The 57,671-nt window shown below is 41.6% G+C and carries 32 protein-coding genes (2 of these 32 only partly in view); 28 read left to right on the top strand and 4 right to left on the bottom strand.

The genetic code is table 11. From position 1 onward, the window contains the following. Both EYS08_RS05130 and EYS08_RS05135 read right to left on the bottom strand, forming a co-directional pair. Positions 1–185, bottom strand: the start of a protein-coding gene (locus tag EYS08_RS05130) for a helix-turn-helix domain-containing protein (RefSeq protein WP_131028820.1). Its footprint begins 850 nt before the window's first position; 185 of the gene's 1,035 nt are visible here — the first part of the coding sequence; it begins with the start codon at positions 183–185; the stop codon falls past the left edge of the window. 265 nt (positions 186–450) lie between these two features. Then, positions 451–3,225: a substrate-binding domain-containing protein gene (locus EYS08_RS05135; RefSeq protein WP_131028822.1), complete on the bottom strand. Its 2,775-nt coding sequence runs from the start codon at positions 3,223–3,225 to the stop codon at positions 451–453. A 337-nt stretch (positions 3,226–3,562) separates the two neighbouring features. On the opposite strand from EYS08_RS05135, the gene EYS08_RS05140 reads away from it, so the two are divergent. The 26 genes from EYS08_RS05140 (at position 3,563) to EYS08_RS05265 (ending at position 53,931) form a co-directional block, all read left to right on the top strand. Further along, positions 3,563–4,894, top strand: a complete 1,332-nt coding sequence (locus EYS08_RS05140) for a sugar porter family MFS transporter (RefSeq protein ID WP_131028824.1) — start codon at positions 3,563–3,565, stop codon at positions 4,892–4,894. 22 nt (positions 4,895–4,916) lie between these two features. After that, positions 4,917–5,807 (top strand): carbohydrate kinase family protein, encoded by an 891-nt coding sequence (locus EYS08_RS05145; RefSeq protein ID WP_131028826.1) that lies wholly within the window; start codon positions 4,917–4,919, stop codon positions 5,805–5,807. A gap of 32 nt (positions 5,808–5,839) precedes the next feature. Beyond that, positions 5,840–8,920, top strand: a complete 3,081-nt coding sequence (locus tag EYS08_RS05150) for a SusC/RagA family TonB-linked outer membrane protein (protein ID WP_131028828.1) — start codon at positions 5,840–5,842, stop codon at positions 8,918–8,920. An 18-nt stretch (positions 8,921–8,938) separates the two neighbouring features. Then, positions 8,939–10,657, top strand: coding sequence for a RagB/SusD family nutrient uptake outer membrane protein (locus EYS08_RS05155; RefSeq protein ID WP_131028830.1), 1,719 nt, complete (start codon positions 8,939–8,941; stop codon positions 10,655–10,657). Between the two features lie 59 nt (positions 10,658–10,716). Then, a complete protein-coding gene (locus EYS08_RS05160; protein ID WP_131028832.1) occupies positions 10,717–12,225 on the top strand; it encodes a glycoside hydrolase family 32 protein in 1,509 nt (502 codons plus the stop codon). A 383-nt stretch (positions 12,226–12,608) separates the two neighbouring features. After that, on the top strand, positions 12,609–13,208 hold the full coding sequence (locus tag EYS08_RS05165) for an RNA polymerase sigma factor (protein WP_131028834.1): 600 nt from the start codon (positions 12,609–12,611) through the stop codon (positions 13,206–13,208). A gap of 176 nt (positions 13,209–13,384) precedes the next feature. Then, positions 13,385–14,497 carry a FecR family protein gene (locus tag EYS08_RS05170; RefSeq protein WP_131028836.1) on the top strand — a complete coding sequence of 371 codons (1,113 nt, stop codon included), beginning with the start codon at positions 13,385–13,387 and terminating at the stop codon, positions 14,495–14,497. A 211-nt stretch (positions 14,498–14,708) separates the two neighbouring features. Beyond that, on the top strand, positions 14,709–18,029 hold the full coding sequence (locus EYS08_RS05175) for a SusC/RagA family TonB-linked outer membrane protein (RefSeq protein ID WP_131028838.1): 3,321 nt from the start codon (positions 14,709–14,711) through the stop codon (positions 18,027–18,029). A 25-nt stretch (positions 18,030–18,054) separates the two neighbouring features. Beyond that, complete coding sequence (locus EYS08_RS05180) at positions 18,055–19,488, top strand: RagB/SusD family nutrient uptake outer membrane protein (RefSeq protein WP_131028840.1); 1,434 nt, start codon at positions 18,055–18,057, stop codon at positions 19,486–19,488. Positions 19,489–19,501: 13 nt separating this feature from the next. After that, entirely contained in the window at positions 19,502–20,233 is a 732-nt protein-coding gene (locus tag EYS08_RS05185; RefSeq protein WP_165456379.1) for a DUF4843 domain-containing protein, read from the top strand. A gap of 11 nt (positions 20,234–20,244) precedes the next feature. After that, the gene (locus EYS08_RS05190) at positions 20,245–21,669 is read left to right on the top strand and encodes a PKD-like family lipoprotein (protein ID WP_131028843.1); all 1,425 of its coding nucleotides are present in this window, start codon (positions 20,245–20,247) and stop codon (positions 21,667–21,669) included. 41 nt (positions 21,670–21,710) lie between these two features. Then, complete coding sequence (locus EYS08_RS05195) at positions 21,711–22,886, top strand: redoxin domain-containing protein (protein WP_131028845.1); 1,176 nt, start codon at positions 21,711–21,713, stop codon at positions 22,884–22,886. 39 nt (positions 22,887–22,925) lie between these two features. After that, on the top strand, positions 22,926–24,143 hold the full coding sequence (locus EYS08_RS05200; protein WP_131028847.1) for a thioredoxin family protein: 1,218 nt from the start codon (positions 22,926–22,928) through the stop codon (positions 24,141–24,143). Between the two features lie 256 nt (positions 24,144–24,399). Then, positions 24,400–31,266, top strand: a complete 6,867-nt coding sequence (locus tag EYS08_RS05205) for a cellulose binding domain-containing protein (protein ID WP_131028849.1) — start codon at positions 24,400–24,402, stop codon at positions 31,264–31,266. Positions 31,267–31,464: 198 nt separating this feature from the next. Continuing rightward, the gene (gene porV / locus EYS08_RS05210) at positions 31,465–32,640 is read left to right on the top strand and encodes a type IX secretion system outer membrane channel protein PorV (RefSeq protein ID WP_131028851.1); all 1,176 of its coding nucleotides are present in this window, start codon (positions 31,465–31,467) and stop codon (positions 32,638–32,640) included. Positions 32,641–33,034: 394 nt separating this feature from the next. Further along, positions 33,035–35,038 carry an alpha-L-arabinofuranosidase C-terminal domain-containing protein gene (locus EYS08_RS05215; protein ID WP_131028853.1) on the top strand — a complete coding sequence of 668 codons (2,004 nt, stop codon included), beginning with the start codon at positions 33,035–33,037 and terminating at the stop codon, positions 35,036–35,038. Positions 35,039–35,550: 512 nt separating this feature from the next. Continuing rightward, positions 35,551–38,508 (top strand): SusC/RagA family TonB-linked outer membrane protein, encoded by a 2,958-nt coding sequence (locus EYS08_RS05220; RefSeq protein WP_131028855.1) that lies wholly within the window; start codon positions 35,551–35,553, stop codon positions 38,506–38,508. A 34-nt stretch (positions 38,509–38,542) separates the two neighbouring features. Then, complete coding sequence (locus EYS08_RS05225) at positions 38,543–40,111, top strand: RagB/SusD family nutrient uptake outer membrane protein (protein WP_244215857.1); 1,569 nt, start codon at positions 38,543–38,545, stop codon at positions 40,109–40,111. Positions 40,112–40,120: 9 nt separating this feature from the next. After that, positions 40,121–41,338 (top strand): carbohydrate-binding protein, encoded by a 1,218-nt coding sequence (locus EYS08_RS05230; protein ID WP_165456380.1) that lies wholly within the window; start codon positions 40,121–40,123, stop codon positions 41,336–41,338. A gap of 11 nt (positions 41,339–41,349) precedes the next feature. Beyond that, positions 41,350–42,393: a DUF5007 domain-containing protein gene (locus EYS08_RS05235; protein WP_131028859.1), complete on the top strand. Its 1,044-nt coding sequence runs from the start codon at positions 41,350–41,352 to the stop codon at positions 42,391–42,393. Positions 42,394–42,416: 23 nt separating this feature from the next. After that, complete coding sequence (locus tag EYS08_RS05240) at positions 42,417–45,572, top strand: SusC/RagA family TonB-linked outer membrane protein (protein WP_244215858.1); 3,156 nt, start codon at positions 42,417–42,419, stop codon at positions 45,570–45,572. A 25-nt stretch (positions 45,573–45,597) separates the two neighbouring features. Next, the gene (locus EYS08_RS05245) at positions 45,598–47,130 is read left to right on the top strand and encodes a RagB/SusD family nutrient uptake outer membrane protein (protein WP_131028861.1); all 1,533 of its coding nucleotides are present in this window, start codon (positions 45,598–45,600) and stop codon (positions 47,128–47,130) included. 15 nt (positions 47,131–47,145) lie between these two features. Further along, positions 47,146–47,850 carry a fasciclin domain-containing protein gene (locus tag EYS08_RS05250; protein ID WP_165456381.1) on the top strand — a complete coding sequence of 235 codons (705 nt, stop codon included), beginning with the start codon at positions 47,146–47,148 and terminating at the stop codon, positions 47,848–47,850. A 47-nt stretch (positions 47,851–47,897) separates the two neighbouring features. Beyond that, complete coding sequence (locus EYS08_RS05255) at positions 47,898–49,559, top strand: DUF5008 domain-containing protein (protein WP_165456382.1); 1,662 nt, start codon at positions 47,898–47,900, stop codon at positions 49,557–49,559. A gap of 28 nt (positions 49,560–49,587) precedes the next feature. Next, on the top strand, positions 49,588–51,336 hold the full coding sequence (locus EYS08_RS05260; RefSeq protein ID WP_131028866.1) for a LamG-like jellyroll fold domain-containing protein: 1,749 nt from the start codon (positions 49,588–49,590) through the stop codon (positions 51,334–51,336). Between the two features lie 123 nt (positions 51,337–51,459). Continuing rightward, complete coding sequence (locus tag EYS08_RS05265; RefSeq protein ID WP_131028867.1) at positions 51,460–53,931, top strand: glycoside hydrolase family 95 protein; 2,472 nt, start codon at positions 51,460–51,462, stop codon at positions 53,929–53,931. Between the two features lie 149 nt (positions 53,932–54,080). Here EYS08_RS05265 and EYS08_RS05270 read toward each other — a convergent pair whose 3' ends face one another. Next, positions 54,081–55,055, bottom strand: a complete 975-nt coding sequence (locus tag EYS08_RS05270; RefSeq protein WP_131028868.1) for a helix-turn-helix domain-containing protein — start codon at positions 55,053–55,055, stop codon at positions 54,081–54,083. Between the two features lie 291 nt (positions 55,056–55,346). Between EYS08_RS05270 and EYS08_RS05275 the strand changes: the two genes are divergently transcribed. Then, complete coding sequence (locus EYS08_RS05275; RefSeq protein ID WP_131028869.1) at positions 55,347–55,844, top strand: transposase; 498 nt, start codon at positions 55,347–55,349, stop codon at positions 55,842–55,844. Then, entirely contained in the window at positions 55,837–57,021 is a 1,185-nt protein-coding gene (locus tag EYS08_RS05280; RefSeq protein ID WP_131028871.1) for an FAD-dependent monooxygenase, read from the top strand. Before EYS08_RS05275 ends, EYS08_RS05280 begins: the two co-directional genes overlap by 8 nt. A gap of 555 nt (positions 57,022–57,576) precedes the next feature. Here EYS08_RS05280 and EYS08_RS05285 read toward each other — a convergent pair. Then, a protein-coding gene (locus tag EYS08_RS05285; RefSeq protein ID WP_131028873.1) for a winged helix family transcriptional regulator crosses the window boundary here: on the bottom strand, positions 57,577–57,671 show its 3' end. 796 nt of this gene lie beyond the right edge of the window; 95 of the gene's 891 nt are visible here — the last part of the coding sequence; its start codon lies off the right edge, out of view — the gene reads right to left on this strand; its stop codon occupies positions 57,577–57,579.

Genomic DNA, 57,671 nt, shown 5'->3' on the forward strand with positions numbered 1-57,671 from the left:
GACAACTGCGGGTTGAAATTATAAAATACTGATTTTCCTATTCTTATACTTAAAGATAATAATAAAAGGCCTAGAAATAAATCGGATATAGTTTTGTTTCTCTTGAAGAATAAAAAATAAAAACCTAAAACAACACTGTTAAAAACACCTATAGCACTTAAGAAAAATAATATCTGATTGTTCATTAATTGGAAAATATACTTTCTTTTTGAATTGTTTGAAGTTAACGCCCCGAGGATTTGTGAAGTTGGCGGTTACGTTAAATTTTATGCAATATAACATTTCGCAGAAGATTAAATTCGTCGATTTTGCCAAACCCTGTTGGCTGGCTTTTATTGAATTCTTTGATTGATGTCTCCTAACCATTGTAATATATTTCCGTTTGGGGCAGATGCCTGAATTTGCGCAATGTCTCCATTTTCTAAAATGGAACCCATTTTTCAAGTTTGGTTACTGGGTTGGGGATTGGTTTCTCTTAAACTCACTTGGCCTCATGCCATATTTCGATTTGAATACCGTCGAAAAATAATTTGGTGAGGAGAATCCGACCATATAGGTGATTTCTGCAATCGTATACCTTTCATTGATCAATAGAAATTTTGCCTTTTTTAGCCTTCTGTTTATGATGTAGTCTGTTACGCTGCAATCCAGCAATGCCTTTACTTTTCTGTATAGCTGCACCCTTGAAACCCCCAGGGCTTTGCTAATCTCCTCTACACTGAAGTTTTCATTGCCTAGGTTCTGCTCTACAAGACCAGAAAAATCATTTACAAATTTTTTATCCAGGCTTTTTGAGATAGGTTGCCTGTTTCCGGAACTGATGTCGCTTGTGTAATGAGACTTTAGTAGTAGTCTGTTTTTCATCAGGTTCCTCACAGTTGCCAGTAGATATTCATAATTGAAAGGCTTTACGATATAGGCATCTGCCATACTCTCGAAGCCATTGATCTGCTGTTCTACACTGCCCTGTGCGGTGAGCAGGATGATTGGGATATGGGATGTACGAATGTCGGATTTGAGCTTCTCTGTAATTTTCTTTCCAGAAAGATCTGGCAATACCACATCGCAGATGATCAGATCTGGTACCTGCTCGTAGGCAGAAGTAATCCCGCTCTCTCCGGTATTTGCAATAAATACCTCGTATTCCTCATCAAATTTCTCAGCCAGATAATGCAGAAGGTCTGCATTGTCTTCGATTATCAATACCGACCGTTCCTTTAGTTCACGCAACAAATCATGGTTCTTTTCTCTCTTGAGATGCTCTAGTTCGCTCGTATAGATTTTTGCATTTTCATAAAGTTCTTCTCTTTCCGCCTGTTGGGTGTGCTTCTCTTCTTCCCGAAGGTGTGATGACCCAAGGGGCAAGGTGACGGTAAAGATAGTACCCTGCCATTTCCGGCTTTCTACGGTTAGGTCTCCATGTAAAAGATTCATCAGTTCCTTCGAAAGGGAAAGGCCTAATCCAGATCCTTTTCCTGCATTTGAGTCTGCCTGATAAAAATGTTCAAATATATGGAGGATTTCTTCCCGATCCATTCCAGGTCCATTGTCCTCTACTTTGATAGAGATATGAGCATCGTCTTTACTCACGGTAATATGAACCGTTCCATTGGCAGGAGTAAATTTTAGTGCGTTAGATATCAGGTTGAAAATTACCTTATCGAACATGTTCACGTCAAACCATACTGTTATATCTGATTCTTTAGTGAAAAGTCTGAGGTCTATGTTCTGTTTTTTTGCAGCGAGCTGAAAGGTCTCAATAATGTCCGCAATAAAATCTATAATATTGTTCGATGTTGATCTTATACGCATCTTACCATACTCAATCTTCCTGTACTCAATAAGCTGGTTGATGAGGCGCAGCAGACGAAAAACATTTTTATTGATCAGTTTCAGGTTTTTTCCTGCAAGGGCGTTAATTTTTTCATTATTAAGCAGATCTTCCAGGGGAGAGAGTATCAAGGTAAGTGGGGTGCGGAATTCATGAGATATATTGGTGAAGAAGTTCAGTTTGGCCTCTGTCGCCTCTTTAGCCTTTTCAGACATCTCAATAAGCTTATTACGCTGGTTAAGGATTTCCAGGTTATTCGCCTCCAGGTTTTTGTTGATCTTCCTGTTTTCCAGTAGGGCGAAAAAAGCCAGTCCTCCGAAAACCACAGAGAGCACCAGGGTTACCACGGTGACGTTTAATGTAAGCTGTTGGTTGTCAAATAAAGAACGTTGTTCAGCCAGGAGAGATTGTTGCCGTTCGATATCCCTCTGCTGGCTGCTAAATTTGTTCCACTGTAGTTTCATGAGCTGAACGTTCGATGAGTCTATCACCACAGACTGAAGGATATTTTCTTTGAGGATGGATTCTTTTCCAAGGATACGGAATGCTGTTGAAATTGCCTCTTTACCTCCCGTTGGATAAAGCATGCTGGCATCTATCACTTTGCCATCAATCATCTGGAGGCCGCCCCCTTGTCCGGGTAGCGCATCTATTCCAATAATGGCCACCTTCCTTTTTATTCCAAGTTTATCCAGTGCTTCTCTGGCTGCAGAAGCCATCTGGTCATTGTGCGCAAAAATTAGGTCCGTGGTACGCAATGTCTCCTTCATTTTCAGCAGCTCATCAATAGCGTGCGATTTTAACCAATCGCCATAGATCTGATTCGAAATTCTAATATTAGCGGATTTTTGGAGCCCTTCGGCAAATCCCCTCTGGCGCTCTATTGTGGGAGAGGAGCCGGGAAGGCCCATGATTTCCATAATATTTCCCTTCCCTTTAAGCTGACCGGATACATACTGCCCGGCCATCTTGCCAATTTGATAATTGTCTGCACCGACATAAGCGGTATAAGCCGAAGATGATGTTTTCCTATCGATAATAACCACAGGGATGCCACTATTATAAGCCTGCTCAACGATTGGGGTGAGCGGCCGGGCCTCGTTAGGAGATATAATCAACAGGTCAATATCCATTTTTAATAATTCTTCTACCTGTGAGATTTGTTTTCTATTACTGTTGTTTGCATCTCTATATACCAATGTGGCACCCGGATGCAACGAAAGCTCCATTTTCATCTCTTCCAGCATGGTTTTCCGCCACAGATCTGAGCCAACGCATTGTGAAAATCCTATAACGTATTTTGCTTCCTTTTTCTTGTCGCTACAGCCACAAAGAATAGCCGTTAGGATGACCATTATAAGTATCCTATGAAGGAGGTGAAGTCTTGCGGTCATATTTATCATTTTAATAGGGGCAGTGCCCAGGCACTGGTTGTATCTGGTTAGGATCCTGTTTGTAAGAAAATAATTCTAAAGATAATCAAATTTGAAACTTTAAGGAATTGGCGCTCGGCTGCGAGTGGGAGGATGAAAGGTACAGATGAATCAAAACCTTAATATTGATGTTTCAAAAGTGTAACCACATCAGATCAGGTAAAAATAATAAATTTTAATTATCTGTTAACCAGTAATTTAACTAATGTGTCAAGATTGTATTTTTTTGGAACAGATTTGTTATCCTCCCTTCCTGTTTTTGACCAACTTGCAATCCTTAACCAATAAATAAACCCTTATGAAAAAACATTCCGTCCTGGCTTGGTCCATGGTCGTAGCCCTAGGCGGCTTTCTGTTTGGATTCGATACAGCCGTTATATCAGGTGCTGAAAAATCCATTCAACAGTTTTGGAACCTTTCAGCATTTTCGCATGGACTTACCATATCTATTGCACTTATCGGTACGGTAATCGGCTCTCTGGTAGGATCACGCCCATCTGATTATTTCGGAAGAAAAAATACGCTTTATTTCGTAGCTGCAGCATATTTACTTTCCTCACTTGGTACTGCACTGGCAGATAATTGGTATATCTTTTTAGCATTCCGCTTTTTAGGCGGTTTAGGTGTAGGGATATCTTCTGTTACTGCACCCATTTATATTTCAGAGGTGTCTCCGGCACATAGAAGGGGCCGACTTGTAGGGCTTTTCCAGTTCAATGTTGTACTGGGAATATTGATATCCTATCTTTCAAACTATTTGCTAAGCCAGGGAGGAGAGGCATCCTGGAGATGGATGCTTGGTGTTCAGGCATTTCCATCCATAATATTCCTTGTGCTAATCTACTTTATTCCTGAAAGTCCAAGATGGCTTATACTTAAGCGTGGTGCATACGATAAAGCATTGGAAATCCTACGAATCATAAATCCACTAAACTGCGATGATGAGCTCGCCGCTATACAGAAATCCGGACAGGATATGCAGCGGGATAAATCTTCGGATGGACTTTTTTCGGGAAAGTACAACAGGCCTATTATTCTGGCCGTGCTGTTTGCCTTCTTCAACCAGGTATCCGGCATAAATGCCATCATCTATTATGCACCAAGAATTTTTGAAATGGCAGGGCTTGGTGCGCATTCTTCACTTTTATCAACTGTTGGTATCGGAATGGTCAATTTTATATTTACACTTCTTGCGATCAATATTATAGATAAAGTTGGGAGAAAAACACTGATGCTGATCGGCTCTTTCGGACTGATCATTTCTCTTGGGCTTGTTGCAGTTGCATTTCTGGGTGGCTCATCTGGTGGGTTTGAAATCCCGATTTATGTAATGCTCTTCATTGCTTTCTTTGCTTTTTCGCAGGGGGCGGTTATCTGGGTATTTATTTCAGAGATTTTCCCAAATCAGGTCAGGGCAAAGGGGCAAACACTCGGCAGTTCTACTCATTGGGTTATGGCAGCACTGATTGCATTCTGCTTTCCCTATCTGGCAGAGTCATTTGGAGGTGCAAACATATTTTTCTTTTTCTGTGCCATGATGGTATTGCAGCTGGTATTCGTTTGGAAGATGATGCCTGAAACAAAGGGGAAATCTCTGGAGCAGATAGAGACGGGAATTGTAATGCACTAAATAAAAACTCAAAAGACAAGATATGATCACACCTGCTATATGCTTTGGCGAAATATTATGGGATGTGCTGCCTGATGGGCGCATGCCAGGTGGTGCACCGCTAAATGTTGCCTATCACCTTAATAAGCTTGGCCTGTCCAGTAGTATCATCAGTAAAATCGGAGATGATGAAAACGGAGTGAAACTGGAGCGTTTGCTTGATGGTTGGCAAATTAACAAAAGCCTTCTTCAACGCGATACGATCCACCCTACCAGTGAAGTGATTGCCCGCGTGGGCAGTAGAAATGAGGTTTCCTACGAAATCGTGTTTCCTGTGGCATGGGATTTTATAGATCACCAGTCCATAATCGATAGTGCACTGAAGTCATCCACATATTTTGTATACGGAAGCCTGGCCTCCAGAAATACGCTTTCCAGAGAAACGCTGTTCAAATTCCTGGAGAGCGATGCGATAAAGGTATTTGATATCAATCTCCGCCCTCCTTTCTTTGATAAGAGCCTGTTGGCAAATCTGATGGAACGGGCTGATATCATAAAATTTAACGAGTCGGAACTACAGATGGCCCAGATTCTTTTTGGGGGAAGGTTTATAAATGAGAGAGAGCAGGTCCGTTTTATACAGGAACGCTTCAGTGTTCCAGAGGTAATTGTAACTAAAGGCGAATTTGGGGCTTCGTACTATAAAATGGATCAATCCTACCATGCCTGGGGATCTGAGGTAAAGGTTAACGATACCATTGGGAGTGGAGATTCATTTCTTGCAGCCTTCATTGCCAGTCATCAATTGGGGCTGGCACCAAAAACCATTATAAAAAATGCGATCGGAATGGGCGCTTTTATCGCCACCAAAAAGGGGGGCTGTCCGGAATATGAGGTTGAAGAATACAAAAAATTTATTGACGAAATATTTTAACTAAACATAATACTAACCAAATCTGAATTTTTATGAGAAAAATTTTCCTTACCTGGCTTTTTGCCTGTATGGTAACGGGCCTGGCATTTGGCCAGACCAGGGTAATCAGTGGCGTTGTCACCGACAATGAATCCATCCCTCTGGAGGCTGTAACCGTAGTGATCGTAGGTACCCAAAAAACGGTGACCACAGATGCTAATGGTGTTTTTAAAATTGAAGCTTCTGCCGGTCAGTCGCTTAGGTTCATTTATATTGGAGCTGAACCATTAACCATTCCGATTACCGCAGAATCGGCCAATCTTAAGGTCAAACTCGACATCGCGATCAATAAGCTCAACGAGGTCGTGGTTACGGGTTATCAGAAGGAACGCAAGAAAGACATCACCGGAGCGGTGAATGTGGTTGATGTTTCAAAGATCAGGGATATCCCTTCAGGTAATGCTGTAAAGTCTCTTCAGGGAAGGGTTCCAGGGGTACTGATTACCACCGACGGTTCTCCAACCGGTCAGGCAACTGTAAGAATCCGGGGTATTGGAACCCTGGGCAATAACGACCCGCTTTATGTAATCGATGGCGTGCCAACCAAAAACGGGTTGGAGCAGTTAAACCAGAACGACATTGAATCTATTCAGGTGCTTAAAGATGCGTCATCGGCTACTATTTATGGCTCACGTGCAGCGAATGGTGTAATCATCATCACTACAAAAAAAGCCAAAAAAGGCTATTCAAAGATCGACTTCAATGCCTCGACATCCATTCAGAATTACGCCACCAAACTTAAAACGCTTAATGCCGAGGAAAGAGGCCGTGCCTATTGGCAGGCGGCGGTAAACGATAAGGCCAATCCCAATAATAACCAGATTTATCAGTATGACTGGAACAATAACTTTAACAATCCAGTGCTTAACCGTGTGATCTTTCCAGAGTACATCGATGCGGCAAAGACCATGAGGGCTGCAGATACTTACTGGTTTGATGAGATTGCACAAAATTCGATTATCCAGTCCTATGATGCAGCCCTTTCCAATGGCGGTGAAAAGGGAAACAGTCTTTTTTCGGTGGGTTATTATGATAATAAGGGTATCGTAAAAGAGTCAAGAAGCCGAAAATATACGGCAAGATTCAATTCTGATTACAATTATCTAGACGGCAAGTTAAAGATTGGGGAGAATTTTTCAGCAAGCTACATTAAGAATGCTCAGATCCCTACAAGCGATATCCTTTTTGCCTCGCTCGTACAGCAGCCTATTGTGCCGGTACATACCACAAGCGGAGGCTGGGGAGGCCCTGCAGCAGGAATGACCGATAGACAGAACCCGGTTAGACTTATAGAGGACAATAAGCAGAATACTTACAATTTTTATAGGCTCTTTGGAAATGCATACGCGGATTACCAGATCATTCCTGGACTGAACTTTAGGACAAATTTTGGTGTAGACTATAACGGTAGCTATCAACGTTTGTTAAAGAAATCATATGTTTCGGGCTTTTTGGCAGATCCTGCAAACCAGGTGAGCAATGCACAGACCTATCAGGGTAATATCATCTGGCAGAATACCCTTAACTATAAAATCACCAAGGATAAACATAACCTGGCAATACTTGCTGGCCAGGAATACATAAAGAACATCAGTCAGGAGTTTTCTGCAAGCAGACAAGGGCTTGCGCTGGAAAATATAGATTATGCCTACCTTAACGCAGGTAGCTCAAATACCCTCAACGGGGGAAGTGGTGCAGGAAACAGGCTGTTGTCTTATTTCGGTAAGGTAAACTACAGTTACAACGACCGTTATATCGCCTCTGTAACTTTGAGAAGAGACGGTTCTTCGCGTTTTGGTAAAGATAACCGATATGGTACTTTCCCTGCTTTCTCACTTGGTTGGAGAATGAGCGAAGAAAAGTTTATAAAGGATCTGGGTCTGTTTTCTGATCTGAAGCTTAGGTACGGCTGGGGCCGGTCTGGAAACCAGGAAATCCCCAACAATGCCACACGTTCGCTATACTCTGCTATTTACGGGACTGACCCGACATGGGACTTTGATAAAGGTACTGCATATGATATCACAGGTGCAGGCACAGGTCAGCTGCCCTCTGGTTTTAGCCTTATCCAACAAGGCAACGACAACCTGAAATGGGAATCGTTAAGAGAGTCGAATTTTGGTTTAGACTTTGGTTTATGGAACAATAAGCTTACTGGTTCTGTTGATTATTTTATTAAGAAAACCTCAGATATTCTGATCAGTCCCGCTTACCTGGCAGTACTTGGAGATGGAGGGAACAGTTACAGTAATGGGGCTTCGCTCCAGAACAAAGGGCTTGATGCTATTCTTACCTACGAAGATAAGATTGGTGATGATTTTAGCTTCAGCCTGACGGGGAACTTTTCGCTCTACAGGAACAAGGTGACCTATCTGCCTAAAGATGTACTGGCTTCCTATCCGGGCAATGGTACCGACAAAAACGTACTCGGAAGGCCGATAAACTCCTACTTTGGATATGTTGCCGATGGCCTCTTTACCTCACAGGCAGAAGTGGATGCTTATGCCAGCCAGCCTGGAAAAGGATTAGGCAGGATAAAATATAAAGATTTAAACAATGATGGAGTGATTAACGATCTGGACCGCGACTTTATAGGCGACAATAGCCCTAAGTTTACCTATGGACTGAATGTTTCCCTTAGTTATAAGAATTTCGATATGAGTTTTTTCCTACAGGCCATCAATGTGGATGTGGTGAACGACTTTAAAACCTATACCGATTTTTCTTCGCTTTGGACAGGTACGAACTGGGGCAGCAGGACGCTTGATGCGTGGAGCCCTTCAAATCCAAGCTCTACTATTCCAGCGCTCACTCTTGTAGACCGCAATAATGAAGGCAGGTTTTCTACTTACTTTATTGAAAACGGATCTTACCTCAAGCTGCGCAACCTGCAGGTTGGTTATAATCTTAAAAAGGCACTGAATATGAAAATACAGAACTTCAGGGTATTCGTTCAGGGCAGTAACCTGTTCACCATAAAAAGCAAATCTTTTACCGGTACTGATCCTGAGATTCCCAATTATGGATTTCCTGTGCCAGTTGTTGGTACCCTTGGGGTAAATATTACATTGTAAAATTAGATATATCAAAAGATGAAAAAATTAATATGTACACTGGCATTCTTCGCTACCCTATTCTTCTCATGCGAAAAAGCCCTTGATGAGCCAGCACAGGGCGTGGTTTCAGGCGATGATCTGAATACTCCGGAGAATATTGATAAAATGGTTATTGCAGCTTATTCTGTACTTGGAAATGATCACTATACTTCTCCATATTCCAGTATGTGGCCGTATGGAAGCGTTCGTGGAGGAGACACCTATAAAGGAGGGGATGGCCCCGGAGACCTGTCAGAGTTCCATCTGTTTGAGACATTTTCCCTTAACCGGCCTGATAATGCACTTATTGACCAGCTTTGGTTCAGGCTATATGTAGGTGTCGGTCGAGCTAATGATGCGTTGAGAAGAGTTGATGCTATGTCTGCCACTGAATATCCCAATAAAGTTCAACGCCAGGGAGAACTTCGCTTTTTGAGAGGACATTTTTATTTTCTGCTAAAGATTCTTTTCAAATATGTTCCCTTTATCGATCAGAATATGGCAAAGGCCGACTATCCGTCCATTTCCAATAAGGCCTTGAGTAACGATGCGCTTTGGACGAAGATTGCAGATGATTTCAGAGCGGCCGTTACAGCGCTGCCGATAGATCAGAACGATAAGGGCAGGGTAAACAAAAATGCTGCAAAAGCATATCTGGCTAAAGTGCTGTTGTACCAGGCCTATACCCAAAGCGAAAATAACGCAGTAAGCGGTATTGATGCTGCTAAATTAAATGAAATAAACACGTTATGTGACGAGATCATGGCATCGGGCAAATTCAGCCTGAGCGCAGATTATGCAAACAACTTTTTATCTGCTTCTGATAACGGCCCGGAATCTGTTTTTGCCATCCAGTATTCAAAAGATGATGGTACGACAAAGGGGAGACTGGATTATGGGCATGCGCTTAATTATCCGATGAATCAGGAGTATGGATGCTGCGGTTTTAATGTGCCTAGCCATGATCTGATCAATGCTTTTAAAACAGGAACCGACGGATTGCCTCTTTTTTCTACCTACAACAATACGGATGCGGCAGCTTCGCTCGACTTTCAGAGCAGTTCATTCGATCCACGACTTGATCATACCGTGGCCAAACCAGGTGCACCTTTTAAGTATAAGCCAGCATTTGTATTCCAGCGCTCGTGGTCAAGAGCACCGGCTATTTATGATGCATTTGCCAGTATGAAAGAAGCAGTACTTCCAGATGACGCTTCTTTTCAGAAAGTCCCACCATTTATTGGAAGTTCGAAAAACTGGCAGATTATTCGCTACTCAGATGTGCTGCTTTGGAAAGCAGAAGCACTGATAGAACTGGGGCGGCCATTGGAAGCTGTTCCGCTGATCAATCAGGTTAGAAACCGTGCAAACCTAAGTCGTAACCTATTGAAAAATGCTGCGGGAAACCCAACTTCAAACTATAACGTTCAGCTTTATCAACCTGGGTTAAATTGTACCTGGACACAGGATTTTGCAAGGCAGGCCCTAAGATTTGAAAGAAGACTTGAGTTCGCTACAGAAGGTTATCACTTTTTTGATCTGGTGAGGTGGGGGATTGCTGCGCAGACTATGAACGCTTATTTTACAGTCGAAAAATCAAGGGTTGCCCATCTCGCAGATGCCAGATTTACGGCAGGAAGGGATGAATATTTCCCGATTCCATTAAATCAGATTAACTTTAGTAGCGGGGTATATAAACAAAACAACGGATGGTAATATTTCTAATGTCCAGGGAGTCTTCCCTGGATATTTGCTTAAATTTTAAAAAATACAACATGAAAAACAAATCTATAAGATCGGTGTTCTTTTTGCTTTTTTGCCTATTCTCTGTCGGTTCTAATGCCCAATCTACAGGAGGTGAAAAATACAGGCCAGCTTTCCATTTCTCACCAAAGGCACATTGGATGAATGATCCTAACGGAATGGTGTATTATAATGGCGTTTACCATCTTTTCTTTCAGTATCATCCCGGAGGTACAACCTGGGGGCCTATGCACTGGGGACATGCCACAACCCAAGATTTCGTTAACTGGGAGGAAAAGCCCATAGCACTTTATCCAGATAGCCTGGGGACTATTTTTTCGGGAAGTATCGTGATCGATAAAGACAATACCGCAGGATTTGGCAAGAACGCTATGGTTGCAATATTTACGCACCATAACCAAAAAATCGAAGAGGCCAAGACTGGCCTGCACCAATACCAAAGTATTGCTTATAGTAATGATGAAGGCAAAACGTGGACTAAATATAAGGGCAATCCTGTGCTTCCAAACCCTGGGATAAGCGATTTCAGGGACCCCAAGGTGATGTGGTATGAACAAGGCAAAAAATGGATCATGACCTTAGCTACAAAGGACAGGATCACTTTCTATTCTTCCCCAGATCTTAAAGCCTGGAAACGCGAAAGTGAATTTGGAGCCAATCTGGGCGCTCATGGTGGGGTTTGGGAATGCCCGGATCTATTTCCACTCAAAAGCAATGGTAAAACGGTATGGGTGCTTTTAGTTAGCATTAATCCCGGAGGCCCTAACGGAGGTTCTGCAACCCAGTATTTTATAGGAAACTTTGACGGGAATAAATTTGTGCCAAATTCTACAAAAGAGAAATGGGTAGATTATGGGACCGATAACTATGCAGGGGTTACCTGGTCTAATACCGGTGACAGGAAGGTATTCCTTGGCTGGATGAACAACTGGCAGTATGCCAACCAGGTACCTACCAAGGCCTGGCGTGGTGCTATGACAATTGCCAGAGATCTATCGCTCGCAAGTGTTGATGGAGTGTATTATCTTCGTTCGTTACCTGTAAAGGAAATTTCGCCATCATTAAAGCCTGTTTATAAGAAAGGACCTGTTACTATTTACAAGGAGATTGACCTTTCTGCATATGCCAAACCGCTGGATGGAAAGTTCAAACTCGATCTTAGCCTTGAAAATACTAGCGACCTGAATATAGTATTATCGAACGTTAGCGGACAAAAGCTGATTATTGGCTACGACAAAAAGAACAACAGTTACTTTATCGACCGGACACTATCTGGCGAAACATCATTTGAAAAAGGATTTGCCAAAAAACATAGTGCGCCCAGGTTACTGGCCGATAAGAAAATCAATATTAGCTTGATCCTGGATGTAGCATCTGTAGAACTTTTTGCCGATAACGGATTAACCGTGATGACAGATATCTTTTTTCCGGATAGTGCTATTAAAACAATCAAGATTCAAAGCAGTGGCGTTAGTAAGTTAAGCAGTCTTTCGCTGTCAAAGATTGACAAGAAGCAATAAAATAGTATAAGCGGTTGTATCTTAAATAAAGATTTGTAATCCTGTCCAAAGGACTCCTACGGAGAGGGTAATTTATTTTATAAAAATCAAAATAGATGAGAGACGTTTTTTGCAGTGATAGGCTGCGAAGAATCGTCATTGTGAGAAGGCTTTTTCAGCCGACGAAGCAATCTTAAAACGATCGCTACCAGCGTGCGCATTAAGATTGCTTCGTTCCTCGCAATGACGACCTTTCTATAGGATTTGTCTTATGATAAAACTTTAATCACCAAAGCCCTGGCAAATAAATATCCTGTAAGTAGTCATTGAAATATATATCAATGGCGTTTCACCGAAATTATTATTACCTTGTATTTTTAAGTTAATGTATATTTGTCGGACGAATGATCAACATTAATCACACGGATGAAAAGTCTTTATTGCTTCAATTGAAAAACGGTGATGAGCGTGCATTTGAAATACTATACAATAACTATAAATTCCGGATCGCCGGAAATTTATTCAAACTTCTCAAATCTGACGACCTGGTAAAAGAAATGCTGCAGGAGCTTTTTTTTAAAATATGGGAAGTGCGGGCACAGATTGATCCCGAAAAATCTTTTAAATCTTATCTCTTCCGTATAGCGGAGAACCTGGTGCATGATTATTTTCGGAAAGTTGCAAAAGACAAACGTTTACTGACTAAAATAGTTGCTTCAAGTTCAGAGCTTTATCTTCATGTTGAAGAAGATATGCTGAGTAAAGAAGATGCTCAAAAATTGCAGAACGCTATAAACCTGATGCCCCCTCAGCGTAAAATGGTATTTACACTCTGCAAACTAGAGGGAAAATCTTATAAAGAAGTAGAGGAGATTATGGGCATTAGTGCCAAAACCATCAGTAGCCACATGCTGCAAGCCAATAGGTTTCTTAAAACGTATTTTAGAGATTCTCCAACACTTACCATTTCGATAGTTTTAGGCATTTTATTCAAAGGCTTTTGATCCTGATCGTTATTTTTGGAAATTAATTGTTAATTTTTTATTAACTGACTAAGGATATTTTTGCTTAGCTCCGTATTAGCTGTAAAAATTGAACCTTGAAGCCATCCGATCAACTCCATATTCTCTTCAAAAAATACCTTAATAATAGCTGTAGTCTTGAAGAAACACAGCGTCTGATGAGTTATTTTCAACTTGATGAAGATCAGGAAGTGTTGAAAGATCTCATTATCGGCGCTTTAGAAATTGAGGACGAACGTTATGAAACTGATCCTGCCATTGCCGGGGTACTGGTTAAGGTAGACCGGGATCTGTTTGTTCAGATTCGGGAATCGGCACAAGCCATACCTGAAGGTAAAAATAAAACACTTAAACTCTGGTTACAAATTGCTGCTGTTGCCGCTGTTTTGGCCGTAGTATACATCGGTGTCTATTTCTTTAATAACCGATCAGAAAAGGTTGCCACTGTCCCTACAACACCTGTACATGATATCAAACCAGGAGATTTTGGCGCTACACTTACCCTTGCAAATGGCAGGAAAATTAGTTTAGCCAATGCATCCAAAGGTGAAATAGGAAGGGAATCAGGAATAGTGATCACTAAATCAGGCGACGGAACACTGCTGTACGAAATTGATGAAAAGATTTCTGATCCTAATGCTTCCAATACCTTGTCTACGGCCCGCGGGGAAACTTATCAGGTACGGTTGCCCGATGGCACGCTTGTATATTTAAATGCCGCTTCCAGCCTCACATATACCGCCTCCCTCATTGAAAATGGAAAACGGATGGTTAACCTCACCGGTGAAGGATATTTTGAAGTAGCGAAGGATAAGCAACATCCATTTATTGTAAAGACAGGCCGGCAGGAAGTAGAAGTATTGGGAACTCATTTTAACATCAGCAGTTATGCTGATGATGAAGTAGAAAAAACCACCTTACTGGAAGGAAGCGTGAAGCTCTCAGCATCGGGTAACTACAAATTGCTAAGACCAGGGCAACAAGCAAGGCTATCCGCTGGCAAAATACAGATTGGTGAAACGGATACCGATCTGGCTGTTGCATGGAAAAACAATGAATTTGTAGTCGAAAGTGAGCACATTGAAACGATCATGAAAATGATCAGTCGATGGTATAGTGTCGAGGTTGTTTACGTTGGTGAAAAAACCACTCAGCGTTTCAGCGGCAAAGTTTCAAGATTTGATAAACTGTCAAAGGTGCTTGAAATTGTGGAATCAACAGGGGAAGCTCGTTTCGATTTAAAAGGGCGAACCGTCTATGTATCAAAATAAACAAACTAAACTATTAATAGAATACTAACCTTAAACCAACCAGATGAAAAGAAGATTACACTAACTCAAGACATGTTAAACGAAACCAGGCCCCGATTAGCCATCAGGACCTGGCAAAAGTTTGGAACATTCAATTAAAAAATCAAACTAATAACCGCAGTCCTCCGTACGGTCCAACGCAAAAGAGGCTGCTTAACCAAACCGACTACTAATGTATCAAAATTCAAGGAAATTTGGTATGCCTAAACGGCTGTACCTTAAATTATTGCTAACTATGCGCTTAACCATCGTAATTATAATAGCGTGCTTTTTGCAGGTGAGTGCGTCGAGCTTTGCCCAAAAAGTGACTTTAACCAAGTCGAATGCTTCACTCCGATCTGTCTTCAAAGCGCTTAACCAGCAGACGGGTTACAATTTTTTTTATACGGACAATTTGTTGGAAAATTCGTCGCCAGTAACCATCAACGTTAAAGATGCAGAATTGTCTACTGTACTTAACCAGATTTTTGCAGCGCAAAACCTGGATTTTGTTATCCGTAACAAAACTGTGGTCATCAAAGCAAGTGAACTGGCCAGGCAGGAAGTTATTTCCGGTTTTGTAGGCGATGCTAAAGAACGTAAGCCCATCCCAGGCGTTACAGTATCGATCAAGGGAACAAAGTCTACCGTTCAGACGGATAAGAATGGAAAATTTACCATCAGTATATCAGCAGGTGCAACCTCTTTGGAGTTCAGATTTGTAGGTTATAAAACTGTTGATGTGCCCATCTCACCTAATTCGAATTATACCATTTACATGGAAGAGAATCAGGTTACGCTAAATGAGATGGTGATCACAGGGATGGTTGACCGGAAGGTAAATACCTATACGGGAGCTGCCAAAACCATAACTGCTGCTGAGCTTAAGGCGGTGAGTCCGGTAAATATTTTTGCCGGCATTGCTGCGCTTGATCCATCTTTCAGAATGATTCCGAACAACAAGATAGGCGGGAATATCAACGCGCTTCCGGAAGTGACCATGCGTGGGCAAACGTCTTATCCAACCTTGGGTTCGGAACTTGTTGGCAACCCAAATACGCCATTATTCATTCTTGATGGATTTCAGGTTTCTTTACAGGCAATCGTAGACCTGGACATGAATCAGATTGCGTCGGTAACTTTATTAAAGGATGCTTCGGCCACTGCAATGTATGGCTCTCGTGGAGGTAACGGTGTGATGGTAGTTACAACGATCCTGCCACCAAGAGGAAAAGTTGAAGTTTCCATCACCAATAACTTCACTTTATCATCCCCTGATCTTTCTGTTTACCATATGCTGAATGCGGAAGAAAAATTGGACTTTGAACGTCGTGTTGGTTTTCTAAACAGTTATAGAGGGCAAGCCATTAATGCCGAACGATATAAAGCAGTGGTGAGCGGTGTTAATACAGACTGGAAATCTATTCCTGTTCAAACAGGGATTAACAACAGAACCAACCTTTCATTACGTGGGGGCGACCAGTCTTTAACTTTCAACCTTACTTTTAGTGGAAATTTTTTACAGGGTGTAATGAAGGAACAGGACAGGAAAAATTATTCTGGAAGTTTTACGCTGAGTTATAAAACCAATAAATTAACATTCCAAAACAACACGATTGCAACCCAGGTTATTTCTAATGACTCGCCCTATGGGGAATTTAGTCAGTACCTGGATTTGAATCCGTACTGGAAACCTTACGATGAAAACGGTAATGTAAACAAGTACCTGGAAAACATCGATTTGGGCTTCGGTGTAGGAAGTTCTGTGGTCTTAAACCCATTAATGGATATTAATTATAATACCATTAACAACAGAAATAAGAACTTTAATTTAAGAAACAATACCACTGTACGCTACGATTTTAGTAAATCATTATGGTTCAATGGCGCATTGGGAATCACAAAAGTGAACGGAACAATAGATAATTTCTATTCCGCTTTAGATAGCCGTTTCAATGGTATCGCAGATTTAAGTGCACGAGGTACCTATTCGAAAGATAACAGTGATGCCTTTACCATGGACGGAACAGGTTCTGTGAACTACAACCAGAACTTTGGAAAGCACGGCATTACTGTATATGCAGGATTCAGGCTTGCCAGCACAAGCTTAAATTCATATAATGTATCTACGCAGGGTTTCCCTTTCGATCGTCTGGACAATATCTTGTTTGCTGCGCAGTATTTAAACAGCAGGCCTACCGGAACTGAAAGTACAATTAACAATCTTTCCTATACCGGAAGTGCGAACTACTCTTATGATAACCGATATTTTACCGATTTTACTTATACAAGAGATGGCTCTTCTGCTTATGGAGAGAATAATAAATTTGGTAATTTTTGGTCTGCAGGTTTAGGATGGAACATCAATAATGAGAAATTCCTTAAGGACAGCAAAATAATCAACTTGCTGAGGATCCGTGGTAGCTATGGTTCTACAGGTACATCTGTACAAGATCCTTACGCCGCACAATTCAGGTACAATTTGGGTACATCGACTGGTTATTTCGGCGAAGTAGGTGCTTTTCCGGGCGCACTTGGAAACCCCAATCTGAGCTGGCAGCAAGTACTGAAGTCGAACATTGGTATTGCTTCATCATTTCTCGACAACCGTTTAACTTTTAATGCAGAATTTTATAATGAGGTAACTCAAAATGCGCTGACTACAGTTTCGCTGGCACCTAGTACCGGTTTCCCTTCGTATACCGAAAATTTAGGTAAGATTCAGAACAGGGGATTGCAATTCGACCTGGGTTATACCATACTATCTGAACCTCGTAAAGGCTTAAAGTGGAATGTTTCTGTAAACGCCGCCACTAACAAATCTGTACTGAAAGAACTTTCTGGTAAACTTAAAGCCTTCAACGCCGCATTAAATACGAATAACGCCGATCAGACTTCCGAAAATGCACAGTTCATTGAAGGTCAGTCTACCACGGCCATTTATGCGGTGAGGTCACTGGGGATTGATCCGGTTACCGGCCAGGAAGTTTACCTGAAAGCAGATGGTACCCCAACATTTGTGTGGGACGTTAACGATAAGACCTATGTTGGCGATAGCCGCCCCAAGTGGACAGGTGCCATCAATTCAAACTTCCTATATGCAGGTTTTGCCTTAAATTTTAGCTTCAATTATAATTATGGTGCTGATCTGTATAACAGTACGTTATTAAACCGGGTAGAAGCCGTTGATGCACGCAACAACGTAGACCGAAGAGCGTATGACCTGGGTTGGACGGGACCTGGAAGTTTGAGCCCATACCGTAGAATTACAACCTTCCCAACACCAACGAAGCTTACTTCGCGCTTTGTTCAGCGTGATAACAACATTCAGCTCAGCTCAATTAATTTGAGTTATCAGTTCAAAACACCATTTGTAAAAAAATTAGGCTTGCAGAACCTTAGTGTTAGTGCCACAACGAACAACCTGGGCACCTTTAGCTCCATTGAAATAGAACGTGGTACAGATAATCCTTTTGCCAGAGAATATACATTTGGTTTGAGTGCAAGATTTTAAATTCAAAAGATAAATTCATATCCCAATGAAAAGAACAATATTAATTATAGGAATTCTGGCAATAGGTGCGATGTTTTCCGGTTGTAAGAAATTTTTGGATGTACAGCCCAAAACGAGTCTGCCTGAAGAACAGTTGTTTACTTCAGAAGTTGGTTTTCAACAGGCTTTATCAGGTGTATATGGCCAGTTGGCTGGTAACAATCTCTATGGAGATAACCTTTCTATGGGCTTCGTTTCTGCCCTGGCACAAAATTATTCAACACTCAATACGAACGCAGGTATTTCGCTGCAACAAACACAACTCCTAAACTATGCTTCAGCAGAAGTAGTAGGATACACCAATGCCATCTGGTCTTCCAGTTACAGTGCAATTGCTGCAGCAAATAAAATAATTGCAAATACAGAAACAAACCGTTCTGTACTAACCAATAATTCATATGCACAGCTGCGCGGTGAAGCCTTAGCCCTAAGGGCGTTTATACATTTTGATTTATTACGTATGTTCGGTCCCGAATATACTGCGGGTGCTAATTTAAAGGCCATCCCTTACAAAAAAGATGTAAACGAAAACGCAATTATACCTGGTACAACTGCTGACGTGGTTAAATTTGCTTTAGCCGATCTGAAAGAGGCTGCAGATTTGTTGCTAACGGTTGACCCGATCGTGACCAGCGATCTGCGTAGCAGGCGGAATAAGTTAAATTACTACGGCATAAAAGCACTGGAAGCAAGAATAAGATTATACAGTGGTGATAAATCAGGTGCTGCTGCTGCTGCAAATGTAGTAATCAGCTCAGGTAAGTATGCATTCGTAACCCAAGCTGCGGCTGGTGCCATTAGCTCAGGATTGGTGGTACGCGACCGCCTATATTTCAATGAGCAGGTATTTATGATCAGGGTTAGAGATATATTGCCAACTGTACAGCGTTACTTCAGATTTAGAGGTGCTTTAGATCAAACCCTTACGCGTACCCCTGCTAACTTTGCTACATTGTACGAAACTTCATCCGGTGGTGGTACAGATATCAGGTTTGTTTACCGTTTAGAGCAGGATGGAGGAAGCTTGTTCCCATCTAAGTTCTGGCAAGCCTCTACCGCTACCACTACAATTACCGATAATTTATTAGATCAGTATGTACCAGGCATACGTCTTTCAGAAATGTACTATATCTTGGCTGAAACTGCAGAAACACCAGCTGCAGGCGTTGGTTATTTAAATACGGTGCGCCAAAATAGGGGGCTTTCCAATCTGGCAACAACGCTCAGCGCTACCGATCTTACAGCTGCAATTACCAAGGAATACCAGAAAGAATTTTATGCAGAAGGCCAGTTGTTTTTTTACTATAAGCGTATTAAAGCACTAAGAATGCAATTTCGCAACATCAACATGACACCAGCGGACTACAAACTCCCGATTCCAGATGCTGAACTTCAATTTAATCCGAATTATGGAAACTAATCAAACTCGTATTATGAAATACTTATCATATATATTGATAGTGGCCTGTCTTTTTTCATGCAAGAAAGAAGCAGTCGAAAGCTATCAGGGAAAGGATGGCATCAGTTTCTTTGCCTACACTTACGAACTTTTGCATACCACAGCGGTAAGAAGCTACTCTTTTGCCTTGCAAGCAACTCAAAAGCAAAGAGATACCCTATTTATACCAATGCGCATTACCGGGAAGTTATCCGATCAGCCACGTACGGTATTGCTGAAAACGGCCCAAGGAACTACCGCAACTGCAGGCGTAGATTTTGAGCTGAAAGAATTCACCGTTCCGCCGGGAGCATCCACATTTAATTATCCGTTGATATTGATCAATTCTACCGGAATGGCCAGTAATGTCTACAGGATTGTACTGGAGCCAGCAGAAACAAAAGACTTTACTCTAGGTACTCTTGGCCAGACACCTGGTATTAATGACATTACGGAAGAAAACTTCCGATACCTAAAGATTGATGTAACCGGCCAATACATTGAGCCAAGTTATTGGATCTATCTCCAGGCGGATTTCGGGGAATTCAGCGCTGTAAAATACAAGTTCATGGTGAAGACATTGGGTATAACCGATTTTTCTTACGATAAGATTGGTTCTGACGGTGTACTGAACTTTCCGGTTACCCTAAGGAATGCACTGGCCGCTTATGAGGCTGCAAATGGTCCATTGTTAGATGAGAACGGTCAACAGATATCGTTCCCTTAATTTAAAATATTATGCATTTAAAATACTTTTTAAAGCTCAGTCCGATTTTTATTGTAATCATGTTGGCATTTGCTGCCTGCAAAAAAGACAATCAACAGTATAAATATGATCAAATCAATGATATTAAGATTACAGATGCAGTAACCGCTTTTACGGTTCCTCAACTGGATTCGCTGATCATCACACCAACATTGGCCCAAACAATGCCCGAAGGTGATTCATTTACCTATAGTTGGACAATTGATTCGACAACAATTGCTGAAACTAAAAATCTACGCATTAAAGTAACATTAAGTCCAGGCACTTATTCCATAATTTACAGAGTAACGAGTAATAAAAATGGTATTTACACGCTAAAGCGTTATACCATCACAGTAAATGGTGTTTATCCGGATGGCTGGTATGTTCTCAACAGCAAGGATGGAAAAGGTAAAGCTTCTTTGATCCGGACGGATGATGTGATTTTTGACAACCCAATGGAAGTAGCCAACAATAAAACCTATCCGGGAAAACCAATGGCTTTATATAATTTTGGAAAAGGTGGGTTCTTTTATTATTTCACTGATCAAAATGTATATCGCTTTAACATGAACGATTGGTTAGAACTTGGTGATAGAAGTTCGATACTTCCCGGTTTGGCAACACCGCTTCCATTTAAAACTGCACCGGCATTTATCATGAATACCTCAAAATTTGAACAATATATCGTTGCAGACGGCAGTCTGTATGTTGGCGTTTCAGGAACAAACTCAGAAAATCTGAAACCCTTTTCACAACGCATTCCAGGTAATTATGATTTATTCCCAGGTGTTTTTCCAGGCAATTTTAACACTACCTATTTTTACGATAATGCAACAATGAGTTTTATGCAGATGGGAATTTTGTCAAGAGTCCTGGAGCAATCGCCTGCAACACCATCGAGACCTTTCGATATGGCAAATGTAGGTAAGAAAATGATTGCCTATGATCGTGGCGTAACAACCTTGTCCCAGGAAGGTATTGAGTGGTATTACATCATGGAAGACAATAATGGTCGTTACCTGATGTCATTGACTGGCGACTCAGACAACAGTTTCCCTGGAGTTAACCAAAAAATGACGAACAGTCCGGAAATAGGAAGTGCAACTAACTTCGCAACCTCATCAATTTTAAAACAACTTTATTACACTGTTGGCAACAAGGTTTATTTGTACGATATGCTTGCAAACGCCGCACGTCTGATTTACACGTTCCCATCAGGATACGTAATTAAAGACATTGAAATGTTGCGTAGCACCAGTAAACAATTGGTAATCGGTGTTAATAATGGTGCAACGGGTGAAGTTTATTATTTCAGCATCAATGGTCAGGGGGAATTTAGTAATGGTACTTATGCCAAGAAATTTACCGGCTTTGGTGAAATTATACAAATTGCCCCTGCCAGAGATAACCTGTAAACACCCAATTGAATTATATTAATTATTTAACAAATACGATAATGAAAAAAATAGTCCTGCTCATTGCAATCCTGACTATCGGAAAGTCTGCATTTACTCAGCAGGCACAGCCGGCATATAAGGCAAGTTTAGATTCTCTGAAGATCTTTATTGATCTCTCAGAAAAAGAAGCCATTCTTAACCGTTTGGTCAAAGCCCATCCGAACGACAATTTTGACCAATACAGAGCTAAATTGGCCGAAAACTTTGTGATTGCAAAAAACTCAGCCAAGGCTTTACACTACTTCAACCAGATTGAACAGACCGCAAGGATCATGTATGTTGAAACAGTTGCGACAGGCATTATGACCTACGATTTGAAAGCTGCTGAAACATTAGTTGGACAAGAATTGAATAACCCAAAAAATGCGAAAGAAGAGCGGTTATTTTTGTTACAACTATATAGTCAGGTGGCAGATAAAATGGGCGACCATAACAAAGCTTTTGCCGCCATTAAGGAGTGCTATGAGCAGGCCGCCAGAAAAAGTGCAGGATTAACCGCGCAATATTATTATTTGATGAGCAAAACAGGCAGGTACCAGGAAGCGCTTCCAGAGCTGGAAAAAGCAGTTTTGTTAGGCTTGGCCGATGATGATTTTAAGAATGAACTGAAAAAGGCCTATATAAATGTGCATCCGGGAAAAGATTCAAATGCTTACCTGGCTACTTTAACCAAGCAGTTTGACGACAAATATAAAGCAGAAATAGCAGCCAAAATGATAACGGAGCAGGCACCTGAATTTAAAGTTAAAGACATAAATGGTAAAGAAGTATCCTTGTCAGACTTTAAAGGAAAGACCATTGTTCTCGACTTTTGGGCAACCTGGTGTGGGCCCTGTAAAAAGTCGCTTCCAGCGATGCAAATGATGGTTAATAAATATAAAAACGACCCGACGGTAAAGTTTCTGTTTATACACACCTGGGAAACGGTTCCAAACCCAAAACCTGATGCTGTAAATTACTTGTTAACCCATAACCTGGATTTGCCTTTGTATATGGATACTAAAGATCCCGTTACAAAAAAGAATCCTGCAGTATCGTCATTTGGCGTCTCAGGAATCCCCGCGAAGTTTATTATTGATGGCAACGGTAAAATACGTTTCAAAGAGCTGGGATTACTTTGGCCAAATGAGGTTGCTGTCAGGCAACTTTCAGCCATGATAGAGATGTCCCGTTAAAATTTAATCACCCAAAGAAACTCATAGAAAACAAACTGTATGAAAAAATTATTTTTAATATTCCTGCTGCTGCCTTTTATTGGTACGGCCCAAGTTAAAGGCACACATTTTGAGCATGGACTTTCCTGGCAGCAGGCAAAAGATAAAGCTAAAAAAGAGAACAAATACCTTTTGGTAGACTGCTTTACAACCTGGTGCGGCCCCTGCAAATACATGGCCAGTACCATTTTTCCGCAGGAAAAGGTCGGTGAATTCTTCAACAAAAACTTTGTAAATGTTAAGGTACAGTTCGATCAGACCAAAAATGACAGCGAAGAAGTTAAAAGCTGGTATGCGGATGCCCAATCGATGAGCAAAGAGTTCAAGATAAATGCCTATCCTACCTTCCTGATCTTTTCTCCACAGGGCAAGCTTGTACACCGTATTGTAGGCGGCGGTGAGGCGGATGAATTTATCGCTAAAGCGAAGATGGCGCTAAACCCAGAAACCCAATATTACACGCTACTGAAAAAAAGCGAGTCGGGAAATGCTGCTCCTGAGACCCTGAAACAGTTGGCAACTAGTGCCGAGGCCGCCTATGATGAGGAAAACTCCGAAAAGTTTGCCAGCGCTTACATGGCTACACAAAAAGACCTGTATAGCAAAGAAAACCTGGAGTTTGTGAGCAAATACACCAAAAGCAGCCAAAGCAAGGGATTTGAGCTGATGTTAAAAGATCCTGAAAAAGTAGATGCCGTTCTGGGAAAAGGAAAATCAAATGAAATCCTGGGTTCCGTTATTCTGGAGGAAAATATTTATCCCGGACTTCGAAAATCCAATGCTAATATAGATTCACTGGTTGCTGCCGCACAAGTGAAATATCCAACTGTAGACATCAGCAAAGCCACCGAACTGATAAAGATTCAGGTTTTTCATGCCGAAAAAAAATGGGATAAATTTCAGCCGGCATTACTAAGCTATATGAAAAAATATGGTGCCGAAGTGACCGCTGATATGTTGAATTTCTTTGCATGGGCGGTTTTTGAAAACTGTAAAGATACAAACTGTATTACTGAGGCGCTGAGCTGGAGTAAACGCAGCGTGGATGAGACCCAAACTAAGGAGCCTGCCTACCTGGACACCTATGCCAATCTGCTGTATAAGCTGGGCAAAAAGGACCAGGCGATTGCCATGCAGCAGAAAGCGGTGGACCTGGTTGCAGCCGAAAATAAAGCAAAATACCAGGTTACCCTGGAGAAAATGAAAAAAGGCGAATAAACCTTTAAGATTAAGTAAAAGGGATGTAGTTTATGACACTGCATCCCTTTTTTATTGTGTCCTGACATAAGCCTTAGCAATAAGGCTGTCCTGTAAGCAAGCACCTCCATGCCGAAATAACGCCGCCAACTTATAATATTAATTATAGTTATTCCTGAAAATATTTTTTAAATACCTAAGTATCAAAGTTGATGTCAGGTGTCCTTATGGAAATCGGCTCTCAAAATCTGATCTACAACCAACTAAAATCATCCTTATGAGAAAACTTTTACTTTACCAGCTAAAACTGATGGCAAAAAAGAACCTGATTATTTTCTTTTTTGCTTTTCTGACTTTTATGGGCGCTCAGAAATCAAGAGCGCAGATACAAACCTTTGTTCATCCGGGTATTGCGCTAAACCAGGCTGACCTGAATCAGTTGAAAGCCAACATTACCCAGGAACCTTGGTTGTCGGCTTACAACGCATTTAAAAATGACGGCAAGTCTAAGCTAAGCTATGTGATGGCAGGGCCATACGCTACGGTAAGCCGTGCTCCGCACCTAAATAACAATGCATGGATAAACGATATGGTTGCTATCCGTAACCTGGCCTTTATGTACGTTTTTACCGCAGATAGTGCCTATGCCCGAAAAGCAACCAATATGCTGGATGCCTGGGCAGTTACCAATACCACCTGGGGAGGCATTGAATCTATGCTGGATATTGGCGATTATGCCCAGTATTGGGGGGTAGGAGCAGAAATTCTGCGCTATACTTTTCCTGGCTGGACTGCAGCTAATACACAGCATGTAGAAAAATATTTTTCTGAAGTTTTATTTCCAACCTCATTTGTTCCATTTCCGTTGCGCGATCAAAACAAGGGAGCTATCCAATTAAAAATTGCCCTCGCAGCATCGGTTTTTTGTAATGATATTACCCGGTTTAACCAGTCGATAGAAGTATACAGGATGGATGCCGGTGGAGGTATGCGCAACTCGCTGCCCAATGGCGAAGTAGGAGATACAGGCCGCGATGACCACTGGCGTATACAGGCAGCTGCCCTGGCATGGGGCGCAGAAGTAGCCTACAAGCAGAAGGTAGATATGTTTGCCGAACTTGATAACAGGGTATTGGCTATTGGTGAGCTGTATCATCAATATGCTTTTGATGGGGCTAGCATGACCTATATCCCCTTTGGCGGTTATGCCAGTTATTGGACCAACTGGGGAATTATGCCGGGAGAAAGGCGTGGCGACATGACCAATATCATTCATAATGCATATAACAGGCGTAAGGGAATACCTACCCCTCATACCGATAGGATGCGGGCTGCTTTAGGTGGAGCAGGAGGAGATTTCTTGTATCTGAAATCATCCGATACTTCTACTGCGGTTATTTTGCCGCCAGTGTTTTATCCTTCAGAGCACGTGCAGCCAGTAAATAACCTAACCAATATTGATATTGGTAACCCCGGACTGGCAGGCAGCGCATCCTTCAATAACGGGATCTGGACAATAAAAGGTGCCGGAAATTCCACCAGTAATGCCTTCAGTTTTAGCTTTAAAAAAATGAGCGGCGATGCAGGTCTGGTTGTAAAGGTTGATAATATGTCGCTTACTACCGGAGGCTGCGGTGTTATGATACGCGAATCATTAGCGCCCGGTTCCCCTTTTTGGGATCTTTTTCTTGGGGCAAATGGCGGTATCGGAAGGCATGGACAGCCCAAAGCCCCCTGGTGGTTAAAAATTGAACGTGTAAACACACGCATATTTGCATACCACTCACAGGATGGCGTTAACTGGACGAATCTTAGTTGCTGGTATTCAGCAACCGGTTTCCCTGCACAACTGTACCTCGGTTTTTACACCATCTCTAATAATACATCGTTACATAATACAGCCACGTTCAGTAATGTAGGTTATAGCCAATCTGCACCGGCGGGATCTCCGGAGATTAGCAGTGCTACCACTGCCACAACTACCATTGGCCTACCCTTCAGTTACAACATCAATGCCAGTGCTAATCCTACAGCTTATAGTGCCAGCGGTTTACCTGCAGGGCTTAGCCTGGATGCAGCTACCGGTATAATATCGGGTACGCCTACGGCGCTAGGACAAAGTGAAGTAACACTAACTGCCACTAATACCAGCGGCAGCGGCACTGCAACTTTGATCCTGAAAGTGCTCAATAACCAGGCGCCTGTAGCACCCGCTCCGGTTACGGTATCTGTTGTTAATGGTACACAGATCAAACTGAGCTGGCCAGCTTCAGCCAATGCTACCAGTTATTCGGTAAAACGTTCGCTAACAGCAGGAGGGCCATATACCACTATTCAGGCAGCTATTACCCTCACCAGTTTTACAGATCCGGCTCCTGCACCTGAAGTAAATAATTATTATGTTATTACGGCATTTACAGGCAATATGGAAAGTGGTAATTCCAGCGAAGTTTTCGCATCTGTGCCTCCAGCAATTCCCAGCCGGCCTACAGTAGTTAATCAAAGCGACCGGATCAACCTTACATGGGATGCAGTTTTAGGCGCTGTTTCGTACAAGGTGAAACGTGGTACAGTAAGTGGTGGCCCTTATACCACCATTGCAACGGTTAGCACTTCCGCCTACGAAGATACAGCTGTTACCAGTGGCAGCCCATATTATTATGTGCTTTCTTCTGTAGGAAGCACAAAGGAAAGTGCCAATTCACCCGAAAGCTTTGGCGTTCCGGGCGCAAGTTCTTCGGTATGGAGCTCAACACCACTTACAGATTCGTTAAATCTGGCCAGCAACTGGATCGGAAATGCGCTTCCGGTAAATCCTGCCATATTAACATTCAATGCAACTACAGATTCACTACTGACCAACGATATAAACGGTATAATAGCATCGAGAATTCAATTTGAAACCGAAGCAAATGCTTATACTATTTCTGGTAATGCTTTAACGTTAAAGAACGACCTGGTTAACAACTCATCAAATCCCGAAAAATTAACCATGCCTATCATTTTGGGCGGACAATTAAATGTGGCTGCAAAAACAAACAGCATTGAGCTAAATGGCATTGTAAGCGGAACAGGAAGTTTACTTAAAACAGGAACTTCGGCACTTGTAATGTCTGGGGCAAATACGTATTCAGGTAATACAATTATCCAGGGAACAAGAGGTTATGCCTGGGGTTCAACTGATGGTATCCAGGTTATGGGTATAGGTACAGGCGCACCGAGTGCTCCAACCAGTGGCCCTTTGGGAACGGGAAAAATCATCATGGAAGGTGGTGCGCTGTATACCGGATTAACTACCGAAACGGCCACTTTGTATAACGATATTGAAGTTCCGGCAGGTAAAAGCGGATTCCTTTATGAGCGCCTGGGACATTTAAATTTATATGGAAAAATTTCGGGAGGTGGGGGACTATATAATGATGGATCTGATAACTATGCCACTGTTACTCTCTACGGCGATAATAGCGGCTTCACCGGGACTTTTATTACCAAACTGCGCAGTGGAAGCCACCGCTTGGCTTTTGCTGCGCCACAATCGGGCAGTGCGAACGCTAACTGGTTATTGGATGCTCAGGGTACAGATTGCCATCGGATTATGTTTGGTACCGGAGCCCTTGAATTCGGTTCGCTTTCAGGAAGGGGCGGTATCCGCAGTAATGTTGCAGGAACACCTATTATCAGGATTGGAGCATTGAATACCAATTCAAATTTTAGTGGAACAATGGCAAATGCAGCTGGTACACTTTCAGTAGAAAAAGTTGGAACAGGAATCCTAACTTTCTCAGGAAATAGTACTTTTGGAGGAACAACAACTATTTTAAACGGAACATTTTTATTAAATAACGGTTCTGCAGGTACATATAATAGCCCTATTATTGCCAAACAAGGCTCGTTAGGTGGAGGTGGAAAAAATACCAGTACGATAACCATCGGTACCGGTTCGGGTACTGGAGCTACATTAGTGCCAGGCACTGATGGAACCATCGGTACTTTAAGTACAACAGGACTTATTACCCTAAATACGGATGCAACCTATAAAGTTGATGTGAATGGTCCAGCTGCTACGTCTGACAAAGTGATTGCAGGCGGTGCTTCATTAAACCAGTCAAAATTGGTATTAAATAACCTTGTTTCAGGTTCATTGCCATCGGGTACAAACTTTACTATTTTAGACAATACGGGCGCTAATCAAATCAACGGTATTTTCAAGGATCTTCCTGAGATGTCACTTATTTCGGCAGGCAGCTATAATTTCCGTATTACTTATAAAGGAGGATCGGGTAATGATATACAATTGCTTGACGATAGAACCATTCCCATAACAATTATCAGTGCATTGGCCGATACTGCACTCATAGGCAAGAATTTTTCTTATGCGATTACCGCGCTTAAATCACCGACGAGCTTTAATGCCACTGGTCTTCCTGCCGGATTGAGTGTAAATGCTGCTACGGGTGTAATATCCGGAATTCCAACCGAAGCCGGACTTTTTAATGTTACATTAACCGTTTCAAACGAGACTGGAGCAGATACTGCAACCCTTTCATTAAGGATCCTGAATACTACAGTAGAAGACGTTCTGGTTGCCTCTGGCGATGCTAAGAGCATCATCGAATGGGATGCTATTCAAAACTTTAGTTATAATGTTAAGCGTTCGGCCACTTCAGGCGGACCTTATACCACCATAGCAAATGTAGGCGCTACAAAATTCATCGACACCAATATCAGCAATGGAACTTCTTATTATTATGTAGTTGCAGCGGTTGACAGCGTAGGAGAAATGCCTTCAAGCGCAGAAGTGCTGGCAACACCAAATGTGGGTCAGTTAACTTACCTGAAATTTGACGAAGCCGGCGGCGTACGGGGGATCGATAGCTGGGGAGCTACTCATGGCAGCTTAGCAGCCACAGCAACCCGGAACTCCGGAAAGTACGGAACATCACTTAAACTGGATGGGACAGCTAACGCTTATGCCACGCTTCCAACAGGAATAGTTAGCACTTTAAATGATTTCACCATTTCGACATGGTTAAAGATGGATGCCAAGACAAACTGGATGCGGGTGTTTGATTTTGGTACCGGAACCACTAAATATATGTTTTTATCAATTCAGGCAGGAAGTGCCAATGTAATGCGTTATGCCATTAAAAATGGAGGAGCGGAGCAGGTTGTAAGTTATAATTATACTTTACCGCTCAATACCTGGACCCACTTTGCCATTACCCAATCTGGCAATACTTGCACAATGTATATCAACGGAACTGCTGTTGCTTCCAATACGGGTCTTACAATAAAGCCTTCTGCTATTGGCAGCACAACGCTGAATTATCTGGGTAAATCGCAGTTTAACGATCCGTTGTTTAATGGTTCGATTGACGAATTTAAAATCTACAGCAGGGCCTTAACCGCTGCAGAGATTGCTCAAAATATGAAGGCGGGCCAGAATATTATATTTAATGTACTGGCAGAAAAAGGACAGGGAGATGCCGATTTTGATCCTGCTGCTACTGCAACATCGGGTCTTCCGGTAACTTATACAAGTTCAGATTTATCGGTGGCTACCATTGTGGATGGAAAAATACATATTGTAGCTGCCGGAACTTCAAACATTACCGCATCGCAGGCCGGAAATGCAGATTACTTATCAGCACCATCGATAACGCAGGTATTAACTGTTAAAAACATACAGACCATAAACTTTGCTGCCATTGCCCCGAAAGTTCTGGGTGATGCTGATTTTGCCCTTGAGGCCGCTGCTTCTTCGGGTATTCCTGTAAGCTTTAGTAGTTCGGACGAGCGTGTAGCTACAGTTATAAATGGCGTAGCACGCATTTTAAAAGCCGGAACTACGGTATTTACAGCCAGTCAGCCCGGAAATGAAACATACAATTCTGCCAGTGTTACACAAAACCTGACTATACTGCCTTTAAATTTAAAGGTTTTATCGGCTGATGGTGATAACGGACAGCAATCGAACAATGTAATCAGGCCAAAGCTAAAGATCGTAAACGGAGATACCATTTCAACCAGTTATAACATACTTACAGCCCGTTATTGGCTTACGGCTGAAAATTTTGCAGGCATTAATACCTGGATAGATTATGCCCAGATGGGCAACAGCAAGGTTAAAACCAAATATGTTGCGTTACCTCAGCCAAGAAACGATGCATATGGCTATATCGAATACAGTTTTGATGCTACCGCAGGAACACTTAGCGCTGGTGCCAGTTCAGGCATTATCGAATCGGGCCTTGCCAACTCAAACTGGGCAAACTTAACCGAAAGTAACGACTTTTCTTATCGTACAGGTTCTACCTACGCTGACAATAGCAAAATTTCCTTATACCGTAACGGAACCCTCATCTGGGGAAATGAGCCAGCGCTGATAACCGAATCCAAAAGTGTAAAAGTACTTACAGAGGGTAAAAGTGCTGGAAGCAGCACAATCAGCACCTATTTAAAGCTAGAGAACACAGGCAATACTCCAGTAGATTACAAAGATATTTCCATCAGGTATTTCTTTACCCCTGAAAGTGCAGCAGGCCTGAACTTCTGGGTAGACTATGCCAATTTGGGAGTGTCTAAAATTCAGGGGCAGTTTGTGGCTATAAGTCCGTCAATAGGCACTAATGGTGGTGCATATCTGGAACTGAAAGTAGATTCGAGTGCCGGTAAGCTGCATCCCTTAAGTGAAACAGGAAACATCCAGTACCGGATTGCCAAGTCAGACTGGTCAGCGTTTAACCAGTTAAATGATCATTCTTACCAGACGGGCAATTTTGCTGAAAATAACCATGTGTGTGTTTACTACAAGGGAGAATTGATTTATGGCACAGTGCCTACCGGTACAAATAACCAGTTGGCTATTACAGCACCGAAAGAATCCAACATTAATTTAGCCAGCAGTATCGTAATTTATCCAAACCCGGTAACAAACAACAGGTTTAATATTACCACAACTGCAAACCTGTTAAAGAAGGAAGTAGAAGTGAAGTTAGTAGATTTAACCGGGCGCACCGTGTATTCAAAATCTGCGGTTAACAATTCAGGCGATATAGAAGTGCAGTTACAGCGGCAGATATCTGCTGGGCTTTATATTCTGCTACTTAATAACCAGTATGCAGGCAAAGTGCTTATCAATTAGTCTTTGATTTAATTTTTATCCGTTCAGGAAGGGCGCTTTTAATTGATGCCCTTCCTGTTTTTAAGTATGGCCAGTGGGTATTTTAACTTACCTGTTAAAACTGCTTTGAGAAAGGGAATCCAGTAAAAATGCTTTAACGATAATAAGCGCTCATCGAAACTTAATGTGCAATCGATCCACATTTATATATCTAACACTATGAAAATACGATCAAACCAGGTGTCTACTAAAAAGTGGACTTTATTAATTCTGATTCTTTTGCATCAAGCAGTATCTGCTCAGTCTATAAACGGTATCCAGACAGATGCCAGTGCCAGGAACAATATTTACACTGCGGTACCATTCCTATTGATTACGCCACAGCCAAGATCAGGAGCAATGGGAAATGCTGGCGTGGCCCTTGATCCTGATGCCAATTCTACTGTTATGAATACATCTGCACTTGCATTTCTCACAGAGGGAGATTTCGGTATTTCCTGCTCTTATAGCCCCTGGCTCAAGCAGCTGGCCCCTGATATGAGTATTTCATACCTTAGCGGGTATTATAGGGTGAACCAGCGGAATACAGTATCTGCATCCATTAGGTATTTTTCTATGGGGGATATTAATTTCAGCGACGAAAATTTTCAGAATCTCGGTGTTTATAGCCCCAGTGAAGCTGCATTCGATCTTGGCTATTCGCTCAGGCTTGGTCCGGATTTCGCTCTTGGCGGAAATGTACGGTATATCAGCAGTAACCTTTTTGGCGGAGGAACAGTTAATGGAAACAGGGGCTCGGGAAAAGCCCTGGCTGTAGATATTTCTGCTTTTCAGAAATCGGATATAACGCTGGCAGGCACTCCTGCGGTTTTAAGCTTTGGCCTTAACTTGTCCAATATCGGCACAAAAATGAGCTATCGCAATACTGCCCAGTCTTACTTCCTTCCTGCAAATATGAAGATAGGATCTGCACTTAAAATAGGCGAAGGCCAGAACAAGCTTACATTATTGCTTGATTTTAATAAACTGATGGCTCCAACGCAGCCAATTTACGGCCCCGATGGGTATATAGTAAAGGGCCGGGATCCTGACCGTTCGGTGCCATCAGGGATTCTAGGCTCTTTCAGTGACGCTCCAGGGGGCTTTCGTGAAGAATTAAAAGAGGTTGGCATATCAACGGGCGCAGAAATGAGCTTCAAAGAGACGCTGTACCTCAGGGCTGGTTACTTGTACCAGCACCCCGAAAAAGCCAATACCTCTTACCTTACCCTTGGCCTTGGAGTCCATTATAGTAGCCTTTCCCTTGATTTTTCATATTTGGTAGGATCGGGTTATAATCCCCTTAGGAATACCCTGCGGTTCGGGATACAAACAAGGTTCAACAGGTTTAAGTAAATCTAAATTTAGGTTCTGGGTATATCATTTGGTGTTTATTATCTATCGGGCAGACCGTAATAACCTGGTTGAATTTATTAATGCATATTTTAGATGACACCCTTGCCAGAAACTATAAAAAATGAGCGCGCTATTAAGAGCACTGAATTTTTGGATAAAAGAATTATAGGTCACTAACTCACAATCATGACTATTGCCAAATTATATTTTTTGCCAGGGATAAAGACGATGAGTTATGAAAGTATAAATTGGATTTTCATGCTCATAAAATGGAGTTTATAGAGTATTATATAAAGATTTGTATGTCTATAAAATATAACAAAACTACCCCTGCTAACAGAACAAATGTTGCGACGATATTTATTATGATATATACCCTTACAAATTAAACCGTATGAAATTAAATTACCCTGTAAAAAGTGTGTTTTCGGCATGCCTGGCGTATGCAGCAATTGGAATCGGGTACACTTCCGAAGTACAGGCACAAACTGCAAAAGTGATCAAAGTTAAAACAGACCACTCCATTGCCAAGGTACAGCCCAATATGTGGGGCGTTTTTTTTGAAGACATCAACTTTGGTGCTGATGGCGGCATTTATGCCGAACTGATCAAAAACCGCTCATTTGAATTTGCAAAACCGCTGATGGGCTGGACTTTTCAACCAAAAAAACCACAGGAAGGCGAGATATTGGTGGTGAACCGGAAAGAGGCGAACACCGCCAATCCACGGTATTTACAGGTAAAAAAACAAACTGACGATTTTGAACTTGTAAACGAGGGCTTTAAAGGCATGGGCGTAAAAAAAGGCCTGCGTTACGATTTTTCTGTGATGTACCGTCAATCAACCCCGGGGGTTAAACTTGTACTCCTGTTAAAAGATGCGAACAATAAAGTTATCGGACAGGGAAGTTTAACACCTGATCAGACCGGTAGCGACTGGAAAAAACAGTCGGCAAGTTTTACCGCTACCGAAACCGATCCAAAAGCAAAATTTGCCATTGGGTTCCAGGGAAAAGGAAATATCGATCTGGATATGATCTCATTATTTCCCAGCGACACCTGGAAAAACCGTCCGCAGGGCTTAAGGGCCGATATGGTACAGTTACTTGCTGACATGAAGCCCGGTTTTATCCGTTTCCCTGGTGGCTGCATTATAGAAGGCACCGATCTGGCCAACCGTTATCAATGGAAAAAAACCATCGGCCCCATCGAAAACAGACAACTGTTGATGAACCGCTGGAATACGGAATTTGCACACCGCCCTGCACCTGATTATTACCAGAGTTTTGGTTTAGGTTTTTTCGAATATTTCCAACTGGCAGAAGATATAGGCTCTGATGCCCTTCCGATATTAAATTGCGGCATGGCCTGTCAGTTTAACTCTGCAGAAGTAGCTTCACTTGACGAACTCGATCCTTATGTTCAGGATGCGCTGGACCTGATCGAATTTGCGAATGGCGATGTAACTACCAAATGGGGGAAAATGAGGGCAGATCTGGGCCATCCAAAACCTTTCAATTTAAAAATGATGGGTGTTGGAAACGAAAACTGGGGCCCACAGTACCTGGAAAGGCTAGCGGTTTTCACCAAGGCCATAAAAGCCAAATATCCGGATTTTAAACTGATCTATAGCTCTGGCACCGGTCCTGATGGCGATCGGTTTGACTTATTGAATACCACTTTAAGAAGCAATAATGCCGATTTTATCGATGAACACTATTACCGCCCTGCCGATTGGTTTTTGAAAAATGCCGGGCGTTACGATACCTATCCAAGAAACGGATCGAAGGTTTTTGTTGGCGAATATGCCGTCCATGCAGACAATAGTATAATTGGAAGTAACCGCAACAACTGGCAAAGTGCCTTAGCTTCGGCTTCGTTGATGACAGGCTTGGAACGCAATGCCGATGTGGTACAGATGGCCTCATATGCGCCGCTTTTTGCCCATATCGATGCCTGGCAATGGGCACCCGATATGATCTGGGTAGATAACCTGAAATCGTACGGAACACCTGATTATTATGTACAGAAACAGTTTTCTACCAATAAAGGAACCGATGTGGTTTCGGTTACACTCGATGAGAAGAACATTATCGGTCAGGACGGACTTTACGCTTCTGCGGTAACCGATCAGACAAAAAAAGAACTGATCATTAAAATTGCCAACAACTCCGATCAGGCACAAAACATTGATTTCGACCTGGAAGGAAAAATGAAACTAAAGAGTAAGGCCACCAATGAGGAAATAGCCAGCAGCAACCTAAATCAACTCAACTCTTTCGAAAATCCCGAAGCGGTTAGCCCACAAAAAAGCGCTATTAACCTGAAAGGCAAAAAACTCAACATCACTTTAAAACCTTATTCTTTTAACGTTATCAAAATTCCATTTAACCAATAGATTTAACGAGATCATGATTCTTCGACAGGATTCGGATTTCTCACTGGTATTGCTGTTTAAAACCGTTCATATCAGATTATAATTTAGTTAGCAAAGGGATATCCCGGATGAGGATGTCCCTTTATATTAATTGCCCCCTTCTCCTCTAACCAAAGTACAATATGTGAAGCCACTAACTGAGCACATATTCATCCCGCAATACTAGACAGGAATAAATTTTCAGAAATAACCGGATCAGGAGAGTATAAGTTAGACCGCATTGTGTCTTACTACTAACCAACCAACTATAAACCAAATTTTATGAAGTCTTTATACCTAAAGAATCCTAAATCCGTGTGTTTAAATGTCTCTGTGACGTTTAAATTTTTTCTGGTTCAGGCAGAAACCCATGGGCATTTTGAACTGTACTTTTCAAAATCGCTGTGGCTTCTTCCCAAGATTTTCTGATCGGCCCCAACTGTTCCATTAAAGGAACATTCATTTGAATCAATTGCACTTATAACACATTTATTATGCGTTTTGTATTTTTTTTATGCCTTTGCATTTCTTCAGTTTCTGCAATGGGGATTAATCATTACGGGTGGATCAGGCAGGATACCACGGTAATCCAGAAGAGTTTAGCCCATATTTCCGCTAAAGATTCGCTCCAGAAGAAGGTAGCTAATATTGGCGGACTAAATAAGAGTGTGGTGAAATCTGCCCGGATATCTTCATTTCCAGGGGTTTCCCTACAACAATATTTAAAAGGACAGGCTGCCGGGGTAACTGTCCAGGAGCCAAGCGGTGAACCTGGAACAGAGCAACATATTTTTATACACGGTACCGCTGTTCCACTCTTTTCGGCGAAGGATATTTCTTCATCACAACCTTTGATTGTGTTAGATGGGGTACCATTAATTTCCAAGGATCATCCTTTTGCTTACGATATCCAACAGTATGATTACAACCGCATCGGTCCCGCTACTAATCTGCTTGCCGGAGTTGATCCAGAGAACATCGAATCAATAGAAGTGATTAAAGACCTGAGCGAGGTAGCCATGTATGGCCCAAGGGCGGCTAACGGCGTTATTCTTATCCGTTCTAAAAAACCACAGGCGAAGAAAACCATTAGCTTCAACTCCTATATTGGTCTGGCAACACGTGATGGGGTTAATACCCTTAACGGAGCATCTGAAAGCAATTTCAGAAAACCGTTTTATAGCCAATACGCAACAGAAGAGCAAAAACAGAATACTCCGGCTTATCTGCGCGATTCGCTGTACAGCATTTATTACGGACCAGCCAACTGGACGGATCTATATTATAAAAATGCCTTAATATATTCGGCAAATGCAAGTCTTGCCGGAGGCTCTGATAAAACTAATTTTCGGGCATCACTGGGAAATCAAAGGAATAACGGGGTGGCAGACGGAACCGGACTGAGCCGTTATAGCATTGGCTTTGTAATTAGTATGAAACCCCTGTCATGGTTAAATATAACTACATCAATTAACGGCAGTCAATTGGTACGCGATAGAAACAGGTACCTGCGCGACCGTTTCGCCGAAGAAAGGTATCTCCCGAATTTAACCAATCCAATTTCACCGAACAAAGATTTCTATGCCAACTACTTAGGTGAATATGATAAATCATTTGATAAGAACAAAACCAATATTTTTGATGGTTATACAGAATTTGATTTCAGTTTTGGTAAACTAAATATCACTTCCAGGTTTTCGGCCGACTATAATGAAGGTTATCGGGATATATTTTATCCCAGTACACTGCTTGAAACGAATAGCTATGTATCCAATTACTTTGGATATAACCAGCGCCTGACAGCAGAAAATATAATAAGCTATTCATTCGACTGGAATAACGTTCACAAGCTTGATTTACAGGCAGGCCAGACATTACAGTGGGATACTTACCATTACAACTATGGATACGCTTACAGAGGTTCCAGTGATTACATTAAGATCAATTTACTTAATGATCCTAAAAATCCGCTTACCGCTTTCTTTTCGTATAACCCCAACACCGGATTTCTTAATACGTTGATGTACAGGTTTTTGGATAACATTCAAAACAATCTGATATCCTTCTATGGAAAAGGTACTTATAGTTTTAAAGAAAAATACAGTCTATCAATAATGCTTAGAACAGACGGCTCTTCAGCAGCCCAGCCCACAAGCCGCTGGTTCTTTTCGCCGGTGGTTTCTGCCGGATGGAACCTGAAGAATGATCTGTCACTTCAGGGTAGCAAAATATCCGAACTGAAATTACACGCAAGTTATGGCCGTATAGGCAGGGTGCAACTGGACGATCGTTATGCCGCAGGCCCTCAATATACGGTAGATATCGGTTACACCGGTGAGCCCCGTGTAGGAACCTACTCTGGTGTGGCAACGCTAAACAGGCCTTATAGTTCGGGATGGGTTGGATATAACATTCCATGGGCTTACAGCGAACAGATCAACATTGGAGGAAACATTGGTTTTTGGGGCAATAGGTTAATGATTGCTGCCGATGTATACAGTAGATCAGATAAAGATCAGCTGATCGGTGTGCCTGCCTTTGCAGAATATGGTTATACGCAATCTTACCAGGCTGGAATGAATATCAACAATTCCGGAATTGATGCTACCATCAACGCCAATATATTCCCCAGTTCCAAAAAACTTCAATGGAATTCATCATTAAATATCAATTATAACAGAAACAGGCTAAAATCATTACCGGGCGGACTTCGTGAACTTGTAGTGGGAAACCGCTTGCTACAGGTTGGAAAGGCTGTAGATCAATATTGGCTGCTGGATAATGGCGGCATTTACAAAAGTGATGCTGAAGTTCCTGTAAATCCTAAAACGGGCCTGCCCCTTAATTTTCAAGGGATTCCACTTAAGGCTGGCGATGCCATATGGAACGATCGCAATGGCGATTATACCATTGATGATGCAGACCGTATACTAACAGGCCATTCTCTTCCATTAGTGTCGGGCGGGTTTAACAATGATTTTAAATATGGTAATTGGACGCTTGGACTGAACCTTTATTATAATCTTGACCGGAATATCATCAATCAGGACATGGCAAAAAGATTCGATTTCATCAATCAGGAAAGTGCCAACGATATAAATTCGGTCAAAGAAGTTACATTTTGGGAAAAACGCGGCAATTATAACAAATACCCGGTTTACAATCCCTGGAGTAGCGCAGTGCCGTACCGAAGTGATCAGAATCTTTTTCTCGAAAACGCGGCTTTCCTGAAATTACGCTCAGTATCTGTAGGCTATGATCTGAAAGACTTGCTGAAACGTAAACGCTCGAAAATTGACAGGTTATATGTTTATGCTACGGCCAATAATCTATTCACCCTTACCCCTTATACAGGGCGCGATCCCGAACTGACAGACTATGCAGGCTACGATACTGGCTACGGACTGCCTATTCCAAGAACTTTTACACTTGGAGTGAAAATGGAATTATAGCAATTGGAACTAACAAAGACTTAAAATTAAAGAAATGAAAATTCGCAATTTAATCGTATTGATTGCCGCCTTAACTATATTCGGTGCCTGTAAAAAGATGCTTGATGTTCAATCGAGCAGATTGGTCGGCGAGGCCAATATGTACAGGACGGTTGAGGATGCCCGTGCAGGCCTGATGGGCGCATACGGACTGGCCCGGGCAGCGGTGTGTGACAATGACAGGCACTGGATTTATGGCGATCTTAGGGCTATAAATGGAGCTGGGGGCGACTTTAGGAGTGTTAATCGCTTGGATATGAAGTCTATAGCTGATAATAACCTTCAGGCGACTTTTCCGGTCGTACAGGCCCTGTCAAACTGGAGAAGATTTTATGCAGTAATCAATGCTGCCAATATATTTCTTGAAAGGGCACCGGGAATTGTTGAGTCTGATAAACGCTATTTACCGCAGGATCTTAAGCTAGATGTAGCCCATGCAAGATTTCTCAGGGCTTTCATGTATTTCTACATGGTCAGGATCTGGGGAGATGTGCCTTTCATCATCAGTTCGCATGACGGACAATTTGAAAACAAGCCCAGAGAAAACCAACAGAAAATACTTGCTTTTGCAGAATCAGAGCTGTTGCTTTCGGCACCAGATTTACCTGTAGCCTACAACAAAAACCAACCTGAGCAGACCCGGACTCCCTACTATACTATTGAGGAAGAGATGGCTAAAAAGCATACAGTTTATGCTGTTCTGGCGCATGTATATGCCTGGCAGGGTAAATATGCAGAGTCAGCCAAATGGGCTAAATGGGTACTGGATAATATGAGCCTTGCAGAGATGGGAAATGAAAGGATGTTCTTTATGAATGTGGATCAGACCCGGCAGATGTTTAGAGGTGAATTTGGTAATAATCAATATAATATTATTGCCGGATTTAGCCATATGTTCCTAAATGCAGAGAGTGGTACCTCAGGTTTTATGGAGGAGCTTACACTTGCTGCTCCTTATGTCATCAACAAAAGCTTACCGGCAATATACGTTCCCAAAGATTCGATCCTATCCATATTCAGTCAGGAAAATGATGCACGGTTCGGTATCGACAAGATTACCTCAACACCAACTTCCGACCGTTATTTTGGTGTTTTTGATAGACCTTTTCCTGTTTTTACCAAAGTATTTATCATCCGTGATAATAATCCGCCTTTGAATACCATAAATGGTGCCGGCTCTGACGGCTCGATGACCCAATATGCAAGTTCTATTGTTTTTACCAGACCAGAGGAAGTTGCGCTCTTACTTGCCGAAGCCAGAGCAGTGCTCGGCGATGTTGTCGGTGCAACTGGTCTGTTAAATGCAAGGCGGATCAATCGTGGCCTTCTCGCTTACGATCAGACTAAAGATGGGAGCCTGATCGATGCGATATTCCTCGAACGGAGAAAAGAACTTATGGGAGAGGGATGGAGATGGTACGACCTGATCAGGTACAAAAAAATCAAAAATAACGATCCGGCGTTCAATGCGCTCATTCAAAACGGAGGTATTTATTGGCCCATAGCAAAATCACTGCTTACCCAGAATTCATTATTAACTCAAACGACGTATTGGAACAGATAATTTATGGTTATGAAACGTATACAAATGATATCTAAATACATGAGCGTGCTCCTTCTGGGATCAATGCTTGTTGCTGGCTGTTCAAAGGATAAAGGTGATTATAATTACATCAACAGTACAGTAGCCTTTCCAGGAACTACATACGATTATTTGAAAAGTAAGAAAGGGATTTTTGATTCGCTCTTATTTGTAATCGATCGGCTAAAATTAACCGATACGCTGAGGAACAACAATGTAACCTTATTTGCAGTTACCAATCAGAGTTTTCAACAGGTAGTCGATAAACTGAATACCACTAGAAAATTACGGGGAAAGGCTCCGGTTTACCTTAAAGATATGGCAGATGAGTCGCTCGATAGTATGATCTGCAGGTATGTAATCAGGGGAAGTTATACAGCAGATTCGCTGACGCAGACTGATGGGAAAATGCTTAGGGCCGTTAGGTATGCTTACCCCATGAACGGTAAACTGGCAACTGCCAATGCGAGTGGATACAAGGGTGGTGGGCCGGCGGTAATTAAATACTTCTTTACCAAAAAAAGCAGCTTCGTTAAAGACTGGGTTTTAGCTACTGCTGATGCAATTAACATCCGTACCTCCAACGGGATAGTGCACGTACTGGAAACTACCCATCCTTTTGGATTCGGCGAATACACCAAACCTAAGGCCGAACCCTATGATAAAAGTACATTCAGGCTGGCAGGTTACAATGGACCGTTTATTCTGCCTTCGGTCGTAGGCGAAACCGTTTTAATCGAAGCTGAAGACTATGACCTGGGAGGAGAAGGTGTTGCCTATCACGATGACTTAACTAAAAACGGGGGCAACTACAGGCCAGCTGAATATGTAGATATTGATGTTGCATTCGGGAGCCTCGGGCAGATGTATACCGATGCCGCTGGTACTTATACCGCAAGTTATTCTATAGGATGGACAGTAGCCGGCGAATGGACTGTTTACTCCGTAAATGTACCGGTAGAAGGAGATTATAAAATTACTTCAAGGCTCGGTAACGGCAATGCTTCAACTCCTTTAAAGTTTCACATAGAATTTGATTACAAAGACGTAACAGGATCCCTGACTTTTCCAAACAATAAAGGCTGGTGGGTCTGGCAGTTGGTCGAGAGCCCTGTATTTCACCTGAAGGCAGGTAATCATGTTATGAGGTTTTTTCATGAAACCAAAGATATACAGGTGAACAATTTTGTCATCAAACGGGTCAACTAAACTATACTGATATGAAATTTAGAACAATATGTATATATCTTGCTTTTGCAGCGGTTATAATAAGTACAGCAACGGGTTGTAAAAAATGGCTGGATATCCCTGCTGATGTAGATTATTTCAGCGAAAAAGTAGATTATACTACGAAAACTTTTTCGCCGGTACTGGGGCGTACAACCGTTATAACCAATATTTTTAACTACGACAATTCAAGTTTACCCTTAACTTTTCAGCTGCTGAACGTTAGAAAAGCAGATGGTACCCCTGCTGATAACCTCACAAAGGTACAACCGGTCTGGGTATGGTCTACCGCTTATGATGGCAAAGAAACGAGTCTGCAGCAAATTCTCGATAAAAGAAAAAAAGAGGATCACCCCTTATGGGAACTGAGAAAATCGGGTGATCTGATTCTCTGGCAGAGTGCAACAAATGCATCGGTACCTGCGTATCAGGGTTCTACAAACCCTGGAGGCTATCTTTTCGATGTCAAAGTTTCCAATTCCGGAGGAGAGAAAACCATTAAAGATCTGTTGCTTAATCCACTTAGGGAAATGCCCTATGAGCCTACCAATATGGACGTGATTTCAAGTCTGCCGAAAGATTCCATACTACCTTCTGAATTAAGTGGGATGATCGGCCAAAATACCAGAAAAGCACTTTCTAACGAAAATAAAGATGTTTACATCTATTTTAAAAGAACGGGCAACGGAAATTCATTAACCTTTAAGTTTCTGGACAAAAATAAAAACCCGATGAATGTAAATGATTTTAAGGGTACCAAATGGGCCGAACTGATACATGGCTTTAATATGCAAAAAACGGGTGACTATGTCCGGTATGATGTGGCTTACCCGATTCCTCTGGTTAAACTTCCAACAAAATATACCAATGGCGATGGTTCCAGGGCCATGGTAGAGTTTAGTTACAGCAGGATCGGTTTTAATGGGATAAGGGAAACCGGAAAGCTGAAATTTAATTTCAGCATCTTCCGCGAGGGGGATTGGGAAATAGATTTTCATTTCCGTAATGACACACCCAGGTTTCAGGACGAATATTAATGTGTAGGCTTAATATGATACAAATGACAAAGAGACTATTATTGCTCGTGGTTTTTATAACAGGCCTGTTGGTTCCGGGCTACCTGGCAGCACAGGTGCAAAAAGTAATTGTTAAAGGAACTGTTATGGACAGGGAAACCAGACAGGGCATACCCGATGTAACAATTTTATTAGACGGTAAGCCGCCAAAGCCAACTTCTTTTACAGATCGTGATGGCAGATACACCATTGCAGTAGCTCCAGAATCAACCCTTATTTTCAGGTATATCGGCTATAACGAGAACCGGGTTAAAGTTAAATCCGGACAGACTTTGTTGAACATTACCTTAAGCGCAAGCTCTTCTGATATGGAAGAGGTGGTTGTTCGCGGCTATCAGAAACGGTTAAAAGAAACCAGTACGGGATCTTCCTATGTGATCAGCGGAAAAGAAATCCAGGATATTCCTGTTTCTAATGCAGAACAACTGCTGCAGGGTAAAGTTCCTGGCCTTAATATACAGGTAAATACCGGGGCACCTGGTTATCGTGGATCTGTTGCGATACGCGGTGTATCCGGAATTGATATTTCGGGTTCGGGAACCAGTTCGTTTTTAACGCCCACTTCTCCGCTTTATGTAATAGATGGCGTACCAGTAGAGGCTGATGCAAATTTCGAATATGGCTTCAATTCTGCAGGGCCGGGTGTTAGCCCACTCTCGCTGATCCCGCCCGAGGATATTGGTAGCATCGAAGTGTTGAAAGATGCACAGGCTACCTCACTTTATGGTTCAAGGGGCGCTTTTGGTGTTATCCTGATTACCACAAGGCGTGGTAATTCTAAAGTACCAAGAATTCGCTATACCGCTAATTTTTTCGTTAACAAAAGTCCAAAGCTTCGCGAAACCCTTGGGGGGAAATCTGAACGGGATGCCAAGATCAATGAAATTTTAACCATGGGAAATTATGTAGATGTGATGAGAATTTCTACTACACCCATCCTGGCCGACAGTTTAAATCCATATTATAACAATTCTACAGACTGGCAGGCGGTATTTTACCGTACAACCTATAATACCACACAGAACCTGAACATTGATGGAGGCAATGATAAATTCAATTACAAAACCAACTTTGGATATTATGGAGAAAAGGGAATTATAGAAAATACAGGGTATAAACGCTACAACCTCACCACAAATATGAACTATAAGCCAAATGATAAGTTTGGTGTATTTATAAATCTTGCCGGAGGTTTGGGGAAAAAGAATAAAGGCGATGGACAGGGGCTTTTTCAAACAGGTGTCGCAACCAATGCTTCGGTATCCTCCTTGCTTCCGGGGCCATCATTATTTCAGACAACTAGCGGGGTACTATCGGCGCTGACCATTAAAAATGACAATGTCGCCAAAAACCTGCGCGCTAATGTTGATGTGAATTTTTTGGTGTTTCCTGGCTTTAGGGTTTCTTCAAGCGGTAGTTACGATTATGCGGTAGGAACAGAAGAAACATTTACGCCAGCAGCTGCCAATTCCTTGTACTCCGGTGTTTATTCTTATAACGACCGGAACTCGACCCTTTATAACAGGAGCGGATTCACTTATTCTAAGAGTTTAAAAGATGGTGCACATAATTTCTTTGTAAACTCGTTTGGCGAGGTTTACATCAAAAATTATCAGGCATCGTTCATTATACAACAACGGACACCGAACGATCAGTTTCAGGGACCATTGGGTGCAAGTAGTTTCGCTTCCAGGGGAGGAGGAGTGCTCGGAAATTACAAAAACGAACATGTCGTATCTTTCGCCAGTGCTTTTTCTTACGATTATAAGAAAAAGTATGTACTCGATCTTACCTACAGACTTGATGCATCATCTGTTTCCGGTTTTGATAATCCTTTTGCTAAAAATCCTTCTATAGGATTTAGATGGAACTTCAACAGAGAAAATTTTTTGGCTAGTTCTAAATGGTTGTCATCCGGTGATATCCGCATGAGCTGGGGCAGGAATATACAGCCTACGGGAGATATTTATTCGCTGTACGGAACCTATGCTCCAACAGGTAACTATGTTGGCGTACCCCGTATCGGTATAAACTATGGCAGTTTGCCGAACAGTGTTTTACAGCCGTCGACCAATACTACATATAATTTTGGTGTAGATATGGGTTTCTTCGATAGTAAAATAGAATTTATGTTCGATGCTTACTATAAAAAAGTAACCAACCTCAAACGCGACATGGCGCTTTCGAGTATGACCGGTTTTGGACAGGTATCCAGTAATGATGCCGGCCTGATAGATTATGGTTATGAGCTGTCGGTGGTACTGCGGCCTCTACCTAAAAATAGTCCTGTAAATTGGAGTATATCTGTAAATGGTGCCATAAACCATGATGTGCTAACCCGGCTGCCCGGTAATATAAACCAGATCGTAATTGATGGAGACCCAACAAAGAACAACCCCGCAACCGTGCTGCGTGTAGGCCGGAATACCCTGTCAAATTTTCTGTTGAACAATCAGGGAGTTTATGGTAGCAATGCTGCGGTTCCTGTTGATCCGGCCACGGGCCTCTTGTACCGCACCGATAATAGCTCTACTGCATTTTTTAGAGCTGGAGACCCGATCTGGCAAGATTTAGACGGAGATTATATTCTGACAAACAAAGACCGGATGGTGTTGGGTAACTCCCAGCCGATTGTAACCGGAGGATTAAATACCTATCTGTCCTACAAAAACTTTTCCCTTAATGTGAACGGTTCATTTACCTTAAAAAGAGATATCATTAACGATGCGTTAGCCTCCAGGTTAAGGTTGGTTAGCAATCCTTTTGGATCAAGTGTATACTTACCTCTTTCGGATGTCAATTACTATGGTTCTTCAGGTGCAGCGGCGGCTTATCCAAATCCTTTTGACTATACCCGTTCTGGTATTATCAATCCTTTCAGGTCTAACCAGTCACTTTTCCAGGAGGATGGCAGCTATTTCAAGTTGAACAATGTAACCTTCGGTTATACCCTGGGAAAACAACTTGCAAAGAGAATGGGCCTTAATATGGCCAGGGTTTACCTCTCGGCAAATAATGTGGTTACTTTTTCTTCATACTCAGGGCCAAATCCGGAGAATGTTACCGCTTTAGGTTATGATTCTTCCGCAGGTTATCCCGTTTCCCGCACCTATAACCTGGGTGTCAATGTAGAATTTTAATGATTTAACCCACAATCAAAAGAAAATGAAAACACACTCCTTTTATATATTACTTCTCGCAGTCTGCATCTCAAATTCTGCCTGCAAGAAATTTCTGGATGTAAAGCCCCTGGATAAATTAAGTGGTAATGTCTTCTGGCAGTCGCGGTCTGATGTCGAATCATTTACCAGTGATCAATACGCAAACCTTAGAAACAAGTTTACCAGCACCTCTTTTATTCCCGCTACAGGCGAGCTGCGGTCGGGATACATCCTGCCTACAATATTAAATAATTCCAATTCTGTAGGGGAAAAAAATATCAGGCTGGTTTATACACAGTTTGCAACGAATAACCTGAAAACAAATACAGGCGTACTGTCCTCTACCCAGGCCTGGAATGGGCTTGGCTTTGACTCGATCACCAAGTGGTATGAATTTTATTCTGTTATACAGGGAGCCAACATTCTGTACGAACGGGTTAATAATGGCGTTCCCGGTCTCTCAGGTGATGATAAGAAAAAGTATCAGGCAGAGGCTGTTTTTCTGCGCTGCCTGACTTATTTTTTCATGGTCAGGCTATACGGTGATGTGCCATATTATACAAAAGCTTATCAGCAGGACCCATTGCCCAGGGAAAAAGCTGTATCTGTGATCAATCAATGTATCGCTGATCTTAAGGCAAACCTGGATAATTTACCATTGGTTTACCCTGATCCCGCATTAAGGGCTGTTAGGGCAACAAAGGGGGCAGCGCTTGATCTGCTGATGAATATGAATATGTGGAATGCCGGCTTTGATAGTGGTAATAAGTTGAAATATTATCAGCAGACAGCAGATCTGGGCAGCGAATTAATAGGCAGCAACGTATACCAGTTACTTCCCCTTGATAACTTTAGCGAGGTAATGAAAGGCAGGAGCAGTGAAGGGATCTTCGAATTCAATCAAAGTATAAATTATGAGTCCGCACCTAATTTTAGGGCTTTTTTTGGAGAGATGATGCTTAAATATCCGAATAAAAATACCGGAACCGACAACAGCTCAAGCCATGCTTATTTTAGAGCAGATTACCTGCTGCGGTTGTATCCGGCAGGTATAGCAGATAAGCGCAAGGATCTTTGGTTTGACAACAGTATGCTCAGCCAGGATGGGAATTTTCAACTGCTCAAATTTAAAGGCAACCTGGCCTCTAACCAGAGTAGCCCGGAATGGGGCCTGATCATTTTTAGATTCGCCGAAGCAATTTTGCTCAGGGCTGAAGCGCTTGCAGAGCTGGGCGGACAGGATGTAGAAGCGATAAAAATGCTGAATATGATAAGACGCAGGGCCATGGCACCTGAGTATATAGGAATAGGTGGGCAAGATCTGAAAAATGCAATCTTCAACGAACGCTGTAAGGAACTGATGGGTGAAGGACATTTGTATTTCGACCTCATCAGGACCGGAAGGATCTTAAACCCGCAGTGGACAGTTAATCCGCTTTCAGCTGATCAGTTTGCCAGGGGCGGATGGACCTGGCCGATAGACGTTTCCGCACTATACAATAACCCATACATGAAATTAAATGAGTACTGGCAATAATAAATGTTAAACGATATGAGAAATTATTCTAAAAAAATAAGATGGGGGCTGGGATTATTTTCTTTGATCCTGTTATTGCTGGCTTCCTGTAAAAAAGATAAATATTATTTTGACGGTGGTAAATCTGATCCCAATTTCAAAGGAACCATGCTGCAGTACCTACAGTCAAAGCCGGTGCAATTCGACACAATTGCACAGATTATAAAAATTGCAGGTCTTGAAAAAGAATTTCAGCAGGATGAACTGACATTTTTTGCGCCAACAGATCAGTCGGTCAGGTCGGCCCTAAAAAACACCAATAACTACCTCTACCAAACCGGTAAAGACACGCTTAAAGTGCTGACTGACATTCGGCCGCAGATATGGCGTAAATACCTGATGATGTATATGTTTAAAGGTGCAAACAGAATGAAAGATTATTACCAGTTGGATATCAATCTTAAATCGGTTTATCCCGGACAGAACTATTATTCTTACAACAATGTAATTTTTAACATCGGGGTGATATTTGATGACATCAACGGGATCAAATATGCAGGTTACAGGCATCTTACGATCGGTTATGTCACAGATCTCAATAAACCTACTGATAGCTGGGTTAGTGCCGATATTTCATCATCAGATATTAAACCGCTTAATGGTGTGGTACATACGCTTAATACCAATCATATTTTCGGATTTGATTACGGATTTGTTTATGATGTTTATGCCGGTAAATGATCAAGATGTTCAGATTTTATAAAACGGAAGTACTTAAAATTAAGATAATGAAATCAAAATATATCAGTTTAACACTGGCTTTTTTAACCATACTTTTTATTATGGCCTGCAAAAAAAGTGAAGTTTATGAAAATCCCTATGAGGGTGGAAAGCAACCCTTAGGGATCAGCCTCAGTCTCACCACGGCTCCTGTGCCTCAGGAAGCAACCGGTGGAAGTACGGTTACATTTGCCGCAACAGGTTTATTGCCGTATAAAGACCTGGCTGTATTTTCTTTTAATGGGCAGAAGGCTGAAATACTCAGTATTACAGAAACTGGTATTACCGTCAAAGTACCTGAAGATGCCAGCACGGGTGTTGCTACCTTATCTATAAACGACCAGGTGTTTTTTGGACCAAGGTTCAAGGTCAGTGGAAAGATCAGTATTGATCCGGAGTTTAGGGTTAGCGGTGGCGCAAACAGGGACATTTTTGCTTATTACCCATTAACAGATGACCGGTTTATTTTTCTTGGCGCATTTACCGATTATGATGGCAAAGGCATCATCACTCCGGTGAACCGCATTGCACGCGTATTTAAAAACGGGAGTGCCGATATTTCTTTCCGTTCAGGTGGTGCAGACGGTTCATTGTACGGAATCGCTCCACTGGAAGATAAATATATAACCGCAGGCAGTTTTTCGGGCTTTTATTTTAACGCCGGAAGATCTATTTTGACAAATATTAATAACATTACCCAGCTTAGTGCCAGTGGCGAAGTGGATTCGGTGCTTGTAGATACTTATAGTACCAACCATAGCCTGGCTCCGGGTATTCCGGCCACAGGAAAGAAAAAGGCCGTTCCTGCTTTTAATGGAGGAACTAATTCTACCATTGGAAAAATTTATAGTTACCAGAATAAATTAACCGCAACCGGTAACTTCAAGTATTATGTCAGCAAACGATATGATATTTCCAGAAAACCGGTCATAATCTCCGGTGTCACACTTTATGCCGATAGTATTGTCACCGACAGTGTAGAGACCCCTCAGGTTGTCCGTTTCAATGCCGATGGATCACTGGACAAAACGTTCCGGTTCAATAGTGCAAATAATATGGGGCTGCCTGCGGGAAACGGGTTTGTCTCCAGCTCCTATATGCAGGCTGACGGAAAGCTGATTGTGGTTGGATCTTTTAATAAGTTTGATGAGCTTCCTGCCGGGCGGATCGTCCGCTTGAATTTAACTGGAACAGTTGATCCTGTTTTTAATTCGGGTACAGGCGCAGATCAGTCCATTGGTTCGATAACCTACAATCCGCTTAACCGGAAGTACTTAATTACAGGTTCTTTTACTAGTTACAACGGCGTGCCAGCCAATGGAATCGCCCTGCTTAATGAGGATGGTTCCATCGATCAGTCATTTGTATCAAAAGGATTTTCCTCTGATGGCGGTGCTACTTTTGCCAAACAGCTTTCAAACGGTATGATCGTAGTGAGCGGTGTCTTTTCCACTTATAATGGCATCAGGCGATCAGGCTTTATGGTGTTAACACCTACGGGAGATTTAGCCAAGGGTTATAATGCGATCGGAAGTATCAAGGGATATGTGAATGATCTTTATGAAACAACCAATTCAACCGGGCAGATGGCAGTTATGCTTATCGGATCATTTAGCCAGATCGATGGTACAACAGCAAATAACATTACCCGCTTAGTATTTGAAAAATAGACCGGAAAATCTTTTAATAGTTAAGAAAATGAAGAATTATAGATTGATAACAGGCATGATAGCACTTTTTACCCTGGGTATTGTGGTATTATCATGCAATAGTGGATTTGATAAGCTGCTGCCATCAAAGGAGTACAACGATTCGACAACCGCGATAGCAAAAGGCAGGAAAGTTTTATACCTGATTGTAGATGGGGCAAGAGGTTGGTCAGTACGGGATGCCCAGGCCCCTAATATTACTGCATTGACTAAAAATGCGACCTATTCGTGGAATTCCCTTAGTGATAGTCTGTCAAATGATGGCAATGGCTGGGCAGATTTGCTTACGGGCGTTAATAAAGCAAAACATAAAATTATTGATGATTCTTTTACCGGAAATAAACTGGATCAGTATCCGGAAATCTTCCAGCGGATTAAAGCTATAAAGCCAGATACAAGAACAGCCGCATTTGCTGCTTCGGTACTCTTTAAAGATAAATTAACTACAGGTGCCGATATCAGTCAATCCTACAGCACTGATGCAGAAGTTAAAACCGCGATTATTTCTGAACTTGGAAACGATGCTTCTGCTTTGATAGTAGGGCAGTTTGGAGCGGTTAATGCTGCCGGAATCCAATTTGGGTACGACAATTCCTTTCCTGCTTATAAAGGTGCCATTTTGCAGTTTGATCAATATCTTGGAGAAATCCTCGCGGCGTTGAAATCCAGAAAGAACTATGCAAAAGAGGACTGGCTGATCGTGTTGACTTCCAATCACGGCGGACAAGCAGTAATTCCGGTTGAGCAAGATGACAAAACCATTTTTAGCTATCCCAAAGCCAATACGTTTACAATTATAGCCAACATCGGTTATAAGCCGTATCTGATTGATAAACCGTTCACCGGTAATAAGTATACGGGTAAATTTTTGCGCTTGTATTCCAATCCCGCCAGTTCAGCCGCAACTCCGGCAACCTCGGTCCGGGCTGAAGTCAAGAATAACAATAACATCTATAATTTTGGAGATACCATATCTTTTACGATCGAATTAAAGGTCAAAAAAAATATTCGGGGTACCAGTTATCGATATGAGTGGCCGGTATTTTTCTCTAAAAGATTTGATAAGACCAAAAAGGTCGGAAATGGATGGGGATTTGGTTGGGAGTCGGATAAATGGCGGTTTTTTATGGGAGCACCCGGCCAAGATCATCAAGCAGCTGACGATCCAACGAATCTTATCGATGGCAATTGGCATAGCCTTGCTGTTGTGGTTTTGAACCGCGATTTTAAAAGAGTAATCCGTTATTTCCGTGATGGCAAATATGTGGCAGAGAAAATATTGCCAGACAATTTCGGAACAATGAATAACTCTGCACCCTTACAAATGGGCCTCATTCCCGTCGATCTTAATAATCCTTTTGATGGTTACCTTAGTGATATCCGCATCTGGAAAGCAGCGCTACCTGATGCTGTGATTTCCCAATTTTCCTGCGATACGAGGGTCAATCAGTCACATCCCTACTGGAATCGCCTAATTGGTTATTGGCCGGCAAATGATGGCAGTGGCTTGATTATCAAAGATGAAAGCCCCGCCAAAAATGATTTTTATATTTCAGTTGGTACCGGTACTACTTTACAATGGAATACTTTAAATGATATCATCTGTCCACCTCCCACAGGTGATTTAGCCTTGCTGGTTCCTAAAACCACAGATCTTACACCTCAGATCCTGAGCTGGCTGGCCATTGCGCCGCCTGATAGCTGGAAACTGGATGGAAGGGTCTGGTTAAATCAATAAGGTTTTTTTATTAGTTTTGATGATGAACGAAGAAATCCCGTTCATCATCAAGCTGATTTTTAAATACATATGAAACCGACCTGGCCAGTCCTGATCATGGCTGTGCATTAACTTAATCACAATATGAAGTATTTATTGACCTGTTTTTTATCTTTTTTCTCTCTCTATGGTTTTTCTCAGCATAACAATAGTTTAAAATTGTGGTATAACAAACCTGCAGAGAAATGGGTAGAGGCTTTACCTGTTGGGAATGGAAGAATAGGCGCCATGGTTTTTGGAGGAATAGAACAAGAACTTTTACAGCTTAATGAAAGTACATTGTGGAGCGGCGGCCCAGTAAAAAACGACATAAACCCAGAAGCTAAAAATTACCTTCCCAAATTACGCGAAGCATTATTAAAAAACGAAAATTATACAGAAGCAAACCAACTGTCTAAAAAGATGCAGGGACTTTATTCACAGTCCTATCTGCCAATGGGCGATATAATGATCGAGCACGATTTTGGAAGCTCGAAAGCCGATAACTACTACCGGGATCTGAATCTGAAAAACGGACTGTCTACTACGCGCTTCACTGTCAATGGTGTAGAGTATACGAGGGAGATTTTTACTTCCGCCCCAGATAACATAATGGTAATCAGAATCAGGGCAAATCAGGTTGGTAAACTAAAATTTACGGTAGCTGTAAATAGTTTGCTTAATTACCGGTTATCCACGCAGTTTAATAACGAACTTATTGTAAGCGGCAAGGCACCGACCAATGTAAATCCGTCATATTATAATCCTAAAGGTGTAGAGCCTGTTATTTACGGAGATACGGGCCGATGCAACGGAATGCGGTTTCAATACAGGATAAAAGCAATAAGCAAAGATGGAAGTGTGAATACGCAAAACGATCATTTGCTCATATCTGGCGCTACCGAAGTATGGTTATATGTAGCTGTGGCCACAAGCTATAATGGCTTTGATAAATGTCCGGATAAAGAAGGAAAGGATGAAAATAAACTGGTTTCCGATCTGATTGATAAAGCTTCCAAAAAGACTTATCAACATATTTTTAATGCACATGTTGCTGATTTTAAAAAATATTTCGACCGGGTATCTTTCCATGTTAGGGATACGCTGGCTAATAATCCTAATGCCAATCTGCCTGCTGATGAAAGGTTAAAACGATATGCTTCGGGAATTTATGATCCAGGTTTGGAAACACTATATTTTCAATATGGAAGGTACCTGCTAATGTCCTCATCCCGTCCGGGCGGACCGCCGGCAAATCTTCAGGGAATCTGGAACAAGGAGCTCCGGGCGCCATGGAGTTCAAATTACACGATTAATATCAATACCCAGATGAATTACTGGCCTGCAGAAATAACCAATCTTTCAGAAATGCATATGCCACTTTTGAACTGGATACAAAGTTTGTCGAAAACTGGAAAAGCAACCGCAAAGGAATTTTACAACGCAAACGGTTGGGTTGCACACCACAATTCGGATTTATGGGCTTTAAGCAACCCGGTAGGAGATAGGGGTGCCGGCGACCCTGTTTGGGCGAACTGGGCAATGGGCGGAAACTGGCTTTGTCAGCATTTGTATGAACATTACCGATATACCGGAGATAAGAAATTCCTTGTCGAAAAGGCCTATCCGGTGATGAAGGGAGCTGCACTTTTTATACTTGACTGGCTGGTTGAAGACAAGGATGGTTATCTGGTTACCGCGCCCGCAACCTCTCCAGAAAATAAGTTTAAAGATATGGCCGGAAATCAACAGTCGGTATCTGTGGCAACCACAATGGATATGTCAATTATCAGGGATCTTTTTGCAAACGTGATAGAAGCTGCAAATGTGATAGGTACAGATAATACTTTTCGGGATTTACTGATTTCAAAACAAAAGAAACTCTACCCATTAAAGATCGGAAGTAAAGGACAGATCCAGGAATGGTATAAAGATTTCCCCGAAACGGATATCCATCACCGGCATGCTTCACATCTTTTTGGTTTATACCCGGGCAGGGAGATCTCACCTTTAACACCGGAATATTTTAATGCGGCACGAAAATCCCTTGAAATACGGGGAGATGATGGGACCGGCTGGAGTAAAGGCTGGAAGATTAACTGGTGGGCAAGACTACAGGATGGCGACCATGCATATAGCCTGATCCGCCAATTGTTAAACTATGTGGAAACTACTGGTGGCAGTGTTATGGGCGGTGGTACCTATCCGAATTTTTTTGATGCACATCCGCCGTTCCAGATTGATGGCAACTTTGCCGGTACAGCAGGAATGACTGAAATGCTGATGCAGAGTCACCTCGGCTATATCCAGTTATTGCCAGCATTACCAAAAGCCTGGAATGAAGGTGAAATAAAAGGCCTTAAGGCCCGGGGGGGATTTGAAATAGCGATTACCTGGAAAAACATGAAGTTGCAGGCAGGGTCGATAAAATCTATAAATGGGAATGAATGTATTTTGCAGACAGATCTGCCAATAAGGATAAATGGAGCAAAGACCAGCTCCAAAAAAAATACCGGAGGCTACGAGACTAAGTTTAAAACCAGTAAAAATAAAACGTATCAATTTACCGCTTTATAGCAAAAAAATTGCGATAGGTGCGGCCTTAGCTTTTAATTTGAAGACTAGCGCAATAGACCACTGGCTAAATTAGGCCATTTGCCATATCGTTTTCTGGAATTTAACTGCCTATTTTATTTGAAACATTTTTATCCGGTTGTTCTTTGTCTTTAACGTCTCACCTGACTTGGAGGAATACCAAACTTTCTCTTGAATGCACTACTAAAGTGCTGCAATGAACAGTAGCCCAATTCAAAAGCAATTTCGGTAGCTTGTTTTTTACCTTCGAGCAGATCATTTTTTGAAAGATCTAAACGTAAGTCAGATAAATAAGAAAAAGCTGTCTGATTAAACATTTCTTTAAATCCCCGCTTGAGTTTATATTCATTTATCCCCACTATTTTTGCCAATTCTACCAGCGTTGGTGGGGATTCAATATTTTTAACCAAATAATCACGGGCAAATACAATTCGTTCTTTGTCGTAATCATGTTTTATGTATTCAGATTTTGAGTTTTGAAAGTTATTAAACGATTCGGCTTGCAAAACAAGTAGTTCAATCGTTTTCGAAAGAAGAAATAACCGCTTTAACCCATTTGTATAATCACAGTTCAAAATTGAATTAATACAGGTTTGTAAGGGCAGATCAATATTTAGATTAGAATTTGAAAAAGCTACAGGTGTTCCCGAAACTATTTTCTCCGCAAACTGCTTAAGTGAGTCATTTCCATCTTTTGACATCTTCAAAAAAGAATCCTTCGCAAATTGAATCATAAATGATTTCATCCGCAACTCATCAAACTTCATTTTACCTTCAGCACTGGTGCCATAGAATAAATTATGCTGATTTCCATTCAACTCAAAAGAATTTCTCATCCCATCATGTTTTATTGAAGTCCTTCCCTGCAAATTAAAGTGCATGGTTACTAATTCTGTATCTCCTCTCCAATCCAGTTCTGTTGGTCTATCCAGATCGGTTTCGGAATATAGAATCTTGATACCATCAAAAAGCCATTGTTTTGCCGTTAATTGCCCAAAAGGGATGTTTATTTTAAAGGTATCTTCTTTAAAACCGTGATTATTAAAATCATTTTCATCAAAGGCCGTTTTAAATGCCTTTTTATCATTTTTTAATTCAAACCCCATTGCTCCCTAATATATCAGTTTAACTCCTTTTTTTACAAGCTCATCTTTTGATTGTGCGATAATTTTGCATCATAAGGTATGTACGGAATATATAAAATCGAAGTTAGAAAAAATTCCATAGCCTAATGATTACCCCAAATGATAAAATGGAAATATAAAAGTATATGACAATAAAGCAATTGAAATTAATCAATTGGGAGATGGGCCTATTTATTACTCAGGAAATGCTGTGCTGTGTGATATAAATAAAGAGGAGAAGGTGAACACATTTAGCAACGATAATTTTTAAACATGGAAAATACACACCAATACTCGAAAGCCACCCAATGGCTATTTTGTTCCATCTGTGCTTACTTTATAATGAACGGCGCTCAGGTATGGGAAACTGCGCTAATGGTTCCTGCGTGGACAGCAGCCCCGCCTTCCTCATTAATTTTTTTTCAAAAACCCTATGGCTTGGATTTTAAAGTGTTCTGGATAATAGTACATGGGATACATGAAATAATATTTATTACAGCTTTAATTTTTAACTGGAAGATAAAGAAACGCAGAAGGTTGATTGTATTGGTTCTTGTCGGACATATTGCAGTCAGGGTATGGACATTAATGTATTTCGCGCCAACTATCATGGAATTCAAGCGGATGCCCTATAGCAATACTGTTAATATATTCCTGCAAGAAAAAGCAGCACAATGGCGCAATTTAAATTATGTGAGGGTGGCGATATTTTTTGTGCTAAACTTTTTACTGATATCAGGATTAAAAATAAAAGAGAAAAACAATGAATAAAAAAGCAATAATAATTGGTGCAGGTGTTGCAGGGCCAATACTGGCTTTACAACTAAAAAAAATAGGTTTTGATTCTGAAATATTTGAATCGAGATCAGAAGACAATACAAAAGAAGGAGCCTTTTTGGGACTTACCCCCAATGGTTTGAATGTATTGAAAGAATTTGTTGATTTGAGGATGCTCAAAGATGACTATACGCCCGGTTCAATAAAATTTTTCAATTCCAAAGGAAAACAGATAGCAGAACTGGGTACAGCTTATCAGAAACAGCAATACGGTGTAGAAACATTGCAGTTAAAACGGGAAAATCTTAATAAATATGCCCGGATAGCAGCAGCTGATGCCGACATAAAAATAGGATATGATAAGAAATTTATAGGCTATGATGAAACAAATGACCAGGTAACAGCGCATTTTACTGATGGAACTATGGCGACTGGTGATATTATGATTGGCTGTGATGGAATGTTTTCCGAGGTTAGAAACCAGTTGTTTCCGGAAGTCTCTGCAATCAAGTACACAAAGCTCATCTCTACCGGTGGTTATGCTAAGATTCCCGAACTTTCAGAGCCCTTGGATTCAATACGGATGACCTTTGGAGAAAGGGGGTTTTTTGCCTATTCTGTTTCTGACAAAGGGGAAGTCTGGTGGTTCAATAATTATTTTAGAGAACAGCAGCCAAAGCCACAGGAAATAGAGAAAACATTAAAAACTGAAATTCAGGACCATTTAGTAAATGTTCATAAAAATGATGATCCTTTATTCTCCAAAATAATCAGAAACAGCCACGAGATTATTGCCTATCCTATTTATGATGTGCCCAAGCTTTCGCATTGGTATAAAGGCAGAGTCTGTCTTATTGGAGACGCTGCACATGGTATTTCTCCACATATCGGTCAAGGAGCATCACTGGCATTAGAAGATACTGTTGTAATTGCGGAGCTGTTAAAATTACATGAAGACTATAGAACTGCATTTCAGATTTTCCAGGCCAAACGCCAGCCCAGGGTAGAAAAAGTAATAAAAAGCGCCAGAAAAGTGGGCGGTACTAAAACAAAAACAAACCCGATAGCAGCGTGGTTCCGCGACCGCTTAATTGGGGTCTTTATTGGCAAACAAATTCAACAGCTTGATTGGATTTATGGCTGGACTTATTCAGATAAGAATAACAGTTAGTACAAGAGCATCAGATAGAATCTAAATTTAAAAAGTATAGACTCTGTTTTAGTGTTAAAATATTGTTTATGAGTTGTTTATGTCTATTTTGTATTTCCGTCTAACTAGGCCATAGCACCGTATCCCCGTTCTACTTAAATCCGGCCTAACAAATTTTTCGGGCTGCACTACCCAAGCCAACCTACTAGCTTCGAAAGAAAAATTTTCAGCCGGTGTTTTTTGTTTCTTTTTGACGCCAAAAAGAAAGAAGCCTGTCCGGCTAGGACTAATAAAATACCCCGTCCTTAGGACATCCCTCTGAAAGAGGGGAATTACTATATAACAAGACCAATAATTAAATGTCATTTATATTGATTTTTATACAATAAATTATTCCTCAGGATGATAATTCTAACAGTCTCTTTTAGTTTAAAATTGCTTAAGTAGACTGAAAAGAAGGATTTTATATGCTCGATTCCGACAAATATAATTTTATAATGATCCGTGTTAGTAGTCCCGATAAAGTTTAAAAATGCAAAATTGAATGCTGATAATATCACATCATGAAGATTCTTCCTAAGCGTTAATTTCAAGCTTATATCCTTTACCCCTTATAACAACAATGTTGATATTTGGATCGAGCTCCAGTTTTTTTCTAAGTTTTGATATGA

The sequence above is a fragment of the Pedobacter kyonggii genome (assembly GCF_004310665.1).
In the GTDB taxonomy this organism is placed as follows: domain Bacteria; phylum Bacteroidota; class Bacteroidia; order Sphingobacteriales; family Sphingobacteriaceae; genus Pedobacter; species Pedobacter kyonggii.

Excerpts from the sequence above, each read along its gene's own strand:
- EYS08_RS05150 (WP_131028828.1), top strand. The coding sequence starts at position 5,840 with ATGAGAAAAATTTTCCTTACCTGGCTTTTTGCCTGTATGGTAACGGGC.
- EYS08_RS05175 (WP_131028838.1), top strand. The coding sequence starts at position 14,709 with ATGTATCAAAATTCAAGGAAATTTGGTATGCCTAAACGGCTGTACCTT.
- EYS08_RS05185 (WP_165456379.1), top strand. The coding sequence starts at position 19,502 with ATGAAATACTTATCATATATATTGATAGTGGCCTGTCTTTTTTCATGC.
- EYS08_RS05220 (WP_131028855.1), top strand. The coding sequence starts at position 35,551 with ATGCGTTTTGTATTTTTTTTATGCCTTTGCATTTCTTCAGTTTCTGCA.
- EYS08_RS05205 (WP_131028849.1), top strand. The coding sequence starts at position 24,400 with ATGAGAAAACTTTTACTTTACCAGCTAAAACTGATGGCAAAAAAGAAC.
- EYS08_RS05280 (WP_131028871.1), top strand. The coding sequence starts at position 55,837 with ATGAATAAAAAAGCAATAATAATTGGTGCAGGTGTTGCAGGGCCAATA.
- EYS08_RS05250 (WP_165456381.1), top strand. The coding sequence starts at position 47,146 with ATGAGAAATTATTCTAAAAAAATAAGATGGGGGCTGGGATTATTTTCT.
- EYS08_RS05235 (WP_131028859.1), top strand. The coding sequence starts at position 41,350 with ATGAAATTTAGAACAATATGTATATATCTTGCTTTTGCAGCGGTTATA.
- EYS08_RS05270 (WP_131028868.1), bottom strand. The coding sequence starts at position 55,055 with ATGGGGTTTGAATTAAAAAATGATAAAAAGGCATTTAAAACGGCCTTT.
- EYS08_RS05240 (WP_244215858.1), top strand. The coding sequence starts at position 42,417 with ATGACAAAGAGACTATTATTGCTCGTGGTTTTTATAACAGGCCTGTTG.
- EYS08_RS05275 (WP_131028869.1), top strand. The coding sequence starts at position 55,347 with ATGGAAAATACACACCAATACTCGAAAGCCACCCAATGGCTATTTTGT.
- EYS08_RS05160 (WP_131028832.1), top strand. The coding sequence starts at position 10,717 with ATGAAAAACAAATCTATAAGATCGGTGTTCTTTTTGCTTTTTTGCCTA.
- EYS08_RS05155 (WP_131028830.1), top strand. The coding sequence starts at position 8,939 with ATGAAAAAATTAATATGTACACTGGCATTCTTCGCTACCCTATTCTTC.
- EYS08_RS05260 (WP_131028866.1), top strand. The coding sequence starts at position 49,588 with ATGAAGAATTATAGATTGATAACAGGCATGATAGCACTTTTTACCCTG.
- EYS08_RS05215 (WP_131028853.1), top strand. The coding sequence starts at position 33,035 with ATGAAATTAAATTACCCTGTAAAAAGTGTGTTTTCGGCATGCCTGGCG.
- EYS08_RS05180 (WP_131028840.1), top strand. The coding sequence starts at position 18,055 with ATGAAAAGAACAATATTAATTATAGGAATTCTGGCAATAGGTGCGATG.
- EYS08_RS05190 (WP_131028843.1), top strand. The coding sequence starts at position 20,245 with ATGCATTTAAAATACTTTTTAAAGCTCAGTCCGATTTTTATTGTAATC.
- EYS08_RS05245 (WP_131028861.1), top strand. The coding sequence starts at position 45,598 with ATGAAAACACACTCCTTTTATATATTACTTCTCGCAGTCTGCATCTCA.
- EYS08_RS05140 (WP_131028824.1), top strand. The coding sequence starts at position 3,563 with ATGAAAAAACATTCCGTCCTGGCTTGGTCCATGGTCGTAGCCCTAGGC.
- porV (WP_131028851.1), top strand. The coding sequence starts at position 31,465 with ATGAAAATACGATCAAACCAGGTGTCTACTAAAAAGTGGACTTTATTA.
- EYS08_RS05135 (WP_131028822.1), bottom strand. The coding sequence starts at position 3,225 with ATGACCGCAAGACTTCACCTCCTTCATAGGATACTTATAATGGTCATC.
- EYS08_RS05265 (WP_131028867.1), top strand. The coding sequence starts at position 51,460 with ATGAAGTATTTATTGACCTGTTTTTTATCTTTTTTCTCTCTCTATGGT.
- EYS08_RS05255 (WP_165456382.1), top strand. The coding sequence starts at position 47,898 with ATGAAATCAAAATATATCAGTTTAACACTGGCTTTTTTAACCATACTT.
- EYS08_RS05230 (WP_165456380.1), top strand. The coding sequence starts at position 40,121 with ATGAAACGTATACAAATGATATCTAAATACATGAGCGTGCTCCTTCTG.
- EYS08_RS05200 (WP_131028847.1), top strand. The coding sequence starts at position 22,926 with ATGAAAAAATTATTTTTAATATTCCTGCTGCTGCCTTTTATTGGTACG.
- EYS08_RS05145 (WP_131028826.1), top strand. The coding sequence starts at position 4,917 with ATGATCACACCTGCTATATGCTTTGGCGAAATATTATGGGATGTGCTG.
- EYS08_RS05170 (WP_131028836.1), top strand. The coding sequence starts at position 13,385 with ATGAGTTATTTTCAACTTGATGAAGATCAGGAAGTGTTGAAAGATCTC.
- EYS08_RS05165 (WP_131028834.1), top strand. The coding sequence starts at position 12,609 with ATGATCAACATTAATCACACGGATGAAAAGTCTTTATTGCTTCAATTG.
- EYS08_RS05225 (WP_244215857.1), top strand. The coding sequence starts at position 38,543 with ATGAAAATTCGCAATTTAATCGTATTGATTGCCGCCTTAACTATATTC.
- EYS08_RS05195 (WP_131028845.1), top strand. The coding sequence starts at position 21,711 with ATGAAAAAAATAGTCCTGCTCATTGCAATCCTGACTATCGGAAAGTCT.